Source organism: Pseudomonas sp. 1L-B-1-E-C1 (genome assembly GCF_057291835.1).
Genome location: NZ_JBXAWN010000019.1, coordinates 1 through 53,391, shown reverse-complemented (window position 1 = coordinate 53,391; position 53,391 = coordinate 1). Strand labels below are relative to the sequence as shown.

Sequence of the window (53,391 nt, the reverse complement as noted above, 5' to 3'; positions counted from 1 at the left end):
AAAAATCGAGTCGATTATGGATTCGAAGAGCTTGAATCGACAACGCACTGAACCAGTCAGGTACGGATTCGGTAAATCACGTTCAGGTCGACGGAGTTCTTCAATATCCCCCAATCGGCTCCCTCTCCCTCCGGGAGAGGGCTGGGGTGAGGGGCTTTTGATCTGTGACGACAAACCTAAAGCCCACTCCATTCACGCCGATAACCCGGCATCAAAGGTTTCTGGCGATTTGTACTCTCGCCCATCCACAGAAGGTTCTTATGTCCTCCACCAAAGCCCGCGCAGATTCACTTTCGCTTCTGCTGTTTACCTTGCGCAGCGGCAAGCTGATGGCGATCAACCTGCTGAAAGTCAGTGAAATCATCCCCTGCCCGCCGCTGACCAAGCTGCCGGAGTCGCACCCGCACGTCAAAGGCATCGCCTCCCTGCGCGGTGCCTCGCTGTCGGTCATTGACCTCAGCCGCGCGATCGGCGAGCGGCCGCTGGAGGATCCCAACGGTGGCTGCCTGATCGTCACCGATGTCAGCCGTTCCAAGCAGGGTTTGCACGTGCAGGCGGTGAGCAAAATCGTTCACTGCCTGACCACCGACATCAAGCCTCCACCGTTCGGCTCTGGCGGCTCGCGCGCCTACATCACCGGCGTGACTTCCGTGGACGGCACGCTGGTCCAGGTGCTGGACATCGAAAAAGTCATCCACAGCATCGCCCCGGCGCAGATCGAAATGGCGCCGACCGACCTGACCATGGAAGACGCCGAAGTGCTCGGCAACGCGCGCATCCTGGTGGTCGATGACAGCCAGGTGGCGTTGCAGCAGTCGGTGCACACCCTGCGCAACCTCGGCCTGCAATGCCACACCGCGCGCAGCGCCAAGGAAGCCATCGACTGCCTGCTCGACCTGCAAGGCACCGCGCAGCAGATCAACCTGATCGTCTCCGACATCGAAATGTCCGAGATGGACGGCTACGCCTTCACCCGCACCCTGCGCGAGACTCCTGACTTCGCTCATTTGTACGTGCTGCTGCACACTTCGCTCGACAGCGCGATGAACAGCGAAAAGGCGCGACTGGCCGGGGCGAATGCGGTGCTGACCAAGTTCTCCTCGCCAGAACTGACCCAACGTCTGATCGAAGCGGCCAAGCACGTCGCCGCCAACGGGCACTGAGTCTTGGCCGAAACGTTTTGCTTTCTGCTGCGGCGCGACTTGAGTGAAGCGGTGCCGGATGCGCAGTGGCCGTCAGGAGTCGAGCTGTCCACCTATCGCGAGGAACTGGCGCCAGCGGTGCATCAGCTGATGCGGCTCGGACATCTGCAGGGTGGCGGTCGCGTACCGGCGCTGGACGAATGGCAGCAGCGGTTTGTCAGCGATCCCGAATACGATCCGGCGTTATGTTTCGTTGCTTGCGATGCCACAGGTGTAGTTGGCGTGGCGCAGTGCTGGACCAGTGCGTATATCAAGAATCTGGTGGTGCATCCGCGCATGCAGGGCCGGGGACTTGGGCGAGCGTTGTTGCTGCGTGCCTTCAGCGTCTTTCAACAGCGGCGTGAAGGGTTTGTCGACTTGAGGGTGCTGGAGGACAACCTGCGGGCGCAGCGGTTGTATGAGGGTGTCGGGATGTGTGTGGTCCGGCGGGAATTGGTGCCGGACTGATTAAAGTCAAAAGATCGCAGCCTTCGGCAGCTCCTACAGGAAACCGCATATCCATGTAGGAGCTGCCGAAGGCTGCGATCTTTTAGCGGTGTCCCAGGCAACAAATCTCTTTAGACAGACTCCAACCTTGGCCACCCAGAACCAAGGACGCCCACCGTGAAAATCCTCACCGCAAGCCTGCTCACCCTCACCGCCCTCGCCTCCCAGGCCCACGCCTCCAGCCCCGACGCCTGGGCCGCCTACGACAAGACCGTGCTCGCCAGCTGCACCAAGGCCAGTGGCCTGAAAAACGTCAAACCGGTCGGCACGCCCGCGCAATTCGATGACCGCGTCGGTTACACCGCCGTTCTGCTGCAAGGCCAATATCCGCAAAAACACATGAAAGGCCAGCAAGGCAGCGAGCTGTGCCTGTACAACAAACAGTCGAAAACCGCGTTCGTCACCGAATGGGATTCGATTCGCTCGAGCACAAAATCCCACTGAGTGGCGCAGTCCTTGCTTCGATCGGGTTCTGTGCGATGGTTTTCCGCCATCGTTTCACACCCTGATTGAAGACAGATCGCTCAATGAATACGACGTTTTCCTGCGTAGGCTGCGGCAAATGCTGCACCGACCACCATGTGCCGCTGACGCTGGCCGAAGCCCGCATGTGGGCGGCGGATGGCGGTCAGGTGATCGTGCTGGTCGAGGCCTTTCTCGGCAATGGTCTGGGCCTGCCAGCGCAGCAGCGCGAACATGCCGAGCGCCGTTCAGCCATGGTCCGCAGCGGCGCTACCGATGCTCATGTGGCGATCACTTTCGCCGCCTACAACGTCGGCCCCTGCCGGAATCTTGACGACGACAAGCGCTGCCGAATCTACGAGCGGCGTCCGCTGGTGTGCCGGATTTATCCGGCGGAAATCAATCCGCACATCCCGCTCAATCCTGCTGCCAAGGATTGCCCGCCGGAATCCTGGGAACAGGGGCCGGAGCTGATTGTGGGGGGCGAGTTGGTAGATCGGGAACTGGTTGAATTGATCCAGCGTTCGCGTCAGGCGGATCGGGATGACATCAGACTCAAGGATGCGATCTGCGCAACGTTGGGGATTCGCGCCACTGCGCTCAAGGGCGACGGGTTCACCGCGTACTTGCCGAACATGGATGCGTTCGCAGCGGTGATCGACCAAGTGAGCGCGCAACCGTTGGCGGCGCAACCGAGTGAGTGGCTGTTTCATTTGTCAGGTGATGACGTGGCTGGGCAAGTGCTGGCTGCGGGTGGGCAGGTAGTGACCGAACCAGCGCAGACTTACGCGTTTATTTCATTGCGGGCGGCTTGATTTAGCATTGGCGGTGTAGCGGCTGGCCCCTTCGCGAGCAAGCTCGCTCCCACAGGTTTTGTGTTCGGCACAGATCAATGTGGGAGCGAGCCTGCTCGCGAAGAGGCCAGCACAAGCACCATCACTCTCCGATGTCAGCGCTTGCCCATCGACCGACGCGTGCCCGGCGGCGCCATGCCCGGGGTCTTGGTGTGGCCATTCTTCGCGCCATTCTTGTACCACGGCTGATTCGAGCCTTTCGCCGAGGCCAGCTCGCCCGGCTTGAACGGGAACTTGAACGCCGGAATCTCGGCCTTGGTTTCGCTGGTGTCAGCCACGTCAGCCGGGACGTCGCTCACAGCGTCGTCAACCGGCGGTTGGGTCGGGGAAGTCATAAAAGCTCCGGGAACAAAAAGTCGGCCCGATCAGTGAGCCGCAAAGGCGCGCAGTATACCCGTGCGCTCTGGCTCGGCATCTGGAGATTTGCACGGTGCGCTGAACGGTTTTCCCCTCACCCTAACCCTCTCCCGAGGGAGAGGGTTAGGGTGAGGTGTCTACTCGAGGTTCGCCGACATGGCATACCGAGTCGAACTCAGGTTTGAAAAGCCCACAAATCGGCTCCCTTTCCTTGGGGAGAGGGCTGGGCGGGCGGCGTTCCGATGAGGGGCGAACCCAACACAAGACCATTGCCGTACACCTGCTACTCCCCATCTATCCAACGAAACTGACAATCCTGACAGCCAGCCGTCACCCTGCCGACCGCCTGGCCGGTTTATAACTGGCCAATCTGCCCAAACTCCAGACTTCGGCGCCGCGCATGTCCATTCAGAAAAATAAAATCCTGCTCGCCACTCTCGTGATGCTGCTGGCCGCCGTCGGCCTGTGGTTTGCGCTCAGACCCGCCCCTGCAAAACTGGCCAGCCCGACCGCCATCCCGGTGCGGGTGGTGACGGTGAACGCCAAAGACGTCCCGCGCTACACCAGCGGGATTGGCTCGGTGCTTTCACTCCACAGTGTGGTGGTGCGTCCGCAGATCGATGGCATCCTGACGAAAATCCTCGTTAAGGAAGGCCAACTGGTCAAAGCAGGCGATTTGCTCGCTACCATTGATGACCGCTCGATCCGCGCCAGCCTCGACCAGGCCCGGGCGCAGTTGGGTGAGAGCCAGGCGCAGTTGCAGGTCGCGCTGGTCAATCTCAAGCGCTACAAATTGCTCAGCGTCGACGACGGCGTGTCGAAGCAGACCTTCGACCAGCAGCAAGCGCTGGTCAACCAGCTCAAAGCCACGGCGCAGGGCAATCAGGCCTCGATCGATGCGGCGCAGGTGCAACTGTCCTACACGCAAATTCGCTCCCCGGTCACCGGGCGGGTCGGTATTCGTACGGTCGATGAAGGCAACTTCCTGCGCATGACCGACACCCAGGGCCTGTTCACCGTTACCCAGATCGATCCGATCGCCGTCGAATTCTCCCTGCCGCAGCAGATGCTGCCGACCCTGCAAAGCCTGATCAGCGATCCGCAACGCGCCCCGGTCAAGGCTTACATCGGCGCCGATACCGATGGCGAAACCGGCAATCTGCTCGGCGAAGGTCATCTGACCCTGATCGACAATCAGATCAACGCCAACACCGGCACCATCCGCGCCAAAGCCGAGTTCGCCAATGCCAGCCAGAAGCTCTGGCCGGGTTTGCTGGTGACGGTAAAAATTCAGACGGCTGTGGATAAAAATGCGCTGGTCGTCCCGCCGACCGTCGTACAACGTGGCCTTGAACAACACTTCGTTTATCGCGTGAAAGACGACAAGGTCGAAGCGGTGCCGGTGCAGATGGTGTATCAGGGCAGCGGCCAGGACATCATCAGAGGCGTCAACGCCGGTGACGTGCTGGTGACCGACGGCCAGTCGCGGCTCAAGCCGGGGTCGAGCGTGCAAGTCATGAGTGAGCCGCCGCAAGTGGTGCAGGCGGAGCCGAAGCCATGAACTCGCACAAAGGCATCTCGACCTGGTGCATCGATCACCCGGTGGCGACGATCCTGTTGACGATCGCGCTGGTGCTGGTCGGGGCGATTGCCTTCCCGCGCTTGCCGATTGCGCCACTGCCGGAAGCGGAATTTCCTACGATTCAAGTGTCGGCGCAGTTACCCGGCGCCAGCCCGGACACCATGGCGTCTTCGGTGGCGACGCCGCTGGAGGTGCAATTCAGCGCCATCCCCGGCATGACCCAGATGACCTCGAGCAGTGCGCTGGGCTCAACCCTGCTGACCCTGCAATTCACCCTCGACAAAAGCATCGACACCGCCGCGCAGGAAGTCCAGGCGGCGATCAACACCGCCGCCGGCAAGCTGCCCAAGGATATGCCGACGCTGCCGACGTGGAAGAAGGTCAACCCGGCCGACAGCCCGGTGCTCATCCTCAGTGTCAGCTCCACACAGATGCCCGGCACCGAACTCAGCGACCTGGTGGAAACCCTGCTCGCCCGGCAGATCAGTCAGATCGACGGCGTCGGCCAGATCAACATCACCGGTCAGCAACGTCCGGCGATTCGCGTGCAGGCTTCGGCGGACAAACTCGCGGCCATTGGCCTGACCCTCGCCGACCTCAGACTGGCGATCCAGCAGACCAGCCTTAACCTCGCCAAAGGCGCGCTGTACGGCGAATCGAGTATCTCGACGCTGTCGACCAACGACCAGTTGTTCCACCCCGAGGACTACAGCCAGCTCATCGTTTCCTACAAGGATGGCGCCCCGGTTCACCTGCGCGATGTCGCCAAAGTCGTCAACGGTGCGGAAGATGCCTACGTGCAGGCCTGGGCGGGTGATCGTCCGGGGGTGAATCTGGTGATCTCGCGTCAGCCCGGCGCCAACATTGTCGAGACCGTTGACCGCATTCAAGCCGCCCTCCCCGGTCTCGAAGCCATGCTGCCGGCCTCGGTGCAGGTGAAAACCCTGATCGACCGCACCCAGACCATCCGCGCCTCGCTGCATGAAGTCGAGATCACCTTGCTGATCGCGATACTGCTGGTGGTCGCAGTCATGGCGCTGTTCCTGCGGCAGTTGTCGGCGACGCTGATTGTTTCGGCGGTGCTCGGTGTCTCGCTGATCGCCAGTTTCGCCCTGATGTACGTGCTCGGCTTCAGCCTGAACAACCTGACGCTGGTGGCGATCGTCGTCGCGGTCGGTTTCGTGGTCGACGATGCGATCGTCGTGGTGGAAAACATTCACCGCCATCTCGAGGCCGGCGACGACATGCGCGAAGCGGCGATCAAGGGGGCCGGCGAGATTGGCTTCACCGTCGTTTCGATCAGTTTCTCGCTGGTGGCGGCTTTCATTCCGCTGCTGTTCATGGGCGGTGTGGTCGGGCGACTGTTCAAGGAATTCGCCCTGACCGCGACCTCCACGATCATGATTTCCGTGGTGGTGTCGCTGACACTGGCGCCAACCCTTGCCGCGCTGTTCATGCGCAAACCGGTGCATCACGCGAACGCCAAACCCGGCTTTAGTGAACGGCTGCTCGGCTGGTACGAAAAAGGCCTGCGCCGCGCCCTCGACCATCAAAAACTGATGATTGGTGTGTTCGGTCTTTCGTTGGCGCTGGCTGTTGTCGGCTACATTTTCATTCCCAAGGGTTTCTTCCCGGTGCAGGACACCGGTTTCGTCCTCGGCACCACCGAAGCCGCTGCAGATATTTCCTACGGCGACATGGTGAAAAAACACTTAGCCATGGCCGAAATCGTTGCGGCCGATCCGGCGGTGCAGGCATTTTCCCACTCCGTCGGGGTTTCCGGCAGCAACCAGACCATCGCCAACGGGCGCTTCTGGATTGCCCTGAAAAAACGTGGCGATCGCGATGTCAGCGCCAGCCAGTTCATCGACCGCATCCGCCCGCAACTGATGAAAGTGCCCGGCATCGTTCTGTATTTGCGCGCAGGGCAAGACATCAACCTCAGCTCCGGGCCGAGCCGTGCGCAGTATCAATATGTCCTGAAGAGCAATGACGGCGCGACGCTGGCAACGTGGACCCAGCGCCTGACCGAGAAACTGCGCAGCAACCCGGCGTTCCGCGACATTTCCAATGATCTGCAACTGGGCGGCAGCATCACTCACATCAGCATCGACCGCAGCGCAGCGGCGCGTTTCGGCCTGACTGCCAGCGATGTCGACGAGGCGCTGTACGATGCGTTCGGCCAACGGCAAATCAATGAATTCCAGACCCAGGTCAACCAGTACAACGTGATTCTGGAACTGGACACCAGGCAACGCGGCAAGGCCGAAAGCCTCAACTATTTCTACCTGCGCTCGCCGCTCAGTGGGGAAATGGTGCCGCTGTCGGCGCTGGCCCGGTTCGACGCTCCAACCATCGGCCCGTTGTCGATTGCCCATGACGGCATGTTCCCCGCCGCCAACCTGTCGTTCAACCTCGCCCCGGGCGTGGCGCTGGGCGATGCGGTAATTCTGCTCAATCAGGCCAAGGCCGAGATCGGCATGCCCACCGCGATCAGCGGCAATTTCCAGGGCGCGGCGCAGGCGTTCCAGAGTTCGCTGGCCAGTCAGCCGTGGCTGATTCTGGCAGCGCTGGTGGCGGTGTACATCATTCTCGGCGTGCTTTATGAAAGCTTCGTCCATCCGCTGACGATCATCTCGACGTTGCCAGCGGCAGGCCTCGGCGCGGTGATCATGCTGTGGATCTGCGGTCAGGACTTTTCGATCATGGCGTTGATCGGCCTGGTGTTGCTAATCGGCATTGTGAAGAAGAACGGCATCCTGATGATCGACTTTGCGCTCGAGGCTCAGCGACAGCGAGGCCTGTCGCCGCAGGAGGCGATTTTCGAAGCGTGCATCACGCGGTTCCGGCCGATCATCATGACCACCCTCGCCGCCCTGCTCGGCGCATTGCCGCTGATGCTCGGCTACGGCACCGGCGCCGAGTTGCGCCAGCCGTTGGGGATCGCGGTCGTGGGTGGCTTGCTGGTCAGCCAGATGCTGACGCTGTTCACTACGCCGGTCATATACTTGTGGCTCGAACGGCTGTTTCACCGGCACTCACACCCACCAGCCCCAACGCCCGCAACGGCATTGGCGACCACAGACTGAGGCGGTCATGCGCGTTCTGATTATCGAAGACGAAGAAAAAACCGCGGACTATCTGCACCGTGGCCTGACCGAACAGGGCTACACCGTGGACCTTGCCCGCGATGGCGTTGAAGGTCTGCATCTGGCGCTGGAATGCGACTACGCAGTGATCGTCCTTGACGTGATGTTGCCGGGGCTCGATGGCTTCGGCGTGCTGCGCGCATTGCGTGCGCGCAAGCAGACCCCGGTGATCATGCTCACCGCCCGCGAGCGCGTCGAAGACCGCATCAAGGGCCTGCGCGACGGCGCCGACGATTACCTCGGCAAGCCGTTTTCCTTCCTCGAACTGGTCGCCCGCCTGCAAGCATTGACCCGCCGCAGCGGCGGCCACGAACCTGTGCAAGTGACCATCGCCGACCTGTGGATCGATTTGATCAGCCGCAAGGCCACCCGCGCCGGCACGCGCCTGGATCTGACCGCGAAAGAGTTTTCCCTGCTCAGCGTGCTCGCCCGTCGCCAGGGCGAAATCCTCTCGAAAACCGCGATCGCCGAGATGGTCTGGGACATCAATTTCGACAGTGACGCCAACGTCGTCGAAGTCGCGATCAAACGCCTGCGCGCCAAGCTCGACGGGCCGTTCGACGAAAAACTGCTGCACACCATTCGCGGCATGGGTTATGTGCTGGAGAGCCGTGGTGTCCAGTAACTCGATTGCCTTGCGCTTGAGCGGCATGTTCACGCTCGTGGCGCTAGTGGTGTTTCTGTTGATCGGCGGTGCGCTGTATCAGCAGGTGGATAAAGGCCTCGGCTTGCTGCCGGAAGCTGAACTCGATGCGCGTTACAGCGTGCTCGAGTCGGCGCTCAATCGCTTCGGCACACCGGAACACTGGGTGAAGATCAACGCCAAGCTGAAGCTGCTCGGCGAAGAAGACAAGCGCATCCGGTTCTGGGTGGTCAGTGGTAATCCGGGTTACGAATATGGCCAACCGGATGCCGCGATTCGGGCCTTCGCTCAAGGTCCGTTGGGCATGCATGACCTGCATTTGGCCGACCATCGTTATCCGCTGAAGGTGCTGTTGACCGAGTTGCCGGCCAAGGACCAGCGCCCACCGCTGCGCTTCATGATCGGCATTGATACCGAGACCTTCCATGAGACGCAGCACAATCTGCTGATCGCGTTGATCGGTCTGGCGATTGCCGGTGTGCTGATGGCTTCGGCGCTGGGCTATTGGGTGGCGCGGATTGGTTTGAAGCCACTGATCAAACTGTCCCACGAAGCTCAACGACTGGCGCCACCGCTAAGAGCTGGACGCTTGCGCCTATCGCCGCTGCCGCCGGAGCTGGAACAGTTTGTCGACTCGTTCAATTCGACGCTGGAACGGGTAGAACTGGCCTATTCGCGGCTGGAATCATTCAACGCCGACGTCGCTCATGAGTTGCGCTCGCCGCTGACCAACCTGATCGGCCAGACCCAGGTCGCACTGACCCGTGGCCGCTCCGCCGAACACTATTTCGAAGTGCTGCAATCCAATCTGGAAGAGCTGGAACGGCTGCGTTCGATCATCAACGACATGCTGTTTCTGGCCAGCGCCGATCAGGGCAACAAGGCGACCAAACTGACCTCGACGTCACTGGCTGATGAGGTGGCGACGACCCTGGACTATCTGGATTTCATTCTTGAGGACGCTCAGGTTGAAGTGCAGGTCAGCGGCGATGCGCAGGTACAGATCGAGGTCGCGCATTTGCGCCGGGCGCTGATCAACTTGCTGAGCAACGCGGTGCAGCACACCGAACCGGGACAGGTGATCGAAGTGCGCATCGAGGTTCAAGAACATCAGGTGAGCATCGGCGTGGCGAATCCCGGGACGCCGATTGCCAGTGAGCATTTGCCGAGGTTGTTCGAACGGTTTTATCGGGTCGATGCCTCGCGCAGCAACAGCGGCAATAACCACGGGTTGGGGCTGGCGATCGTTAAGGCGATTGCGCTGATGCATGGCGGAGATGTGTTTGTGCGCAGTGATCGGGGCATGAACACCTTCGGCATCAACCTCCCGGTCTGAAAAGATTAAAAGATCGCAGCCTTCGGCAGCTCCTACAGGTGTACGCCAAGCCCTTGTAGGAGCTGCCGAAGGCGGTGTTCTTTGCTTTTGCTGTAACAGTCATTTATGAAAATCACGCTGTTTCCCAACCCTTGGCGACCTTATCTTTGCCCGCACCAAACAGCACTCGCCAAGCGAGAAGGTTTTCCAGATGTCCAACAGTATGGGTATTGCCAGCGCGTTCGTTTTGTCCTCATTGATCCTGTCGCCAATGGCGATGGCTGAAGAATCGCAAACGTTCGTGGCGCAAAAAGTCGCTCGCGCGCAGGCATTCGATCAGCATCAGGCCGAAGTGATGGCCAAGGCTCAAGACGCGACGCAATCCCCGCAGGCCGCCAATTCCCAGACTCAAGCGCTCGAGAAAGACAGCTGAGTCGCACCGCGAAAGGTTTCCCTCGACGCGGTTGTTTGGCTCTTCCCGTTCAACCGTCGTCACTCCAGGCCGCTGCCGTTCAGCGGCCTTTTTTCGTTGTGGTCTGAAAGCCGTCTGGTGCGTCTGTAACAACAAGAAATATCAAGCCGCTCAAGAAACAGAGCGGCCCGCTGACCCAAGGAGCTCCACCGCACGTGTTTTTCCCTGCCCGCCTTACCCCGCTGTTCATTGCAATGGCCGCAACGATTGCCCCCGCCGTCCACGCCGACGAGCCTGCTGAACAAGGCTTCGTCGAAGGTTCGAGCCTCAACCTGAACGCCCGCAACTACTACATGAATCGCAACCGCTTGCAGAAAGCGGACGACAATATCGAGTGGGGTCAGGGTTTTCTAGGAGTGTTCCAGTCTGGCTATACAGAAGGCACGGTCGGCTTCGGCTTCGATGCTCACGCCATGCTCGGCGTGAAACTCGACGGAGGTGGCGGTACCGACGGTTCGAGCATCCTGCCTATCAGCGATGGCAACGGCAAAGCGCCAGGCTCGTTCTCCACCGCGGGCGGGACGCTGAAATTGCGTGCATTCGATACCGAGCTTAAGGCCGGCGACCTGTTCCTCACCAACCCGGTGATTGCCGGCGGCGACACGCGCATGCTGCCGCAGACGTTTCGCGGCATCAGCCTCGCCAATCACAGTTTCGACGGCTGGCTGATCGAAGGTGGCCAGGCCAGTTTCACCAAACCGTATAACCAGAGCGGTCACACGCGAATCGGTACGTCCTACGGCACCCTCGCCGATGGCGATGAGAGCCGGCACCTGAACTGGGCCGGCGTGGCCTGGAGCGGCGTTGAAAACCTGACCAGCAGCCTCTACGCGTCCGAACTCAAGGACATCTGGAACCAGTACTACTACGACCTCGACTACACCTGGCAACTGAATGACCTGCTCAGCCTCAACCCGGGCCTGCACTTCTACCACACGCAGGACACTGGCGATGCGCTACTCGGCGACATCGACAACAACACCTGGAGCGCGCATCTGACCGTCGGCATCGGCAGCCACAGCGTTACCGCCGCGTACCAGCGGGTCAACGGCAACACGCCATTCGACTACATCAGCCAGGGCGACAGCGTTTACCTCGACAACTCCCAGCAATACTCGGACTTCAACGGGCCGAACGAACGCTCGTGGAAGCTCAAGTACGCTTACGACTTCACTGGCCTCGGCATGCCCGGGTTGACCTCGGCGCTGTCCTATTCACGCGGCACGTTGGATCTGACCAAAGCCGACCCGAACAGCGCAGGCTATTCCAGCTGGTACAGCGCCGATGGCCGCAACGCCAAACACTGGGAGCGCGATATCGATTTGCAGTACGTGGTTCAGAGCGGCAAGGCCAAGGATCTGGCGGTGCGCCTGCAATGGGCGACCAACCGTGGCGGAAACGGCTACGGCGCGATCGATTCGGATACAGATGAATACCGCGTGATCATCGACTACCCGGTCAACGTCTTCTAAGATCGCTACCAGACTGAAGCTCAGTCGACATTGAACCTGTTGCGGGGTAATTCCTCTGTAGGAGCTGCCGAAGGCTGCGATCTTTTGATCTTGTTCTTGAAAATCAAAAGATCGCAGCCTTCGGCAGCTCCTACAGGGGTGAGCAGGCTCATTGTGCAACTACGCTTATTGGAATCCCTCAACCCGAACCCCCATCATGATCGCCAGCCGCACTCCTTCCATCACAGGCCAGACCGGTCGCCCCGAGCGCCTGTTGATCCTCGGCAGTCTGCTGACCGTGATTGCGATGGTGTGCATCGTCACCTTCCTGTTGATCCGCGAATACGCCAGTGCGCAGGACGCCGCCACCCGCCGCGCGACCACCATCGCGCAACTGATCGACGCCGACGTGCTGCGCACCGTCGAGCTGTACGACCTGACGCTGCAAGGGCTGATCGCCGCCGCCCAGCGTGACGACTTGCAGCACGTCTCGCCGCAGATCCGTCATCTGGCGCTGTTTGATCGCTCGGCCACCGCGCGCTTCAAAGGCGATATTCTGCTGCTCGACAAGCATGGCGAAGTGATCGCCGACTCCTCGCGCATCGAACCGAAACAGGGCAATTTCGCCGACCGCGATTATTTCCTCGCCCATGCGTTCAACCGTGACATGGGCATGTTCATCAGCCGTCCGTTCAAGACCCGTTGCGATTGCGACGAGGCCGATCAGTGGCGGATCAGCTTCAGCCGGCGCATCTCCTCGCAGACCGGTGAATTCCTCGGTGTGGCGGTGGCGTCGTTGAAACTCGACTACTTCGACGATCTGTTCAAGAGCCTCGACATCGGCACCGACAGCACGCTGAACATCATCAACAGCGACGGCGTACTGCTCGCGCAGAAGCCGTATCTGCAAAGCGACTCGGTGGGCAAGAGTTTCGGTAATCGGCCCAACGTCGTGCGCATTCTCAACGACCGCGATGGCAGCGGCAGTTTCACCAGTACCTCGAGCATGGATAAACAACGCCGGCTCTACACCTACTCGCGGGTCGGCAATCTACCGCTGACCGTGATGGTCGCGCTGTCCAGTGATGAAGTGTTCGGCACCTGGCGGCGCACGGCGATCCTGATCAGCGGCGCCACTGGCGTGTTGTGCCTGGGCCTGTTGTGGCTGACCTGGCTGCTCGCCCGGGAACTGCGTTTGCGCCATCGCGCCGAACGCGAACTGGCGCAACTTGCCGCCACCGATGACCTGACCGGCGTGGCCAACCGACGCATGCTCGACCAGACCCTGCGCCACGAATGGTTCCGCGCCCAGCGCTCGGGCCAGCCACTGTCGGTGATGATGATCGATGCCGATCACTTCAAGGCCTTCAACGACCGGCATGGCCATCAGGCTGGCGATCAGGTCTTGCGTGAGCTGGCCAAGGTGATCACCGCGAACGTGCGACGCCCGGCGGATCTGGTCGCGCGTTATGGCGGTGAAGAGTTTTCGGTAATTCTCGCCGAGACCGACAGCGCAGGTGCGCAGCAGATTGCCGAGCAGATTCGTCAGGCTGTGCAAAACCTGCCATGGGCCGAGGGCGCTGAGCGGGCGATGACAGTGAGTATCGGTATAGCGACGTGGACGACGGCGAGCGAGATGACCCTGGAGCAGTTGCTGTTTGCAGCGGACAAGGCGCTGTATCAGGCCAAGGAAGGCGGACGCAATCGGGTCGTCGTGTCAGTTTAAAGCCAAAAGATCGCAGCCTTCGGCAGCTCCTACATTTGGAATGCGGTACTCCTGTAGGAGCTGCCGAAGGCTGCGATCTTTTGATCTTATAAAAGGCATAAAAAAAGGCCATCCGAGGATGGCCTTCAAAAAACTAGAGAGGTTTTTTACTTACACCGCCGCGACAGGGCGCATGTAAGAGATCGGTGCGGTGCTGGCGTCTTCGAACGTCACCACTTCCCACGCATCTGTCTGCTCAATCAATTTGCGCAGCAGCTGGTTGTTCAGTGCATGACCGGACTTGAAGCCTTTGAACTCACCAATCAGGCTGTTGCCCAGCAGGTACAGGTCGCCAATCGCATCGAGGATCTTGTGTTTGACGAATTCGTCTTCATAACGAAGACCGTCTTCGTTCAACACGCCATCAGCGTCGACCACGATCGCGTTTTCAACGCTGCCGCCGAGTGCGAGGTTGTGCTTGCGCAGGTACTCGATATCACTCATGAAGCCAAAGGTACGGGCGCGGCTGACTTCTTTAACGAACGAAGTGCTGGAAAAATCCACGCTTGCACTCTGGGTGCGGTCCCGGAATACCGGGTGATCGAAATCGATCTCGAAGCTCACCTTGAAACCTTCGAAAGGGACGAAAGTGGCGCGCTTGTCGCCGTCTTCCACTGTCACTTCACGCAGGATGCGGATGAATTTCTTGGCGGCGTCCTGTTCTTCCAGGCCTGCCGATTGAATCAGGAATACGAAGGGTCCAGCGCTGCCATCCATGATCGGGACTTCGGACGCGGAGAGCTCGACGTAGGCGTTATCGATGCCCAGGCCAGCCATGGCCGAGAGCAAGTGCTCTACCGTGTCCACTTTGACGTCGCCATTGATCAGCGTCGTCGACATAGTGGTTTCACCGACGTTTTCCGCGCGGGCAGGAATCTGCACCACAGGGTCGAGGTCAGCGCGACAAAACACAATGCCAGTGTCGACAGGCGCAGGCTTGAGGGTCAGATAGACCTTCTCACCGGAGTGCAGGCCTACACCTGTGGCACGGATAATATTTTTCAGTGTGCGTTGTTTAATCATGGCTTGGGCCGCTTCAGCGCAAATTGCGAACTGGTATCAACAAAGGCTGGCGATGATAGCAGACCATGCCTTTGCTGAACACCAATCACCTTCATAGCCCTGATACATTCCATCAATCGGCCTGACGACGCAGGAATGCCGGAATGTCCAGGTAGTCCAGGTCATCCTGCGGATTCATCTTCGCGGCAGCCGCAGCACCGGCCTGAGCCTGGTTGCGCATGACGGTCGGACGGTCCAGATCACGGTAGTTCACCGCAGGCTGCTCCTGACGGGCCGGAGCCGGTTGTTGCACCTGCGCCGAAGCCATCGAGGTGTGAACGGTGTTGTCGATGACCTTCACAGGCTTCTCGATTTTCGCGCCCAGACCGGTGGCAACCACAGTCACGTGCAGCTCGTCGCGCATGTCCGGATCGATAACGGTACCGACCTTGACCATCGCGTGCTCGGAAGCGAAGGCTTCGATGATCGAACCGACGTCGGAGTACTCACCCAGGGACAGGTCAGGACCGGCGGTGATGTTCACCAGGATGCCGCGCGCGCCTTGCAGGTTGACGTCTTCCAGCAGCGGGTTGCGGATCGCAGCTTCAGTGGCTTCACGTGCACGGTTCGGACCGCTGGCGCAGCCAGTGCCCATCATCGCCATGCCCATTTCGCTCATCACGGTGCGCACGTCGGCGAAGTCGACGTTGATCATGCCCGGACGCTTGATGATGTCGGAGATACCGCGAACGGCACCGGCCAGAACATCGTCAGCCTTGGCGAAAGCCGACAAGAGGCTTGCGTCTTTGCCGAGGATGGTCAGCAGTTTTTCGTTCGGGATGGTGATCAGCGAATCGACGCTTTCCGAAAGCATGCGGATGCCTTCGTCGGCGATCTGCATACGCTTGCGGCCTTCGAACGGGAACGGACGGGTCACGACCGCAACGGTCAGGATGCCCATTTCCTTGGCCACTTCGGCGATGATCGGCGCTGCACCGGTACCGGTACCGCCGCCCATGCCGGTGGTGATGAACACCATGTTGGTGCCGGCCAGCACTTCAGCGATGCGCTCGCGGTCTTCCAGAGCGGCTTGACGGCCGACTTCAGGATTGGCGCCGGCACCCAGGCCTTTGGTCACGCCAGTGCCCAGTTGCAGGATGGTCCGCGCGCCGATGTTTTTCAGCGCTTGAGCATCGGTGTTGGCGCAGATGAACTCAACGCCTTCGATGTTGCTCTTGACCATGTGATTGACAGCGTTGCCGCCGCCACCGCCGACACCGATAACTTTGATTACCGGGCTTGCGGGGATGTTGTCTACGAGTTCGAACATTTTCCCTCTCCTTACATTCTCTAGTTTTTTCGCCTACTGCTGTTTGTAGCGGTGTTGCGGTAAAGCTTTAAAAATTGCCCTGGACCCACTTTTTCAGTCGGTCCAGCAGCGGCGCCTGAGGCTCTTCGCTGCTGTAGCTGTCGCGGCTGCCAATGCCGGAGAACGAAACTCCGTCGGACTGCTTCTGCAGGCCGTACATCAACAAACCGACGCCAGTGGAATAAATCGGGTTGCGTACCACGTCATCCAGACCTTTCACGCCATGCGGCACACCGAGGCGTACCGGCATGTGGAAGATTTCTTCGGCCAGTTCGGTTGCGCCTTCCATCTTCGAAGTACCGCCGGTGAGCACGATGCCCGCCGGGATCAGGTCTTCGTAGCCGCTGCGACGCAGCTCGGCCTGGATCAGGGTGAACAGTTCGTCGTAGCGCGGCTCGACCACTTCGGCCAGGGCCTGACGCGACAGTTCGCGCGGTGGACGGTCGCCGACGCTTGGCACCTTGATGGTTTCGCCGGCCCCGGCCAGTTTCGCCAGGGCGCAGGCGTAGCGGATCTTGATCTCTTCGGCGTATTGGGTCGGGGTGCGCAACGCCATGGCGATGTCGTTGGTCACCTGATCACCGGCAATCGGGATCACGGCGGTGTGACGGATCGCGCCTTCGGTGAAGATCGCGATGTCGGTAGTGCCGCCGCCGATGTCGACCAGGCACACGCCCAGTTCTTTCTCGTCGTCGGTGAGCACCGAGTAGGCCGAGGCCAGTTGCTCGAGGATGATGTCGTCGATTTCCAGACCGCAGCGACGCACGCATTTTTCAATGTTCTGTGCGGCGTTGACGGCACAGGTGACCACGTGAACCTTGGCTTCCAGACGCACGCCGGACATGCCCAGTGGCTCGCGCACGCCTTCCTGGTTATCGATCACGTAATCCTGCGGCAGGGTGTGCAGCACGCGCTGGTCAGCCGGGATCGCCACAGCCTGAGCGGCGTCGAGCACACGCTCAAGGTCGGCCGAGCTGACTTCGCGATCACGGATCGCGACGATGCCGTGGGAGTTCAGGCTGCGGATGTGATTGCCCGCAACGCCGACGAACGCCGAGTGAATGCGGCAGCCGGCCATCAGCTGGGCTTCTTCGATCGCGCGCTGGATCGATTGCACGGTGGATTCGATGTTGACCACCACGCCCTTCTTCAGGCCGCGGGACGGATGCGTGCCGATCCCGACGATTTCCAGCTGGCCGTCGTCCGCGACCTCGCCTACCAGCGCCACCACTTTGGAGGTGCCGATATCCAGACCGACGATCATTTTGCCGCTTTGCACGTTTGCCATGGGTCCTGCCTCTTCTTAATTCTTTGCGACAGCGGGTTGGGCTGTCGTCGGCGCTACGGGTTCCCGCCAGCCAACAGCGAGGCCGTTGGCGTAGCGCAGATCGATGCGCGCAATGTTCGTAATCTGCTCTTTCAGCGTCTTGTCATAGATGGCGATGAAGCGGCGCATCTTTTCCACCAGGTTGCCGCGTCCCAGCAGCAACTCGATGCCGGGGCCGGAACTGCCGGCACCGGTGGTCAGGAACCAGCTGCCGCGTTCACGCAATTCCAGGCGTGCAATCGAAAAACCCAGCGGGCGCAACATCTGGCTCAGCACCTGATACTGCTGCATCACCTGCTGCTGAGCCCGTTGTGGGCCGAACAGCTGCGGCAGGTGTTCGTAGTTCGCCAGTTCCTTGGGCGTGAACGCCTGGCCCTGGTTGTTGAGCAGCGATTCGTCGCCCCAGCGCGCCACCGGCAATTGCTCTTCGAGGCGGATCACTACCTGATCCGGCCATACCCGGCGCACTTCGGCGTGGGCGATCCACGGCATCTGCTCAAGCTCGGTACGCATACCGGCGAGGTCGATGGTGAAGAAGCTCGACGCCACGAACGGTGCGATCCGCTGCTGCACTGCCTGCTGGCTGATGTAACTCAAGTCGCCCTGCACTGCGATCTTGCTGATCGGCCGGTCGGCATACGGCAGCAAACGCTGCGCGCCTTCGTAGGTGCCAAAGCCCAGCGCCACCAGCAGCACTGGCCAGAACAGGCTTTTCAGAAAGCTGAAATTGGCTTTCGGCAGGCGCGCGGACATCGGCTCTTTCGCCACCATTCGGCTGGCACCCCGCGGCACCGGCTTGCGGCCGGGTGCGGGTGGCTGATGTCTGAGATGAGCGCCTTGCATGGTCTTAACCTCGCGCCTCTGTTGCGCCTGCGTCTTCAACGCTGGCGGCCAGAATGGCCAGAACCAGTTGCTGGAAATCCAGACCGGCAGCCCGCGCCGCCATCGGCACCAGGCTGTGATCGGTCATGCCCGGTGCGGTATTGACTTCGAGGAACCAGAACTGCCCGTCGGCGTCCTGCATCACGTCCGCCCGGCCCCAACCGGCGATACCCAGCGCCTCACAGGCCTTGGCCGTGAGTTCCATGAGTTCCTGTTCCTTGGCCGCGTCGAGCCCGCACGGAATGCGGTACTGGGTATCGTTGGCGATGTACTTGGCGTCGTAGTCGTAGAACGTGTGCGGTGTACCCAGGGCGATAGGAGGCAACACCTGGTCACGCAGGGTGGCGATGGTGAACTCCGGACCTTGAATCCATTGCTCGACCAACACTTGCGAATCGTAGGTACTGGCCGCTTTCCATGCGTCGATCAACTCGGACGCAGAATTCACTTTGGCCATCCCGATACTTGAACCTTCATGCGCCGGTTTGACGATCAAAGGCAGGCCCAGTTCCGTCGCTGCGGAAATACAATCGGCTTCGCTGCACAGTACGGCGTGACGCGGCGTCGGAATCCCGAGACTGTGCCAGACCTGCTTGGTGCGCAGCTTGTCCATCGCCAGTGCCGAGGCGAGGATGCCGCTGCCGGTGTAAGGGATGCCGGCGCACTCGAGCAGGCCCTGCATGCTGCCGTCTTCACCGCCGCGACCGTGGAGAATGATGAACGCGCGGTCGATCTTTTCGCTGAGCAGACGCTGCAGGAAGTCTTCGCCCACATCGATGCCGAACGCGTCGACGCCAGCGCTTTGCAGCGCCTCGAGCACGGCGTTGCCGGATTTCAGCGAAACCTCACGCTCGGCACTCAGGCCGCCGAAGAGCACGGCGACGCGGCCGAAGTCTTTCGGCGCGATGGTGGAGAACAGCTTGGCGTAGGCAGCAGTCATTTCAACTTCCCCTCGACCGGCGCCGCCACGGCGCCGGCGAACAATTCACTTTTCAACAGCTTCGGCGCGAGACCGCCGATATCACCAGCGCCCTGGCACAGCAGAATGTCGCCGGCGCGCAGCAGCGGCTTGACCAGCGGCGCCAGGTCAACGCCCCGCTCGATGTAGATCGGGTCGAGCTGACCGCGCTGGCGGATGCTGTTGCACAGCTTGCGGCTGTCGGCGCCCGGGATCGGCTCTTCGCCGGCCGGATAGACTTCCATCAGCAGCAGCACGTTGGCGTCGGCCAGTACATTGACGAAGTCGTCGTACAGATCACGGGTGCGGCTGTAGCGATGCGGCTGGTAGACCATCACCAGACGACGCTCCGGCCAGCCACCGCGCACGGCTTTGATCACGGCAGCGACTTCGGTCGGGTGGTGCCCGTAGTCGTCGACCAGCATCACGTTGCCGCCGTCCACCGGCAGTTCGCCGTAGACCTGGAAGCGTCGGCCAACGCCCTGGAAGCCCGACAGGCCCTGAACGATGGCTTCATCGCTGACGCCTTCGTCGGTGGCGATGCAGATGGTCGCCAGCGAGTTGAGCACGTTGTGGTTGCCGGGCATGTTCACCGACACGTCCAGCGGCTCGCGATCCGGGCGCAGCACGGTGAAGAAGGTCTGCATGCCCTGCTGACGGACATTGATTGCGCGTACGTCGGCGTCTTCGCTGAAGCCGTAGGTCACGGTCGGACGTTTCACCAGCGGCAGGATTTCGCGCACCACCGGATCGTCCAGGCACATCACCGCCAAACCGTAGAACGGCAGGTTGTGCAGGAATTCGACGAAGGTTTTCTTCAGTTTGTTGAAGTCACCGTCGTAGGTCGCCATGTGGTCGGCGTCGATGTTGGTGACCACGGCCACCAGCGGCTGCAGATGCAGGAAGCTCGCATCGCTTTCGTCGGCTTCGGCGATCAGATAACGGCTGGTGCCGAGCTGGGCATTGGTGCCCGCTGCATTCAGGCGACCACCGATGACGAACGTCGGGTCCAGACCACCGGCCGCGAACACCGAAGCGATCAGGCTGGTGGTGGTGGTTTTGCCATGGGTACCGGCGACGGCGATGCCGTGGCGATAGCGCATCAGCTCGGCGAGCATTTCTGCACGCGGCACCACGGGAATGCGGCGCTCAAGCGCAGTCGCCACTTCCGGGTTGGACGTGTTCACTGCGCTCGACACCACCAGCACGTCAGCGGTAGCGGCGTTCTCGGCACGGTGACCGATGAAGATCTGCGCGCCGAAGGTTTCCAGGCGCTCGGTGACCGGCGACGCTTTCAGGTCGGAACCGGAGACTTGATACCCCAGGTTCAACAACACTTCAGCGATACCGCACATGCCCACGCCGCCGATGCCGACGAAGTGGATGCGCCGGATGCGGCGCATTTCCGGTTGTGGCATGGCTTTCTGATTCTCAACCATGGGCCACCTCCAGACAGGTATCGACCACGCTACGGGTGGCATCGGGTTTGGCCAGTCGGCGGGCCGCTTGGGCCATTGCTTCGAGTCGTTGCGGTTGCATCAAGACCTCTGTCAGGCGCGCGGCAAGATCCGCGGCACCAGTCGTTCTTTGCGGCATCAGGAAGGCAGCGCCTTCGCGGGCCAAATAATCGGCGTTGCGGGTCTGGTGATCGTCGATCGCGTGGGGCAAAGGCACCAGCATCGAGGGCAGACCGGCGGCCGCCAGCTCACTGATGGTCAACGCGCCAGCGCGGCACACCACCAGGTCAGCCCAGCCATAGGCCTGGGCCATGTCTTTGATGAACGGCTGCACCTGCGCCTCCACGCCCACGGCGCGGTAACGCTCGGCAGTCACTTCATCGTGATTTTTGCCGGCCTGATGAAACACTTCCGGGCGCAGGTCGGGAGCGACTTGGGCCAGGGCTTCAGGCAGCAATTTGTTCAACGGTTCTGCGCCCAGGCTGCCGCCAAGGATCAGCAAACGCGCTTTGCGCCCGGCCAGCGCCGGTCGCGATGTGTCGAGGAACAGCTCGCTGCGCACCGGATTACCGGTGGTACGGCGGCTGTCCGACAGAGTAAAGGTGTCGGGGAACGCTTCACACACTCGGGCGGCGAACGGCACCAGCAACCGATTGGCGGTGCCGGCGACAGCGTTCTGCTCGTGAACGATCACCGGCACGCCAGCCAGTTTCGCGGCGAGACCACCAGGGCCGGTCACATATCCGCCAAAGCCAACCACGCACACCGGCTTCAGGCGGCGCATGATCGCCCGCGCCTGCCACACCGATTTCAGCAACATCAGCGGCGCCTTGAGCAGCGACAGCTTGCCCTTGCCGCGCAGACCGCTGGCGTCGATCCGGTGCAGTTCAAGCCCTGCCGCCGGAACCAGTTCGTTTTCGATCCCGCGTGGCGTGCCGAGCCAGTGCACGGTGTAGCCGCGCGCCTGAAACTCGCGGGCACAGGCCAGCGCCGGAAACACGTGGCCGCCGGTACCGCCGGCCATGATCAATACGTTAGCGCCCATGAGTCGGCTCCTCGGCGAAGTCGCTCTCCTGGAATTCCATCTCTTCGCTGCCCAGGTGGGTTCGACTCTCCCACTCGATGCGCAGCAACAGGCCCAGACAGGCGCAGCAGATCACCAGCGAGCTGCCGCCGTAACTGAGGAACGGCAAGGTCAGACCCTTGGTTGGCAGCAGGCCGACGTTCACACCGATGTTGATCAGGAACTGACCAATCCACAGGAACGACAAGCCGTAAGCCACGTAAGCGGCGAAGAACTGCTTGGCCTTCTCCGCCCACAGGCCGATGTACATGCCGCGAATACACACGAACACGAACAGCGCGACGGTGCACAGCGAACCGACCGCACCGAGCTCTTCGGCGAGTACCGAGAACACGAAGTCGGTATGCGCTTCCGGCAGATAAAACTGCTTCTGCACGCTGTTGCCCAGGCCGACGCCCAGCCACTCGCCGCGACCGAAAGCGATCAAGGCCTGCGACAACTGATAACCGGCGCCGAACTGGTCGGCCCACGGGTCGGCGAAGTTGGTCAGACGCGCCATTCGATAGGGCTGCATCTGGATCAGCAAAACCACCGCGCCAACCGCCAGCACCACCATCAGCGAGAAGCGGAACAGCCCGACCCCGCCAAGAAACAGCATCGCCGCCGCCGCGCCCATCATGACTACGGTGGCACCGAAGTCAGGCTCCATCAGCAACAGACCGGCCATTGGCAGCAGAACGATGAACGGCTTGAAGAAGCCCATCCAGCTCTCGCGTACTTCTTTCTGCCGGCGCACCAGATAACCGGCGAGGTAGATCACCACGAACACCTTGGCGATTTCCGACGGCTGCACGTTGAAGAAGCTGAAACCGATCCAGCGCATCGAACCGTTCACTTCGCGACCGATGCCGGGAATGATCACCATCACCAGCAGGCCGAACGCACCGATCAGCATCATCCAGCCGAGGCGCTGCCAAGTGGCGATCGGGATCATCATGGTGACAATGCACGCGCCCAGACCCAGCACCACATAGATAAGGTGGCGAATCATGTAATACAGCGGACTGCCCGACTGCGCCGCCGCCACTTCGGTGGACGCCGAAGCGATCATGATCAGCCCCAGACCCAGCAGCGCCAGGCAACCGGCGAGCATCGGGAAATCGAGGTCGATGCCACGCCCGGTGATCAGCGGCGACGGGTACGGCTTGATGATGTTTCTCAGGTTCATGCCAGTTCCTCCACAGCGCGGACGAACTGGTGACCACGGTCTTCGTAATTCTTGAACATGTCGAAACTGGCGCAGGCCGGCGACAGCAGCACCACGTCACCCGGTTGGGCAGCGGCGCGGCATTGCGCGACGGCGTCGACCAGCGAGGACGCACGGATCAGCGGCACGGCATCACCGATGGCTGCGCCGATCTTGTCGGAGTCGCGGCCCATCAGCACCACAGCGCGGCAGTTGGCCGCCACCGGATCGCGCAGATCGTTGAATTCGGCGCCTTTGCCGTCACCGCCGGCGATCAGAATGACCTTGCCGTCGATGTCTGCGCCCAAACCTTCGATGGCGGCCAGAGCGGCGCCAACGTTGGTGGCTTTGGAATCGTTGTAATAGGCCACGCTATCGAGATCGCGCACCCACTGGCAGCGATGCGCGAGGCCGGCAAACGTGCGCAATGCCGAGAGCATGGCGTCGAACGGCAGGCCCACGGCGTGACCCAGTGCCAATGCGGCGAGAGCGTTGGACTGGTTGTGCGCGCCGCGAATCTTCAGTTCACGCACCGGCATCAGGTTCTGGAATTCGAAGGCGAGGTACTTCTCGCCGTCTTCTTCGCGAATGCCGAACGCCTTGAAATCCGGTTTGCTCAGGCCAAAGGTCCAGCATGGCTGGCCTTCGCCGATCAATGGACGGCTCAGGGCATCCTGACGGTTGACCACAAACTGCTTCGCGCCCCGGAAGATCCGGTGCTTGGCCAGGTGATAGGCCGGCAGACCGCTGTAGCGATCCATGTGGTCTTCGCTGATGTTCAGCACGGTGGCGACTTCGGCGTTGAGCTGGTCGGTGGTTTCCAGTTGGAAACTCGACAACTCCATGACGTACAACTCGACATCATCGCTGAGCAGATCCAGCGCCGGGGTGCCGAGGTTGCCGCCGACAGCGACGCGCTTGCCGGCCGCAGCTGCCATCTCGCCGACCAGCGTGGTCACGGTACTTTTCGCGTTGGAACCGGTGATCGCGACGATCGGCGCCCGCGCATTACGCGCGAACAGTTCGATGTCGCCGGACATTTTCACGCCACGGGCAGCGGCGGCTTGCAGGGCCGGGGTCGCCAGCGCCAGGCCGGGGCTCACGTAGAGCTCGTCGGCACGGCAGAGGAATTCGACGTCCAGCTCGCCACAACGCACTTCCACGTGCGGATAGTCACGCTTGAGCGTGGCCAGTTCCGGTGGATTTTCCCGCGTGTCGGCCACAGCAAACGACGTGCCCCGGTTCGCCAGGAAGCGAACCAGGGACATGCCGCTCTTGCCGAGGCCGACAACGATGCGGAAGTGGTCAGAAGCGATCAGAGACACTCGTTCTACCTCAGCTTCAGGGTGGCAAGGCCGACCAGGACGAGAATCACGGTGATGATCCAGAAACGGACGATCACGCGCGGCTCGGGCCAGCCCTTGAGTTCAAAGTGGTGGTGAATCGGCGCCATGCGGAACACACGGCGACCGGTCAGCTTAAAGGAGGCAACCTGAATGACCACTGACAGGGTTTCCATCACGAACACGCCGCCCATGATGAACAGGACGATTTCCTGACGGACGATCACCGCGATGGTGCCCAGTGCCGCGCCGAGTGCCAGGGCACCCACGTCGCCCATGAACACTTGCGCCGGATAGGTGTTGAACCAGAGGAAACCGAGGCCGGCACCGATCAGCGCGCCGCAGAACACGATCAGCTCGCCCGCACCCGGAACGTAAGGGATCAGCAGATATTCGGCGAATTTCACGTTACCCGACAGGTAGCAGAAAATCCCCAGACCGCCGCCGACCATCACCGTCGGCATGATCGCCAGGCCGTCGAGGCCGTCAGTCAGGTTGACCGCGTTGCTCGAACCGACGATCACAAAATAGGTCAGCACGATGAACCCGGCGCCCAGCGGAATGCTGTAGTCCTTGAGCATCGGCAGGATCAGCGTGGTTTCCACCGGAGTGGACGCGGTCATATAAAGGAAGATCGCCGCACCGAGGCCGAACACAGACTGCCAGAAATACTTCCAGCGGCTCGGCAGGCCACGGGAGTTTTTCTCGATGACTTTGCGGTAATCGTCGACCCAGCCGATGGCGCCGAACAGCAGGGTCACCAGCAGCACTACCCAGACGTAGCGGTTGCTCAGGTCAGCCCAGAGCAGAGTGCTGACGCCGATCGAAGACAGAATCAGCGCGCCACCCATGGTCGGCGTGCCGGATTTGGACAGGTGCGATTGCGGGCCGTCGTTACGTACCGATTGGCCGATCTGACGGTTCTGCAGAGTACGGATCATCCACGGGCCATAGCACAGCGACAAGACCAGCGCGGTCAGCACACCGAGAATCCCGCGCAGGGTCAGGTACTGGAAGACCGCGAAGCCTTTGTAGAACTGTTGCAGATACTCCGCTAGCAGCAGCAGCATTAATGTTTCTCCAGACTGGACCCGCACAGAGCCGCAACGATGTTTTCCATCGCTGCGCTGCGCGAACCCTTGATCAAAATGGTGGTGTTTGTGTCCTGCTCGGCGGCGAGGGCCTGGATCAGCTCGGCCTGGGTGCCGAAGTGCTGCGCCTGCTCACCGAAAGCGTTTACGGCGTGGACCATGTTCGGCCCGACCGCGTAAAGCGCGGAAACCTTGCCTCGGGCGTACTCGCCCACGTCGCGGTGCCCCTGCTCCGCCCAGTCGCCCAACTCGCCGATATCGCCGAGCACCAGGACGGTGCGGCCGGAAAAGCCGGCGAGTATATCAACGGCCGCACACATCGAGGTGGGGTTTGCGTTGTAGGTGTCATCGATCACGCGCATGCCGTTTTTCGCCAGTTGCGCGACGGTGCGCCCCTTGACCGGTTGCACCGCGCCGAGGCCGGTGGCGATGCCGAACAGCGAAACGCCCAAGGCGTGGGCAGCAGCGGCGGCAGCCAGGGCATTGGCGACGTTATGGGTACCGAGCAGGTTCAGTTGCACGCGCTCGCTACCTTCTGGGGTGTGCAGATTGAACGCCGGGCAACCGCGGGCATCGGTGGCCAGATCGCTGGCGTGGAAATTCGCCTCGCTGTTGCTCAGGGCGAAGGTCAACACCTGACGACCGGCAGCGCGGGTCTTCCAGATACCGAAGGCCTTGTCATCGAGGTTGAGCACGGCGATGCCATCGGCGGCCAGACCCTCGATGATTTCGCCTTTGGCTTCGACGATTTTTTCCGGACCGCCGAACTCACCGACGTGAGCGGTGCCGGCGTTGTTCAGGATCGCTACGTGCGGCCTGGTCAGGCCGACGGTGTAGGCGATTTCACCGAGACGCGAAGCGCCCAGTTCGATCACGGCGGAGGTGTGTTCCGGCGCCAGCTCGATCAGGGTCAGCGGGACGCCGAGGTCGTTGTTCAGGTTGCCACGGGTCGCCAGCACCGGACCGCGGGTACGCAGGATGCTCGCGAGCATTTCCTTGACCGTGGTCTTGCCGCTGGAACCGGTCACCGCTGCCACGGGCTGAGTGAACGCAGCACGGTTCAAGGCGCCGAGTTGGCCGAGGGCCTGACGGGTGTCCTTGACCAGCAGTTGCGGCAACGCGCTGTCGGCGACTTCGCGCTCGACCAGTGCCGCCACGGCGCCTTTGCCGGCGACGTCGTTCAGGTAGTCATGACCGTCGAAACGCGGGCCGGTCAGGGCGATGAACAACTGACCAGGCTGGATCGCACGGCTGTCGATACTGACGCCGTCGAAACTCGCGTCAGCGCCGATCAAACGGGCCTCGAGTGCGTTGGTCAGTGCGCTGAGTGTCAGGGCCTTAAGCATGGGCCACCTCCCACGCGGTCAGGGCATGATCGGCCTCGACCAGATCGGAAAACGCATGGCGCACGCCGTTGATTTCCTGATAGTCCTCGTGACCTTTGCCGGCCAGCACAATCACGTCGTCAGCGGTTGCGCCGGCAATCAATTGCGCAATGGCCTGACCGCGACCGGCGACGAAGGTGACTTTATCCACAGCGGTAAAACCGGCACGGATGTCGTCGAAAATCACCGCAGGATCTTCGGTGCGCGGGTTGTCGTCGGTGACCAGCACTTGGTCAGCCAGACGCTCGACCACTTCGGCCATCAACGGGCGTTTGCCACGATCGCGATCCCCGCCGCAGCCGAACAGGCACAGGAGTTGGCCTTTGACGTGAGGGCGCAGCGCAGTGAGAACCTTTTCCAGCGCATCGGGCGTGTGGGCGTAATCGACCACCACCAGCGGCTGCGTGCCGCCACCCAGACGCTGCATGCGCCCGGCCGGGCCTTCGAGCTTTGGCAGCACTTTGAGAATTTCGTCGAGGGCGTAATCCAGGCCAAGCAAGGCGCCGACTGCGGCCAGCACATTGCTCAGGTTGAAACGCCCGAGCAATGTGCTGCGCAGGTGGTGCTCGCCCTGTGGCGTGACCAGCGTGGCGCGCACGCCATGATCGTCGAACTGCGCTTCGCGGCAGAACAGGTAGGCACTGCTGTCGAGCAGGCTGTAGGTGATCAAACGCGACTCGCGCTTTTCCGCCGCCAGTTGCCGCCCGAAATCGTCGTCGAGGTTGACCACGCGGCAATTCAGGTCATTCCAGGCGAACAGCCGGGCCTTGGCCTCGGCGTACGCCTGCATGGTGCCGTGATAATCCAGATGATCGCGGGACAGGTTGGTCATCACCGCCACGTCAAACGCCAGCGCAGTGACCCGGCCCTGATCCAGACCGTGGGACGAGACTTCCATGGCCACGGCTTTCGCGCCGGCCTTTTTCAGGTCACCCAGGGTCGCTTGCACGGCAATCGGGTTCGGCGTGGTGTGCAGGCCGCTTTCCAGCGCGCCATAGAAGCCGGAACCCAGCGTACCGACAATGCCGCAATGCTGGCCGAGCAGATCCAGCGCCTGCGCGACCAGTTGGGTCACGCTGGTCTTGCCATTGGTGCCGGTGACGCCGATCAGGTTCAGGTGATGACTCGGCTCACCGTAAAAACGCCCGGCGATGTCCGACAGCTGCGCCGCCAGACCTTTGACCGGAATCAGCGGCACGTCAGTGATCGGCAGCACGGTGGCGCCTTCGACTTCATAAGCCACGGCAGCCGCGCCGCGTTGCAAGGCATCGGCGATGTGCGCACGGCCATCGAAGCGGCCACCCGGTACAGCAAGAAACAGATCGCCGGCGCGCACGTTGCGGCTGTCCAGCGCCAGTTCACGGATCAACAGATCGTGGCCGGCGTGGGGGAATATCTTGTTCAGACTTAATGACATCAGCCGCGCCCTCCATTGGCTTTCAGCGGAACGACCGGGGTGGCATTGGCCTGTTGGGTGGTCGGCAGGTTGTCCGGGGTCACGTTCATCAGGCGCAGGGTGCCGGACATCACACGGCTGAACACCGGCGCCGACACCAGGCCACCGAAGTAACCGGCCTTGGTTGGCTCATCAATCACCACAACGATGGCGTAACGCGGATCGCTCATCGGGCCGAAGCCGGCGAACAGCGAACGGTAGGAATTTTCCGCGTAGCCCTTGGTGCCGACCGAGGTCTTGCGCGCGGTACCCGACTTGCCGCCGACGTGATAAGCCGGCACCTGCGCACGGAACACTCCGCGCGGCGCTTCGATCACTTGCTGCAACATGCCCTGCATGGTTTTCGCCACGGCTTCCGGCAGCACTTGGGTGGTCTGCGGCATCTTGTCGGTTTTGATCAGGGTCAGCGGCGCGAGGCGGCCGTTGTTGGCCAGTGCCGAGAACGCATGCACCAACTGGATCGCGGTCACGGAAATGCCGTAGCCGTAAGACAAGGTTGCAGTTTCAGCCTTGCGCCATTCGCGGTAGTTGGGCAGATTGCCGACACGTTCGCCGGGGAAGCCTAGGCCGGTGTCCTGACCGAGGCCGACTTTCTGCGCGAGACGAAAAATGGTTTCGCCGCCGATATCGAAGGCGACTTTACTCATGCCGACGTTACTGGAATTGATCAGGATGCCGGTCAGATCGAGCACCGGCCCTTCGGTCTTCGACACGTCTTTGATGGTGTATTTGCCGATCTGCAACGAGCCCGGATACACCTCGACGGTGTCGCTCGGTTTCCAGCGGCCGGTTTCGATCGCCGCGCTCATGGAAATGGCTTTCATGGTCGAACCCGGCTCGAACACGTCGATCATGGCGCGGTTGCGCATCATCGCCGGTTGCAGGTTGCGACGGTTGTTCGGGTTGTAGGTCGGCTGGTTGACCATGGCCAGGATCTCGCCGGTCTTCACATCCATGATCACCAGACTGCCGGCCTTGGCGCCGTTCTCGATGATCGCGTTGCGCAGCTCGCGGTTGGCCAGGTATTGCAGACGCAGGTCAATCGACAACGCCAAGGGCTTGCCGGCCTTGGCGTTCTTGGTGACTTGAACATCCTTGATCAACCGGCCACGGCGATCCTTGATGACTTGTCGTTTGCCCGGCACCCCGGCCAGCCATTCGTCATAGGCCAGCTCGACGCCTTCACGGCCGTGATCGTCGATGTCGGTAAAGCCGACCATGTGCGCGGTGACTTCACCGGCCGGATAGAAACGACGGAATTCTTCGATGCCATAGACGCCCGGCACTTTCAGATCGAGCACAGCCTGGCCCTGCTCGGGGGTCAGCCCGCGCACCAGGTAAATGAATTCTTTGTTGGCCTGGGCTTCGAGGCGCTCGCTTAGCGCTTTCGGGTTCTGGCCCAACGCGGCGGCAAGTGCCGGCCACTTCTCTTTGGCCGACTGCATTTCCTTGGCGTTGGCCCACAGCGTGGTCACTGGCGTACTGACGGCCAGAGGCTCGCCGTTACGGTCGGTGATCAGGCCACGGTGCGCCGGAATCGGAATGTGGCGCAGGCTGCGCGCGTCGCCCTGCCCTTTGAGGAAGTCACGGTCGACCACTTGCAGGTCGATGATTCGCCAGCAGATCGCCGCGACCATCAGGCCGAGCAGCGCCACCATCAGGCGGAAGCGCCAGGGGAACAGTGCGCCTTCGAGTTTCATCATGGCGCCACCATCTTCACGTCAGCCGCGCCAGGAATGTGCATTTTCAATTGTTCGGTGGCCAGCACTTCGATGCGGCTGTGCGCGGTCCAGGTGCTCTGCTCGAGAATCAAGCGCCCCCACTCGGCCTGCGCCTTGTCGCGCACGCTGAGTTCGTTGTAAAGGGTGTTGAGCAACTGCCGGTTCCAATGCGCGCTGTAGGACACGGCGATAGCCGAAAACAGCACGCCGATAAACAGCAGCAGCATCAGAAAGCTGCCGCCGGGCAGTGGTTTGGCGAAAAGCTTGCTCACCGCAACTTCTCCGCGACACGCATGACAGCGCTACGGGAACGTGGGTTGGCTTTGAGTTCGGCGTCGGAGGCCGTCTGCGCTTTGCCGTGGATTTTGATTTTCGGTTCGAAGGCGACGTGGCGAACCGGCAGGTTGCGCGGCAGGTTATCGGCTTCGCCTTTCACCAGCTTGCGCATGAACAGTTTGACGATGCGGTCTTCCAGCGAGTGGAAGCTGATCACCACCAGACGGCCGCCGATTTCCAGCGCTTCCAGCGCGGCGTCGAGACCGGCCTCCAGATCGCCCAATTCATTGTTGACGTGAATGCGCAGCCCCTGGAACGCACGGGTGGCCGGGTTCTTGCCCTTTTCCCACGCCGGGTTGGCGACTTTCAGCACTTCGGCCAGATCGGCAGTGCGCTCGAACGGCTTGATATCACGACGTTCGGCGACGGCACGGGCCATGCGCCCGGAAAAACGTTCTTCACCGTACTCCTTGAACACCCGGGCGATTTCTTCCACCGGCGCGGTGTTGACGAATTCGGCAGCGCTGATGCCACGGGACGGGTCCATGCGCATGTCCAGCGGCCCGTCATTGAGGAAGCTGAAGCCGCGCTCGGCGTCGTCGAGCTGCGGCGACGACACGCCGAGATCAAGCAGAATGCCGCTGACCTTGCCGGTCAGGCCTTGCTCGGCAACCACCGAGCCGAGCTCGGCAAAGCTGCGCTGCACAACGACAAAGCGGCCGTCTTCGGCCGCTAGCGTTTGCCCGGTGGCAATCGCTTGAGGATCCTTGTCGAACCCAATGAGTCGACCGTCCGGCCCGAGCTGGCTGAGGATCAACCGGCTGTGTCCGCCGCGCCCGAACGTGCCGTCCAGATAGCAGCCATCAGGACGTACGGCGAGAGCCTCGACGGCTTCGTCAAGCAGTACGGTGATGTGGTTAAAGCCGCTATCAATAGTCACAGGATCAAATCACGCAGTTCATCAGGCATCGCGCCCGGTTGTTGAATAGCAGCAAGGTCAGCGGCAGACACCGCGTTCCATGCATCCTCGTCCCACAATTGGAACTTGTTCAGTTGGCCGACCAGCATCGCGCGCTTGTCGAGCTTGGCGTACTCGCGCAGACGCGGCGGAACCAGGAAACGACCACTGCCATCGAGTTCAAGGTCGACGGCATTACCAATCAATAAACGTTGCAGGCGACGGTTCTCTTCGCGAAGCGAAGGGAGTGCGCGCAACTTGGTTTCAATAATTTCCCACTCATCGAGCGGGTAGACACACAGACATGGATCAACGGCATCGATGGTCACGATCAATTGGCCGGAACTGCGCGAATCGAGCTCGTCACGGTACCGGCTCGGCATGGCGAGACGGCCCTTTGCATCGAGACTGATAGCGTTAGCTCCGCGAAACACGTCAGCGTTTCTCCAATTTTTATCGTTTTGAGCTCAAAAAACCCACTTCATGCCACTTTCCGCCACTTGCGCACACTATAGGAATGCGCCCACCACACCGTCAAGGCGCGGATTAAAGGAAAAGCCTTACAGAACGGAGATTTAGCGACGTAAAAGGAGGCTTAACGAGAATCTGACGTGAAGTTTTGACCGATAACTTGATGCAGCACTGAAAGCTGCGCTCGAAAGTTAAAGTAGTTTGTTAAGAGTAAGATTTTTTCGGTATTACAAAGACGCTTCGGCTGTTGATTGAAGCAAGGTGGGAAAAGGCTATTACCGCGTTTGCCGCTGCCGGAATTTGAGACCTGGCTGGCTGATATTACACAGCCGCGTCTTTTTTGTTTCAAGCAGGGAAAGAAAAAGGTGGAGAGTCGATCTGTAAGCCGGGTTCTGTCTTGAACAGTCATTCGTCTACGATGGCCATCACTGGACATCTTTAGCAACCTACCCGGTCCCAGCGCGGGCCACGCCTTGGGACCCTATTTGGTCTTGCTCCAAGTGGGGTTTACCTAGCCACGAACTGTTGCCAGACGTGCGGTGCGCTCTTACCGCACCTTTTCACCCTTACCGGCGCTTGCGCGCTTAGGCGGTTATTTTCTGTGGCACTTTCCGTAGGCTCACGCCTCCCAGGCATTACCTGGCACTTCGCCCTATGGAGCCCGGACTTTCCTCCCCCCCCTAATTTTCATAGAGGGCAGCGACTGTCCGATCGACTCTCCGCCGCGAAGGTTAACGGCAGAGCGCCGGAAGAACAAGCGCTAAAACCCTCCAGAGCGCCATGGGCGACGGCTTACACGCCTTTCTGCTTATCCAGCGCCACTTGATAAAGCACGTTTTTGCGCTCGCCGGTGATTTGCGCTGCCAGTGCGGCGGCGCGCTTGAGCGGCATTTCTTCCAGGAGCAGATCGAGGATGCGCATGGCTTCGCTGCTGACCGCGTCCTCCGACTCCGGCGCGGTCCACCCAGCCACCAGCACCACGCACTCGCCGCGCTGCTGATTGCTGTCGGACTCGACGAAAGCGCGCAGCTCGCTGAGCGGCAGGCCTTTGAGGGTTTCGAAGGTTTTGGTGATTTCCCGCGCCAGCAAAGCCTGACGCTCGCCGCCAAACACCGCTTCCATATCCTGCAAGCATTCGAGAATGCGATGCGGCGCCTCATAGAAGATCAACGTGCGCGGTTCTTCTTTGACCGCTTGCAGACGTGCCTTGCGCCCGACCGACTTGGCCGGCAGGAAACCTTCGAAGATAAAACGGTCGGACGGCAATCCCGCTGCCGACAGCGCCGCGATCAACGCGCAGGCGCCGGGTACCGGCACCACATTGATGCCGGCCGCACGGGCCTGACGCACCAGGTGATAACCCGGATCGGAGATCAGCGGCGTACCGGCATCGGAAATCAGCGCCACGTTGTCCCCCGCCAGCAGTCGGGTGATAAAGCGGCTACCCTCATCCCGTTCGTTGTGTTCGTGACACGCGGCCAGCGGCGTACCGATGCCGAAGTGCTGCATCAGGCGCGCCGAATGCCGGGTATCTTCCGCTGCAATCAATGCCACTTCACGCAGGATCTTCAGGGCCCGGGCGCTGATGTCGTCCAGGTTGCCGATGGGCGTCGCCACCACATAAAGCGAGCCAGCAGCGGAATTCAAAGGACCTGGAGCAGTCAAAGCGCACACCTCGTGATCGGTAAAAGCGGCCATTGTAGCGCGTCACGAGGCTGGCGATGCGCTCCAGCCGAACGCGGTTTTTCCCACGGTTGTGCGCTTGCGCAACATTTACCCCAGCTAAATTGACCGATTCACGCCAGTAACATCGCGCCCCGGCCAGTGCTTGGGTACAATTCCACGCTAATTTGATCGAGTATCAGGAACACTTACATGATCGCTTGCCTGCGGCTGTTCACTGCCCTCTGCCTCGCTGCCTTATTGGCCGCTTGTGCCAGCTCCCCTTCCTCCAGCCTTGGCGAACTTCCACGGACTCCGGACGCCAGCATCGAGCAACTGCTCGAACAGGCCGCCCAGGCTAAAACCCCGGAACAAGCCGCCCTGCTACGCCTGAGCGCGGCAGACCAGGCTTACCGCCAGGGCAATGCCGGCCAGTCCGCGCAAATCCTGCAACAAGTGCCGGTGGAGCAACTCAAGCCGGGCCAGCAGATTTTCGCCAACACGCTGTCCGCCGAACTGGCCATGACGCGCAATCAGCCGAAAGCCGCGCTGACTGCCCTGAGCCATCCAGGCTTCCAGAAGCTCGGTGAGATGCCAGAAGAGCAGCAAGTACGCACCGGCACCGTTCACGCCCGCGCCCTTGAAGCCGATGGCCAGACACTGGCCGCCGCTCGCGAACGCGTGTTCATTGCGCCGATGCTGGAAGGCGAAGCGGCGAGCAAGAACCACGAAACGATCTGGACTCTGATCGCCTCGCTGCCAACCGATCAACTGCAACCCAACACCACCGACGACCTCGGCGGCTGGATGGCACTGGCGCAGGCGGTGAAAACCGCCGGCACGCTGGAGCAGCAGCAAGCCGCGATCGACAACTGGCGCGCGCAGAATCCAAAGCACCCGGCCGCAATCAACCTGCCGCAGCCGCTGACCAAACTCAAGGAACTGGCCAGCCAGCCACTGAGCAAAATCGCCCTGCTGCTGCCACAGGACGGCCAGTTGGCGTCGGTCGGCAAAGCGCTGCGTGAAGGCTTCATGGCCGCGCACTATCAGGCGCAACAGGCCGGACAGAACCCACCTGCCATTGAGTTCTACGACAGCTCGAAGCTGACCTCGATGGACGAGTTCTATCGCAAGGCCCAGGCTGACGGCGTGCAACTGGTGGTCGGCCCGCTGGAAAAACCTCTGGTCAAGCAACTGAGCACCCGCCCGCAACTGCCGATCACCACCCTGGCGCTGAATTACAGCGAAGGCGAGCAAGGTCCGGCACAGTTGTTCCAGTTCGGTCTGGCGGCTGAAGACGAAGCTCGCGAAGTCTCCCGTCGCGCCCGCGCCGATGGCCTGCACCGCGCCGCGATCATGGTGCCGAAGGGCGAATGGGGCGACCGCGTCCTGCGCGCGTTCAGCCAGGACTGGCAAGCCAATGGCGGCAGCATCGTTGCCACTGAACGTGTCGATCAGCCGGTGCAACTGGCCCAGCAGATCGCCGACATGTTCCAGCTGCGTCAGAGCGAAGCCCGCGCCAAGAGCCTGCAGAATGTTGCTGGCACCAATGTCGCCGCGCAGCCGTCGCGTCGTCAGGACATCGAATTCATCTTCCTCGCCGCTACGCCGCAACAGGCCCAGCAGATCAAGCCGACCCTGAACTTCCAGTACGCTGGTGACGTTCCGGTTTACGCGACCTCTCATGTGTACAGCGCCAGCGGCGACGTCAACCAGTACAACGACATGAATGGTATTCGCTTCTGCGAAACCCCTTGGCTGCTGGAAACCAGTGATCCGCTGCGCCAGCAAGTCACCGCGCAATGGCCGCAAGCCAATGGCAGCCTCGGTCGCCTGTACGCCATGGGCGCTGACGCCTATCGTCTGGCACCGCGCCTGGGCCAGCTCAAGGCGCTGCCGGACAGCCGCATCGAAGGTCAGTCGGGCAGCCTCGGCATGACCCAGACCCAGCGCGTTGTACGTCAGTTGCCCTGGGCGCAGTTCGTCAGCGGTCAGGTGCAGCGTCTGCCGGACACGCCGCGCTGATGCCCGACCGGTCACGCTCGCAAAGCGGCAAGGATGCCGAGCGCCAGGCGCTCGAACATCTGCAACAACAAGGGCTGCGCCTGTTGGCGCAGAACTGGTTATGCAAACGCGGCGAGCTTGATCTGGTCATGCTTGATGGCGATACAGTAGTATTCGTTGAAGTTCGCTACAGAAAAAACACTCAATGGGGTGGCGCGCTCGCCAGTATCGACGAGCGCAAGCAGCAGAAACTGATCTTTGCAGCACAGTATTTTCTTCAGCGCGAGTCGCGTTGGGCCAATTCCCCCTGCCGCTTCGATGTGGTGGCGATCGACAGCCACCCGAATCAGCTGAACTGGTTGCAGAATGCTTTCGACAGTTGATCGCCTGCAGCCTGCCCTGTTTTCGTCCGACACATTTTGCTCTTTGCTTTGCCGGCTGCACATTCACGTGCCGAACAGCCGCGCCACTTAAGGTCACACAGATGGACATGCAATCCCGAATTCGCCAGCTTTTCCAGGCCAGTATCGACACCAAGCAACAGGCGATGGACGTACTTGCACCGCACATCGAGCAAGCCAGCCAGATCATGGTCAACGCCCTGCTCAACGAAGGCAAAATGCTCTCGTGCGGCAACGGTGGCTCGGCCGGCGACGCGCAGCATTTTTCCTCGGAGCTGCTCAACCGCTTCGAGCGCGAACGTCCGAGCCTGCCGGCGATTGCGCTGACCACCGATACTTCGACGATCACTTCGATCGCCAACGACTACAGCTACAACGAAGTGTTCTCCAAACAGATCCGCGCCCTCGGTCAGCCCGGCGATGTGTTGCTGGCGATTTCGACCAGCGGCAACTCGGCGAACATTATTCAAGCGATCCAGGCCGCACATGATCGCGAAATGATTGTCGTAGCTTTGACCGGACGCGATGGCGGCGGCATGGCGTCGCTGCTGTTGCCCGAGGACGTAGAGATTCGCGTACCGGCCAACGTCACTGCACGTATTCAGGAAGTCCACTTGCTGGCGATCCATTGCCTCTGCGATCTGATCGACAGCCAACTGTTCGGGAGTGAAGAATGACCCCTAATCGCCTTGGCCTTCTGGCCTTGACCCTGTGCCTCGGCATCAGCGGCTGCACCTCGGTGGTAAATGCCAGCCGTGAAGCGCCGATCGAAGACGACCGTGGCACGCGCACCTTCGGCAGCAAGATCGACGACTCGCTGATCGAAACCAAAGCGGGCGTGAACATCGCCAAGGCCGATCCGGCGCTGGACAACGATTCGCACATCGTCATCACCAGCTTCAACGGCGTCGTCCTGCTGGCTGGCCAGACACCACGCGAAGACCTCAAGGCCAAGGCTGAACAGGCTGCCGCCAATGTGCAGCGCGTGAAGAAAGTGCACAACGAGCTGCAAGTACTGCAACCGTCCTCCCTGCTCGCTCGTCAGAACGACGCGTGGCTGACCACCAAGATCAAGACCCAGATGCTCACCGACGCCAGCATCCCCGGCTCGCGCATCAAGGTCGTGACCGAGAACGGCATCGTCTACCTGCTCGGCCTGCTGACCAAACAGGAAGCCACTCAGGCAACCAATCTGGTTCAGGGTGTGTCCGGCGTGCAGAAAATCGTGAAGCTGTTCGAATACATCGACTGACGCAAGCGCAGGAGCGTGTAGGAGCTGACGAGTGCAACGAGGCTACGATCTTTTGATCTTGCTTCTAAAGATCAAAAGATCGCAGCCTCCGGCAGCTCCTACACCGCCAACGCAGGCATAAAAAAGGCGACCCTCTCGGATCGCCTTTTTTTATTTCACAACCTTCAAACTCGGCCGGCCACTTGGGCGCGGTGGCTCGCTGCCCGGTGGCGGCGTGTCGTCATCCGGGTCGATGTCTTCCTCGTCATCCATCGGCAACTCGAGGTCAAACACCATGCCCTGGCCGTTCTCCCGCGCATAGATACCCAGAATCGCGCTGATCGGCACGTAGAGACTGTGCGGAACACCGCCAAAGCGGCCTTCGAACGTCACCACGTCGTTGTCCATGTGCAGATGACGCACAGCACTCGGCGAGATGTTCAGGACGATCTGGCCATCGCTGGCAAAGCCTTGTGGCACCTGCACCGCCGGGTACTCGGAGTTGACCAGCATGTGCGGGGTGCAATCGTTATCCACAATCCACTCGTAGAGCGCGCGGACCAGATAAGGTCGACTGGAGTTCATAGCGGCTCCTTAAGCCTTAGCGCATATCGCGTTCGACACCAGACAGACTCGCCTGGAAAGCCTCACGCGCAAACTGACGCTCCATATAATCAAGCAGCGGCTTGGCCGGCCGCGGCAGTTCAATACCCAGAATCGGCAAACGCCAGAGTATGGGTAATAGGCAGCAATCCACCAGACTTTGTTCCTCACTGAGGAAGAACGGTTTGTCGGCGAACAACGGCGAAACGCCAGTCAGGCTTTCACGCAATTCCTTGCGCGCTACGACCCGTGCAGCCTCTTTGCTCTTGGGATCCAGAATCAGATCCACCAGCCCGCACCAGTCACGCTGAATCCTGTGAATCAGCAGACGGCTGTTGGCCCGCGCCACCGGATAAACCGGCATCAGCGGCGGGTGCGGGTAACGCTCATCCAGATACTCCATCACCACGGTCGACTCCCACAACGCCAGGTCACGATCGACCAGCGTCGGCAGACTGCCGTAAGGGTTCACCTCAATCAGTTTAGGCGGCTGGCGGCCGGCCTCCACGTAAATGATTTCGGCGCTGACACCCTTCTCTGCAAGCACGATGCGCACTCGGTGGGAATAGTGGTCGGCGGGGTCGGAGTAACAGGCCAACCGATTGGTCACGCCCATGGCGATCCTCCTCGCTTGTTGAATTTGTCGGAACCGGAAAAACGCGCGCGCCCAGAGGGCACCTCCCGCAGGGTCTGACTGAGCAGATCCTGCTTTAGCGGAGGCGCCCTTGGGCGCGCGCGATTAACAGCAATGCTTGAAGCGTATCAGTGCACGTCTTTCCAGTATTCACGCTTGAGCAGGTAGGCGAACACAAAGAAGAACGCCAGGTACAGCAAGACATAAGTACCGATGCGCTGATGTTGCAGCTTAACCGGGTTAGCCGAGTAAGCCAGGAAGGTTACCAGATTCTTGACCTTCTCATCGAACTGCTCTTCGTTCAGAGCACCGGACTTCGGCACGATGGTCAACTGATCGCACGCTTCATGGGTCAGCGGCGTGCCTGTCAATGGATCGTATTGCTTCTTGCCGTCCTCGACGATCTGCACCTGTTTGCAGCCGACCACCTGACGGCCCTGCAGGCCGACCAGCACGTTAGGCATGCCGACGTTCGGGAAGACCTTGTTGTTCACGCCCCATGGACGCGCCGGATCTTCGTAGAACGACTTCAGGTAACCGTAGAGCCAATCGGTTCCGCGCACCCGCGCTACCAGTGTGAGATCGGGTGGCGCTGCGCCGAACCAGGTCTTGGCGTCGGCCGGCTGCATGCCGATGTTCATGTGGTCGCCGATCTTGGCGCCAGTGAACACCAGTTTCTCCAGCATCAATTCGTGCGGGATGCCGAGGTCATCGGCGACGCGCTCGTAACGCTGGAACTTGGCGCTGTGACAGCCCATGCAATAGTTGGCGAAAGTGCGCGCACCGTCCTGCAGGGCGGCTTTATCGGAGACATCGATATCGACACTTTCCAGTTCCGGACCATGGCCCTCGGCAGCAAAAACCAGGGAAGGCAGCGCAGCAAAAATCAGAGCAAGAAATAACTTTTTCATCAGCCAGTCACCCTTTCCGGTACCGGTTTGGTCTTCTCGAGCCGGGTGTAGAACGGCATCAGAATGAAGTAGGCGAAATACAGGAAGGTGCAGACCTGCGACAGCAACGTGCGGCCCGGCGTTGGCGCAAGAACACCGAGAACGCCGAGAATCACGAACGAAATGCAGAACACCACCAGCCAGATTTTGCTCAGCCAGCCTTTATAGCGCATTGATTTCACCGGACTCCGATCCAGCCAGGGCAGCACGAACAGCACCGCAATCGCCGCGCCCATGGCGACAACGCCCAAGAGCTTGTCCGGGATCGCCCGCAAGATCGCGTAGAACGGCGTGAAGTACCAGACCGGCGCAATGTGTTCAGGTGTCTTGAATGCGTTCGCCTGCTCGAAGTTCGGTTTTTCGAGGAAGTAGCCGCCCATTTCCGGGAAGAAAAACACAATCGAGCAGAAGATGAACAGGAACACCACAACGCCGACAATGTCCTTCACCGTGTAATACGGGTGGAACGCAATGCCGTCCAGCGGAATGCCGTTTTCGTCCTTGTGCTTCTTGATATCGACGCCGTCAGGGTTGTTCGAACCGACTTCGTGCAGCGCCAGAATGTGCAATACGACCAGGCCGAGAATCACGATCGGCAATGCGACAACGTGCAAGGCGAAGAAGCGGTTCAGGGTGATTCCGGAGATCAGATAGTCACCGCGAATCCACTGGGTCAGGTCATCACCGATCAGCGGAATCGCACCGAACAGCGAGATGATCACCTGAGCGCCCCAGTAGGACATCTGGCCCCACGGCAGCAGGTAACCCATGAACGCTTCTGCCATCAGTGCCAGGTAGATCAGCATGCCGAACACCCAGACCAACTCGCGCGGTTTCTGGTAGGAACCGTAGAGCAGGCCGCGGAACATGTGCAGATAGACGACAATGAAGAACGCCGAGGCGCCGGTCGAGTGCAGCAGACGCAGGATCGAACCGTACTCGACGTCGCGCATGATGTATTCGACGGAAGCGAAGGCTTCTTCTGCCGACGGCGTGTAGCTCATCGTCAGCCAGACACCGGTAACGATCTGGTTGACCAGCACCAGCAGCGCCAGCGAGCCGAAGAAATAGAAGAAGTTGAAATTTTTTGGTGCGTAATATTTGCTGAGATGGTCTTCCCACATTTTGGTTGCAGGAAAGCGCGCATCAACCCAATCCATGAACTTGCTCATCACGCTTTCTCCGTATCGACGCCAATGACAATCAGGTCATCGGTCTCATAGGAATGCGGGGGAACTGGCAGGTTCAAAGGCGCAGGTTGCGACTTGTAGACGCGGCCAGCCAGATCGTAGTGGGAACCGTGGCACGGGCAGAAATAACCGCCGACCCAGTCTTTGCCCAGATCCGCAGGTGCCACTTCGGGACGGAAGGTCGGTGAGCAACCCAGGTGCGTACAGATCCCGATCAGCAGCAGAATTTCCGGCTTGATCGAGCGTACTTCCGGGTCGACATAGGTGGGTTGCGTGGAGTTTTTGGAGGTCGGATCGGAGAGCTGACCCTCGATCTTCTTGAGATTCCCCAGGATTTCCTCGGTACGGCGGACAATGAACACCGGCTGGCCGCGCCACTCAGCAATCATTTGCTGGCCTGGCTCGATTTTGCTGACATTCACTTTCACCGGTGCACCGGCAGCTTTCGCCTTGGCACTGGGAAACCATGACCCCACGAACGGGACCGCAGCCCCCACCGCTCCTGCAGCACCCACCACGGATGTGGCTGCCACCAGGAAGCGACGCCGGCCTGCATTCACGCCGTCATTGCTCATTCAGTCCTCTCCCATCAGCTTTTTTGGCCTGTTAAATCAGGCGTCTACTAAATAAATCAAATGTTACTTATAAAAATTTTGCCCGAATGGTAATGAAAACCCCCAATTCTGACAAGGTTAATTCCCCGGGGCTCAGCCCCTCAAGCCTTGGAGTATAGGGGGTCTACGGCTGTGGCAAGTTGTCACAACGCAATTCTTTGATAAATCGCAGGCATAAAAAAACGCCCGCTTCCGTGAGGAGGCGGGCGTTCTTTTTGAACGTGGAAGCGGAATTAACGCTTCGAGTACTGCGGACGCTTACGCGCTTTACGCAGACCAACTTTCTTACGTTCAACTTCACGGGCGTCGCGGGTAACGAAGCCAGCTTTGCGCAGAGCGCTACGCAGGGTTTCGTCGTAGTCCATCAGAGCACGAGTGATGCCGTGGCGGATTGCGCCAGCCTGACCACTTACACCACCGCCGATCACGGTGACGTAGATGTCGAACTTCTCGACAGTCTCGGTCAGCTCCAGCGGCTGACGAACTACCATGCGGGCAGTTTCGCGGCCGAAGAAGTTATCCAGCGAACGGTTGTTGATGGAGATGTTACCAGTACCCGGACGCAGGAAAACGCGTGCGGTTGCGGTCTTGCGACGGCCAGTGCCGTAATTTTGAGTCGCCGACATAATGAACTATTCCGTTAAATCTTCAGTTCTTGGGGCTGCTGAGCAGTATGAGGGTGTGCAGCGCCCGCATAGACTTTCAGCTTACGGTACATGTCGCGACCCAGTGGGTTTTTAGGCAGCATGCCTTTAACCGCGGTCTCGATCACGCGCTCAGGGGCTTTGGCGATCAGCTTTTCAAAGTTGATCGACTTGATGCCGCCCGGGAAACCGGAGTGGGAGTAGTACATTTTGTCAGTGGTTTTAGCGCCGGTAACACGGATCTGCTCGGCGTTGATGACGACGATGTAGTCGCCGGTGTCAACGTGAGGAGTGTACTCAGGCTTGTGCTTGCCACGCAGACGGCTCGCGATTTCGGTGGCCAGACGACCCAGGGTCTGACCAGCAGCGTCGACGACAAACCAGTCGCGCTTTACTGTTTCCGGTTTAGCAGTAAAAGTTTTCATTCTTTATAGCCTCAGGGGCCGCCTGTAAATAAGACGGCGGATCTTACTGAATAGTGCGTACTTTGACAAGTCAAAGGCAGCCGGATACAGACGCTTTCGGGGGCTCGGGTCGGCGCGTCCGTTCAACGGCAAGATTCTTCGGCGGCGGCGCATCACTTCCACTGCAGAAAGAGGTCGGCAATTATGCAGATTGCGAAAAATTTTTCAACCTGCTTTTATGATTGTTTTGCCCAAGGAGCACCCGATGGACTATCGCCAGCTAGGCCGTACCGACCTGAACGTGAGTGCAATCTGCCTCGGCACCATGACCTGGGGCGAGCAAAACACTGAAGCTGAAGCCTTCGCCCAGATCGAACGGGCCAAGGAAGCCGGGATCAATTTCCTCGATACCGCTGAAATGTATCCGGTGCCGCCGAAAGCCGAAACCTACGCCACCACCGAGCGCTACATCGGCAATTACTTCAAGAGTCGCGGTGACCGTGCCGACTGGATCCTCGCCAGCAAGATCGCCGGCCCCGGCAACACCATCGACTACATCCGCGACAAGAACCTGCGCCACAACCGTCAGCACATTACCGAAGCGCTGGACGGCAGCCTCAAGCGCCTGCAGACCGATTACATCGATCTGTATCAACTGCACTGGCCGGAACGCAGCACCAACTTTTTCGGACAGCTGGGCTACAAGCACAAGATCGAAGCGAATCTGACGCCACTGGAAGACACCCTCGAAGCTCTCGACGAGCAGGTGAAGGCCGGCAAAATCCGCCACATTGGCCTGTCCAACGAGACGCCGTGGGGCACCATGCGCTTTCTCGCTCTGGCCGAAGCCCGTGGCTGGCCGCGTGCAGTGTCGATCCAGAACCCGTACAACCTGCTCAACCGCAGCTTCGAAGTCGGCTTGGCCGAGATCGCCATTCGCGAACAGTGCGGCCTGCTCGCCTATTCGCCACTGGCGTTCGGCTTCCTCTCCGGCAAATACGAGGGCGGCGCCCGTCCACCGAAAGGCCGCCTGAGCCTCTACAGCCGCTTCAGCCGCTATTTCAACCCGCAATCGGAAGCGGCATGCAGCCGTTACGTTGCATTGGCCCGTGAACACGGGCTGGATCCGGCGCAAATGGCCCTGGCGTTCGTGACGCAACAACCGTTCGTGACCAGCAACATCATCGGCGCGACCACGCTGGAACAGCTGGACAGCAACATTGCCAGTTTTGATCTGAAACTGTCGGATGAAGTGCTGGCCGGGATCGAGGCGATTCACAAGGATCATCCGAACCCCGCGCCGTAAGCCAAAAGATCGCAGCCTTCGGCAGCTCCTACAGGATTCACACCGGTCCTGTGTAGGAGCTGACGCAGGCTGCGATCTTTTCAGCCCCTCAAAGCGACCGCGCAATAATTTCCTTCATGATTTCATTGGTGCCGGCGTAAATCCGCTGTACCCGCGCATCCGCCCACGCCCGGGCCACCGGGTATTCCCACATGAAGCCGTAGCCGCCATGCAGTTGTACGCATTCGTCGAGCACCTTGCATTGCAGGTCGGTGCCCCAATACTTGGCCATTGCCGCCGTCGGCACATCGAGTTTGCCTTGCAGGTGCAGCTCCAGGCAGCGGTCGACGAAGACCCGGCCGATCTGAATCTCGGTAGCCATCTCGGCCAGTTTGAAGCGGGTGTTCTGGAAGTCGGCAATCGCCTTGCCGAACGCCTTGCGATCGCGGGTGTAATCGAGCGTCCATTGCAGCGCCGCCTCGGCCGAGGCCAGCCCGCCGATGGCCACGGTCAGACGTTCCTGCGGTAACTCCTGCATCAGATAGGCGAAGCCGGCCCCCGCCTGTCCGAGAAGGTTTTCCTTCGGCACGCGCACGTCCTGGAAGAACAATTCCGAAGTGTCCTGTGCCTTCATGCCGACCTTCTCCAGGCGTTTGCCCTTCTCGAAGCCGGGCGTATTCGCCTCCACCAGAAACAGACTGGTGCCCTTGGCGCCCGCTTTCGGATCGGTCTTGGCCACCACGATCACCAGGTCAGCGAGAAAGCCGTTGGTGATAAAGGTTTTCGAGCCGTTGATCACATATTCATCACCGTCCAGCACCGCCGTGGTTTTCACCCCTTGCAGGTCGGAGCCGGCGCCAGGCTCGGTCATGGCGATCGCCGTGACCATTTCGCCCGAGACCAGTTTCGGCAGGTATTTGTGCTTCAGCGCTTCGCTGCCGTAATGCAGGATGTACGGCGCGACGATATCCGAGTGCAGCGAAAACCCGATGCCGGTCAGGCCCAGGCGCCCGACTTCTTCAATCACTACGGCGCTGTACAAAAAATCCGCGCCCAGCCCGCCATACTCCTCCGGCAGATGCGAACAGAGCATCCCTGCCTCCCCGGCCTTGTTCCAGAGTGCGCGATCGATGTGCCCCTGCTTCTCCCATTGCGCGTGATACGGCACGGCCTCTTTTTCGAGGAAAGTTCGTACGCTGTCGCGGAACAATTCGTGCTCTGAGCTGAACAGGGTTCTGGGGATCATGCGGCACCTTTCTTTTTGTTGGAGGGATACGGCATTCAGAGACTAAGCCCGACTCCCGTTACGCGACACTGGACACATCCGACAAAAAATAAGACGATCCAGCCGTCTGGTGACCACTTTCCCTTATAAAAACAAAACAAAAGTTGAATTATGTCCAAGCACGTCTCCCCGCCCTTGCGGCGCGTCAGCATCCTGGCCATCGACCGGGTTTTCGCTTACACCCTCATGCAGGCCAAGGATTTTTTCCATGTGGCCAGCCTGCGTTATGGCAAACAACTGGGCCATGGCCTGACGCCGGCGTTCGAAACGCGCCTGGTCAGCCCCGATGGCAAACCGGTAAAAAGCTTCAGCGATGTAGTCATGCCGGTCGACGGCGGCCTGGAAAACGCCGATGTGATCATTCTCCCGGCGTTCTGGGACGATTTCGACACGCTGTGCAGCCGTTATCCGCAAATCCTGCCGTGGCTGCGTGAACAGCATGCTCGCGGCGCGGTGTTATGCGGTGAAGCCACGGGAGTGTTCTGGCTCGCCGAAGCCGGCCTGCTCAATGGCAAGGAAGCGACCACCTACTGGCGCTTCTTCAATGCCTTCGCCGAGCGCTTCCCCAAGGTCTATCTGAATCAGGACAAGCACCTGACCGATGCCGATAACCTCTATTGCGCGGGCGGCACCACCTCGGCCTGTGACCTCTACATCTATCTGATCGAACGCTTCTGCGGCTCGAACGTGGCACAAGCCGTGGCCCGCGACATTCTTTACGAAGTGCAGCGCAGCTATTCGCCGGGACGTATCGGGTTCGGTGGGCAGAAGCTGCACCAGGACGTGATCATCCTGCAGATCCAGCATTGGCTCGAAGAACATTTCGCCGACAAGTTCCGCTTCGAGGACGTCGCCCGTGAACACGGCATGAGCATCCGCAACTTCATGCGCCGCTTCCAGACCGCCACCGGCGACAAGCCGCTGCACTACTTGCAGCGCCTGCGCATCGAGACCGCCAAGGGTTTGCTTTCGGGCACGCGCAAGAGCATCAAGACCATCAGTTATGAGGTCGGTTACGACGATGCTAGCTTCTTCGCGCGACTGTTCCGCCAGCACACCGAACTGTCGCCGAACCAGTATCGGCAGCAGTTTCAGCAGGCGGCATAATTTTCCTGCAACAGCGCAATTCCAATGTGGGAGCGAGCCTGCTCGCGAATTCGGTTTCACATTCAACAAAATTGTTGGCTGCCACACCGCCTTCGCGAGCAGGCTCGCTCCCACAGGGAAAAACCTCAGCGCACAAAAAAAGGGCCTGCAATCGCAGGCCCTTTTTTTACCGAGACGCCGCTTAAGGCTTGTGCGCCCGCGACAGAAACTCGTGGGATTGCATCTCCAGCAGGCGGCTCAGCGTGCGCTGGAACTCGAAGGTCAGGCGTCCGCCGGTGTACAGATCCTTCAGCTCGACTTCGGCAGAAATGATCAGTTTGACGTTGCGATCGTAGAACTCGTCGACCATGTTGATGAAGCGCCGGGCGATGTCGTCGGTGGTCACGCTCATCTGCTCGACGCCGCTGAGCAGCACGGCGTGGAAGATTTTGCCCAGTTCGATGTAGTCGTTCTGGCTGCGCGGGCCGTCGCACAGTTCGCGAAAGTCGAACCAGGCCACGTCGTCACAGGTACGCAGGGCGCGGATTTCGCGGTTCTCGATGATCAGCACATCGTTTTCGACGGCGGCGGTGCACTCCGGCGTCAGTGCCTTGAAGCTCTTGCGCAGGCTTTCGTGCGCCGCTTCGTCGAGCGGATAGTGGAACAGCTCGGCTTGCTCAAGGTGACGCAGACGGTAGTCGACACCGCTGTCGACGTTGACGATCTCGGTGTTCTGCTTGATCAGCGCAATGGCCGGCAGGAAGCGCGCGCGTTGCAGGCCATCCTTGTACAGGCCGTCCGGCACGATGTTCGAGGTCGCGACCAGGGTCACGCCGTTCTTGAACAGCTCTTCCATCAGCGTGCCGAGGATCATCGCGTCGGTGATGTCAGAGACAAAGAACTCATCGAAGCAGATCACCCGCGACTCGGCCGCGAAGCGCTTGGCGATGATAGTCAGCGGGTTCTTTTCGCCGCCGAGGGTTTTCATTTCTTCGTGCACCCGCTTCATGAAGCGGTGGAAGTGCGTGCGGGTCTTTTCCTTGAAGGGCAGCGCTTCGAAGAAGGTGTCGACCAGGTAAGTCTTGCCACGACCGACGCCGCCCCAGAAATACAGGCCCTTGACCGGTGCCTGATCTTTTTTGCCAAACAGCTTGCCGAGCAAGCCCGGCTTGTTCTGGTCAGCGGCGATCAAGTCGTCGTACAGACGCTGCAAGTGACGCACAGCAGTTTCCTGCGCGGCGTCATGGAAGAAGTCCGGGCGTTTCAGATCAGCTTGATATCGTTCTAGGGGCGTCATAATTCGTTAGCAAGGCAACAAAAACGGGCCGTCACTGTAGCGACGGCCCGTGGGAATGGCAATCGGCCCTTGGTCGGGTCGTGCCGCCGGTCAGTCTTGCGCTGGGGTCAGCGCTACGCGCAACGCCTCGATGGCGGCATCCCGCGCTGCAGCATCGGCGAAGGCCGGGCTGTCGCCCACGCACTCACCGGCCAGCCAGACGCTGAAGCTCAGGTCATCAGTGCGCACATCCAGCGACTCGCCGGACTGCAACTGTTTGGTCACCTGGCCGGCAGTTTTGCCGTCGGCGAAGTTGCGCGACAGCAGCAGTTGCTCGCCATCGGCCGCCAGCAGGCGGAAACGGAAGCTGCCGTCGTCTTCACGGAAGCTGACGAAACGTGCAGCCTTCGCGGCTTTCTTCTTGGTGGCCGCGGCGACCTGAACCTGCTTGACGAAAGAACGCAGGCCAACGGCTTCGCGCAACTCATTGAGGAACGGCGTGGCAACAGCGCGGGCCTTTTTCGCACCGATCTGCAGAATGTCTTCCAGGTCCGCTGGACGCTCGATCAACTGGTGATATTTCTCGCGCGCCTCGCCCAGCTCGTTGTCGAGCAACTGGAACAGACGATTCTTCGCCTCGCCCCAGCCCAGGCCACCGAGCAGTTCGCTGCGGAATTCGTCAGCCTGCGCCGGGGTAGCGAAGGCCTGGAACAGAGTGAACAGGTGCGAGTTCTCCGGATCTTTCGCTTCGCCCGGGGCCTTGGAATCGGTGACGATCCGCGAGATCGCGTCCTTCATCTCTTTGGCGCTGGAGAACAACGGGATGGTGTTGTCGTAACTCTTCGACATCTTGCGACCGTCGAGGCCCGGCAACGTCGCCACGCTTTCCTCGATCAGCGCTTCGGGCATGGTGAAGAATTCTTTGCCCTGACCGAACAGATGGTTGAAACGCTGACCGATATCGCGGGCCATTTCTACGTGCTGAATCTGATCGCGACCGACCGGCACCTTGTGCGCGTTGAACATCAGAATGTCCGCCGCCATCAGTACCGGGTAGCTGTAAAGCCCCATGGTGATACCGGCATCTGGGTCTTCACCGGTTTCGACATTCTTGTCCACCGAGGCCTTGTAAGCGTGCGCGCGATTGAGCAGGCCCTTGGCGGCGACGCAGGTCAGCAGCCAGGTCAGCTCAGGGATTTCCGGGATGTCGGACTGGCGGTAGAAGGTCACGCGATCGACGTCGAGGCCACCGGCCAGCCACGTCGCGGCGATTTCCAGACGCGAGCGCTGGATGCGCAGCGGGTCATCGCATTTGATCAGGGCGTGGTAGTCGGCCAGGAAGTAGAACGAATCGGCCTGGCTGTCGCGGCTGGCGAGGATTGCCGGGCGAATCGCGCCAGCGTAGTTGCCCAGATGCGGCGTGCCGGTGGTGGTGATGCCGGTGAGAATGCGGGTACGGTTGGTCATGGGTAATCGCTTGTCAGACTGCAATCAATTCGAGAGACGCGGCAGCAGCAGATCCTTGAGATCGGTCAGCTTGCCGTGAAAAAAGTGTCCGCATTCTGCCACTTTCAGCAGCTCATGGGGGCGCTGGAGTTTGTCGGACCAGTCGTAGACCAGTTGCGGATCGATGACTTCGTCGGTTTCCGGCTGGATCACGGTCAACGCGCCATGCTGCGGCAGTTGATCCTGCTCGCCCAGGCGCATCACCGCCGGGGCGACCATGAACAGGTGTGCAAGCTGCACGCCTTGGGCTTCGAGGCGGCCGCCGAGACTTGCTGCAACAAATCCGCCGAAGGAGAACCCGAACAGCGTCAGGGGCAAGTCCGGGTGCTTTTCGCGCAGCCATGCGGCGGCGGCCTGGGCATCATCGACTTCACCGGTGCCCATGTCGTGCGTGCCCTGGCTGGCGCCGACGCCGCGATAGTTGAAGCGCAAGGTGATCAGGCCTGCATCGCGCGCGGTGCGCTGCAGGGTCGAGACGACCTTGTTGAGCATGGTGCCGCCCTGCACCGGGTTCGGATGGCAGATCAGCGCAATGCCGCGCGGCTGCTCGTTATCCAGGTACAGGGATTCCAGTTGACCCACCGGGCCGTCAATCACTACAGGGGTTTCACGCATCAGCAAGGGAGGAACTCCGTGACCTCGAATCGGGTCGACTCGTCTAGCAAATTGTCTGTGCCAATCTATTGCGAGTGAATCGCGGTATACAGCGCAGGTTCGAGCCGTTAACGTAAAGCAAAGCCGTTTATAGAGGAAGGACTCGTGGAACACTCGCTCTTAGTTTGGTTGTTACCGACTCTTGCCCTGGTTGTGGGTGTCGCCATTGGATTCCTGATCGCGCGCGTTGCGCCGAACGCCGCACCGAGCCGCACGCAGCGTCAACTGGATGATATCCAGGAGCGTTTCGACAGTTACCAGAACGAAGTAGTCACGCACTTCAACAGCACCGCGATGCTGGTCAAGAAGCTGACCCAGAGCTATCAGGAAGTGCAGGATCATCTCGCCGAGGGCGCCAATCGTCTGGCCCTGGACGAGCAGACCCGCCAGCGCCTGATCGCCGCCCTGCACGCCGACGCGGCGCAGGCTCCACGCGAACGCCTGACGCCACCGCGCGATCAGGAACCCCCGCGTGACTATGCACCGAAGAATCCAAACTCACCGGGCATGCTCGATGAGCATTACGGGTTGAAGAAGTAAGCAGTCTTCGCTGCAATCAAAAAGCCCCCGGACAGTGATGTGTCCGGGGGCTTTTTTGTGTCTGCAATCTTTTCGCTTCCCTTGCCGACCTCTTCGCGAGCAGGCTCGCTCCCACAGGGGAATGCATTTCAATTGTGGGAGCGAGCCTGCTCGCGAAAGGGCCGCTACAGGCGAGACAAAAAAATGCCCGATCACAGGACCGGGCATTTCTTCATTCAGACAATCACTTATGGATACTGCTGCACCGTACCCGGCTGTTGCTGCTGACCACCGTACTCCTGTCCTGGAATCGCCTTCAGGTTGACTTCAACCCGGCGGTTCTGCGCGCGGCCGTTGACGTCGCCGTTGCTGGCAATCGGGTTATCCGGGCCGGCGCCACGTGCCGACAGGTTGGCACCACTGACGCCTTGCGAGGTCAGGTAAGTCGCCACGCTCTGCGCACGACGCTGTGACAGGTCCATGTTGTGCTGGCGGCTGCCGGTGCTGTCGGTGTAGCCGACGATTTCGATCTGGTTCTGGTTGAATTCCTTCAGCGAGCTGGCGAGGTTGTTCAGCGGCTGATAGAAGCTGGACGCGATGTTCGCCGAGTCGGTGGCGAAGGTGATGTTGCCCGGCATGATCAGCTTGATCTGATCGCCCTGACGCTGCACTTCAACGCCGGTGTTGGCCATGCTCGCGCGCAGTTTCTTTTCCTGCTGGTCGGCGTAATAGCCGTAGCCGGCCGCGGAGGCACCAACGACAGCAGCACCGATCAAGGCGCCCTTGCCACGGTTGTCGTGACCGATGGCGGCACCGGCGAGTGCGCCGGCCAGCGCACCGAGGCCACCGTATTTGGCGGTTTTGCTCATGCCTTGCGAGCCACCGTCGGCCTGACCCTGATTGTCATACGGATTGGGCGAGGCGCAGCCGGACAGCACGGCCACGGCAGTAGCGACAATAATCAAACGACGCGTGGTGAACATGGAGAGCTCCTGATTTTCTGCATTCTGTGGTGCAGCGGCCATTGATCAACTTATGGACCTGCGCGGGCGTTGGATCATGACAATGCGCAAAAATTCCGCCGCACACCCGTGACAAAAAATTCACGCACGCACAAACGGGTTCTCGCGCATCTCATCACCCAGACGCGTATCCGGGCCGTGCCCGGTGACAACCGTCGCGTCCTCGTCCAGCGTATACAGCCGCTGCTTGATCGAACGCACGATGGTCGCCTGATCGCCACCCCACAAATCCGTACGCCCTACCCCGCGACGAAACAGCGTGTCGCCGGCTATCAACAGCTTAGCCTCAGAAAACCAAAAGCTCATTGAACCCGGTGTATGTCCGGGCGTATGCAACGCCACGCCGCAGCCGCAGGCCAGTTCTTCATCATCGCTCAACCAGCGATCCGGCGACGGCACCGGGGTGTACGGCACGCCGAACATCTGGCATTGCATTTCGAGGTTATCCCAGAGGAACTGATCCTCCTTGTGCAAATGCAGGGTCGCGCCGGTTTTCTCCTTCATCTGCCCGGAAGCGAGGAAGTGATCGAGATGCGCGTGGGTGTGGATGATGCTGACGACTTTCAGGCCATGAGCATCGAGGCGCGCCATGATCAGGTCAGGGTTGCCGCCGGGGTCGACGACGATGGCTTTTTTTGTGATCGGGTCGCCGATGATCGTGCAGTTGCACTGGAGCGGGCCGACGGGGAAGGTTTCGCGGATGAGTTCGGGTCTTGGAATGGACATTGAAGTCTCGACGTGCGGCTGAACAAGTTGTTCAGCATTCTACTTTACGAGCCGATACAAACGGTTCCAGCCAGAAATCTGGCGTCATACATCAGAAAAGTAGTGGCGCAATGATGTCAAACAGCCAATTCTGGTGCAAAATCGATTTCTTTTTGTAGCGGTCGCATTCAGGAAGGGCCGCATAGTCATCAGGAACCTACATGCCTACGCCCAAGACTTATTCCTTCAGTTTGCCATCCACGTTGACCGGCAATGCCATCGTCGACAGCCTCATTTCCGGCACTTATTGGGTGGGCGCCAACTGGACCCCGACCGGACCGACCAATCTCAGCTACAGCTTTATGGCTCCGGGCACGTCTTATTTTGTTATCGACTATAGCCCCGATAACGAATACAACGCTTTGTATGAGCTCACAGCTGGGCAAAAAAATGCTGTCACCAGCGCCCTCGGAGCGTGGAGCGCCGTTGCCAATCTGAATTTCACCCTGACCACCGACACGATCAGCAACGTGGGTGACATGCGGTTTGGCGGCTATCGACTGATGGACGACAAGACCGCTGCGTGGGCTTATTTTCCGTCAAACACACCGGTAGCCGGCGACGTCTGGATCGGTCCGCAAACCAATGATGCAAATCCGGGCCAAGGAAGTTACGACTACCTGACGTTCGTTCATGAGATCGGCCACGCGCTGGGCCTCAAACATCCTTTCGATACCAGTTCAACCAACAAAACCTTGCTGGACCCGACACTGGACGATGTTCACTTCACCGTGATGAGTTACAACAGCAACTATTCGTACCAGCCAACCACACCGATGGTGCTGGACATCATTGCGATCCAGAGTCTGTATGGCGCCAACATGGCCTGGCAGGCCGGCGACACCGTTTACAAGTGGGCCGCCAACCAGTCGATTTTCGAAACCATCTGGGACGGTGGTGGCAACGACACCATCGATGGCAGCAATCAGCTCGCCGCCGTCAGCATCAACCTGAATGAAGGCGCCTACAGCCAGATCGGCAAGGCATTCGTCGATTACAACAACCTGACGGCCATCAATGACGGGCTGGCGATTGCCTACGGTGCCCGGATCGAGAACGCCATTGGTTCCGTGTTCAACGACATCCTGACCGGCAACGCACTGAACAACACGCTTGATGGCGGCGCGGGGGCTGACACCATGTCCGGCGGCGACGGTGTGGACACTTACTACGTCGACAACGTCGGTGATGTGGTCATCGAAACCGACGCCTCGCTCACCGCGCTTGACCGGGTGTTCTCATCCATCGACTACACCCTCGGCGCCAACGTCGAGAACCTGATCCTGACCGGCACAGCCAACCTCAACGGCACCGGCAGCTCGGTCAACAACCGCATGACCGGCAACGATGGCGACAATATCCTCGATGGCGGTCTGGGCGCCGACACCCTGATCGGTGGCGCGGGCAATGACACCTACATCGTCGACAACCTCGGCGACACCGTGACCGAAACCAGCACCCTGATCAGCGAAATCGACACTGTGCGCTCCTCGGTGGACTTTACGCTGGGCGCCAACCTGGAAAACCTCGTGTTGACCGGCAACGCCGTCAACGGCACCGGCAACGCGCTGAACAACACCCTGACCGCTAACGCGGCCGCCAACACCCTCGATGGCGGCGCAGGCGCTGACACCATGATCGGTGGCGACGGTGTCGATACCTACTACGTCGATAACGTCGGCGATGTGGTCATTGAATCCGACGCCTCGCTCACCGCACTTGACCGTGTGTTCTCGTCCATCGACTACACCCTTGGTGCCAACGTCGAAAACCTGATCCTGACCGGCAATGCCATCAACGGCACGGGCAATGAGCGCGATAACCGCATCACTGGCAACGCGCTGGCCAACACACTCAATGGCGGCCTCGGTGCCGATACCATGATCGGTGGCGACGGCGTCGATACTTACTATGTCGACAATGTCGGCGACCAGGTCATCGAAACCGACGCC

Annotated in this window: 50 protein-coding genes and 1 other RNA gene; 19 read left to right on the top strand and 32 right to left on the bottom strand. The window is 60.4% G+C overall.

Going from position 1 to position 53,391, the window contains the following annotated elements:
• Positions 1 to 260: 260 nt before the first annotated feature.
• The 4 genes from AC0Z4S_RS25720 to AC0Z4S_RS25705 all read left to right on the top strand — a co-directional run bounded on the left by AC0Z4S_RS25720 (position 261) and on the right by AC0Z4S_RS25705 (position 2,965).
• The gene (locus tag AC0Z4S_RS25720) at positions 261 to 1,163 is read left to right on the top strand and encodes a chemotaxis protein CheV (protein WP_016773296.1); all 903 of its coding nucleotides are present in this window, start codon (positions 261 to 263) and stop codon (positions 1,161 to 1,163) included.
• A gap of 3 nt (positions 1,164 to 1,166) precedes the next feature.
• On the top strand, positions 1,167 to 1,649 hold the full coding sequence (locus AC0Z4S_RS25715; protein ID WP_485625023.1) for a GNAT family N-acetyltransferase: 483 nt from the start codon (positions 1,167 to 1,169) through the stop codon (positions 1,647 to 1,649).
• A gap of 156 nt (positions 1,650 to 1,805) precedes the next feature.
• Complete coding sequence (locus AC0Z4S_RS25710; protein WP_485625022.1) at positions 1,806 to 2,132, top strand: hypothetical protein; 327 nt, start codon at positions 1,806 to 1,808, stop codon at positions 2,130 to 2,132.
• An 83-nt stretch (positions 2,133 to 2,215) separates the two neighbouring features.
• Positions 2,216 to 2,965, top strand: a complete 750-nt coding sequence (locus tag AC0Z4S_RS25705) for a YkgJ family cysteine cluster protein (protein ID WP_485625021.1) — start codon at positions 2,216 to 2,218, stop codon at positions 2,963 to 2,965.
• Between the two features lie 134 nt (positions 2,966 to 3,099).
• Here the strand turns inward: AC0Z4S_RS25705 and AC0Z4S_RS25700 are convergent, their stop codons facing one another.
• Entirely contained in the window at positions 3,100 to 3,339 is a 240-nt protein-coding gene (locus AC0Z4S_RS25700; RefSeq protein ID WP_042608363.1) for a hypothetical protein, read from the bottom strand.
• A gap of 422 nt (positions 3,340 to 3,761) precedes the next feature.
• Between AC0Z4S_RS25700 and AC0Z4S_RS25695 the strand changes: the two genes are divergently transcribed.
• From AC0Z4S_RS25695 to AC0Z4S_RS25665, 7 genes are all read left to right on the top strand, one after another.
• The gene (locus AC0Z4S_RS25695) at positions 3,762 to 4,922 is read left to right on the top strand and encodes an efflux RND transporter periplasmic adaptor subunit (RefSeq protein ID WP_485625020.1); all 1,161 of its coding nucleotides are present in this window, start codon (positions 3,762 to 3,764) and stop codon (positions 4,920 to 4,922) included.
• Positions 4,919 to 8,032: a multidrug efflux RND transporter permease subunit gene (locus AC0Z4S_RS25690; protein ID WP_485625019.1), complete on the top strand. Its 3,114-nt coding sequence runs from the start codon at positions 4,919 to 4,921 to the stop codon at positions 8,030 to 8,032. The genes AC0Z4S_RS25695 and AC0Z4S_RS25690 overlap by 4 nt, the downstream gene beginning before the upstream one ends.
• 7 nt (positions 8,033 to 8,039) lie before the next feature.
• Complete coding sequence (locus tag AC0Z4S_RS25685; protein WP_150638550.1) at positions 8,040 to 8,717, top strand: heavy metal response regulator transcription factor; 678 nt, start codon at positions 8,040 to 8,042, stop codon at positions 8,715 to 8,717.
• On the top strand, positions 8,707 to 10,071 hold the full coding sequence (locus AC0Z4S_RS25680) for a heavy metal sensor histidine kinase (RefSeq protein ID WP_485625018.1): 1,365 nt from the start codon (positions 8,707 to 8,709) through the stop codon (positions 10,069 to 10,071). The genes AC0Z4S_RS25685 and AC0Z4S_RS25680 overlap by 11 nt, the downstream gene beginning before the upstream one ends.
• 190 nt (positions 10,072 to 10,261) lie before the next feature.
• Positions 10,262 to 10,483, top strand: coding sequence for a hypothetical protein (locus AC0Z4S_RS25675; protein WP_039761392.1), 222 nt, complete (start codon positions 10,262 to 10,264; stop codon positions 10,481 to 10,483).
• Between the two features lie 233 nt (positions 10,484 to 10,716).
• Positions 10,717 to 11,994 carry an OprD family porin gene (locus tag AC0Z4S_RS25670; RefSeq protein ID WP_485625024.1) on the top strand — a complete coding sequence of 426 codons (1,278 nt, stop codon included), beginning with the start codon at positions 10,717 to 10,719 and terminating at the stop codon, positions 11,992 to 11,994.
• Between the two features lie 196 nt (positions 11,995 to 12,190).
• Positions 12,191 to 13,699: a sensor domain-containing diguanylate cyclase gene (locus tag AC0Z4S_RS25665; protein ID WP_485625017.1), complete on the top strand. Its 1,509-nt coding sequence runs from the start codon at positions 12,191 to 12,193 to the stop codon at positions 13,697 to 13,699.
• A gap of 150 nt (positions 13,700 to 13,849) precedes the next feature.
• On the opposite strand, the gene lpxC is transcribed toward AC0Z4S_RS25665, so the two are convergent.
• The 18 genes from lpxC to rsmI form a co-directional block, all read right to left on the bottom strand.
• Positions 13,850 to 14,761 (bottom strand): UDP-3-O-acyl-N-acetylglucosamine deacetylase, encoded by a 912-nt coding sequence (lpxC, locus tag AC0Z4S_RS25660; protein ID WP_007916984.1) that lies wholly within the window; start codon positions 14,759 to 14,761, stop codon positions 13,850 to 13,852.
• Positions 14,762 to 14,873: 112 nt separating this feature from the next.
• Positions 14,874 to 16,070: a cell division protein FtsZ gene (gene ftsZ, locus AC0Z4S_RS25655; protein ID WP_016773283.1), complete on the bottom strand. Its 1,197-nt coding sequence runs from the start codon at positions 16,068 to 16,070 to the stop codon at positions 14,874 to 14,876.
• A 67-nt stretch (positions 16,071 to 16,137) separates the two neighbouring features.
• A complete protein-coding gene (gene ftsA, locus AC0Z4S_RS25650; protein ID WP_016773282.1) occupies positions 16,138 to 17,397 on the bottom strand; it encodes a cell division protein FtsA in 1,260 nt (419 codons plus the stop codon).
• A 15-nt stretch (positions 17,398 to 17,412) separates the two neighbouring features.
• A complete protein-coding gene (locus AC0Z4S_RS25645; RefSeq protein ID WP_039761388.1) occupies positions 17,413 to 18,279 on the bottom strand; it encodes a cell division protein FtsQ/DivIB in 867 nt (288 codons plus the stop codon).
• A 4-nt stretch (positions 18,280 to 18,283) separates the two neighbouring features.
• Positions 18,284 to 19,258, bottom strand: coding sequence for a D-alanine--D-alanine ligase (locus AC0Z4S_RS25640; RefSeq protein WP_016773280.1), 975 nt, complete (start codon positions 19,256 to 19,258; stop codon positions 18,284 to 18,286).
• Entirely contained in the window at positions 19,255 to 20,715 is a 1,461-nt protein-coding gene (murC, locus tag AC0Z4S_RS25635) for a UDP-N-acetylmuramate--L-alanine ligase (RefSeq protein ID WP_024014243.1), read from the bottom strand. The genes AC0Z4S_RS25640 and murC overlap by 4 nt, the downstream gene beginning before the upstream one ends.
• Positions 20,708 to 21,778 (bottom strand): undecaprenyldiphospho-muramoylpentapeptide beta-N-acetylglucosaminyltransferase, encoded by a 1,071-nt coding sequence (murG, locus tag AC0Z4S_RS25630; RefSeq protein ID WP_485625016.1) that lies wholly within the window; start codon positions 21,776 to 21,778, stop codon positions 20,708 to 20,710. The genes murC and murG overlap by 8 nt, the downstream gene beginning before the upstream one ends.
• The gene (gene ftsW / locus AC0Z4S_RS25625; protein WP_016773276.1) at positions 21,768 to 22,985 is read right to left on the bottom strand and encodes a putative lipid II flippase FtsW; all 1,218 of its coding nucleotides are present in this window, start codon (positions 22,983 to 22,985) and stop codon (positions 21,768 to 21,770) included. The genes murG and ftsW overlap by 11 nt, the downstream gene beginning before the upstream one ends.
• Positions 22,982 to 24,328, bottom strand: a complete 1,347-nt coding sequence (murD, locus tag AC0Z4S_RS25620; RefSeq protein WP_485625015.1) for a UDP-N-acetylmuramoyl-L-alanine--D-glutamate ligase — start codon at positions 24,326 to 24,328, stop codon at positions 22,982 to 22,984. Before murD ends, ftsW begins: the two co-directional genes overlap by 4 nt.
• 5 nt (positions 24,329 to 24,333) lie before the next feature.
• Complete coding sequence (gene mraY, locus AC0Z4S_RS25615) at positions 24,334 to 25,416, bottom strand: phospho-N-acetylmuramoyl-pentapeptide-transferase (RefSeq protein ID WP_090286123.1); 1,083 nt, start codon at positions 25,414 to 25,416, stop codon at positions 24,334 to 24,336.
• A complete protein-coding gene (locus tag AC0Z4S_RS25610) occupies positions 25,416 to 26,783 on the bottom strand; it encodes a UDP-N-acetylmuramoyl-tripeptide--D-alanyl-D-alanine ligase (protein WP_485625014.1) in 1,368 nt (455 codons plus the stop codon). Before AC0Z4S_RS25610 ends, mraY begins: the two co-directional genes overlap by 1 nt.
• Entirely contained in the window at positions 26,776 to 28,239 is a 1,464-nt protein-coding gene (locus AC0Z4S_RS25605; protein ID WP_485625013.1) for a UDP-N-acetylmuramoyl-L-alanyl-D-glutamate--2,6-diaminopimelate ligase, read from the bottom strand. Before AC0Z4S_RS25605 ends, AC0Z4S_RS25610 begins: the two co-directional genes overlap by 8 nt.
• Complete coding sequence (locus AC0Z4S_RS25600) at positions 28,239 to 29,978, bottom strand: peptidoglycan D,D-transpeptidase FtsI family protein (RefSeq protein ID WP_174823877.1); 1,740 nt, start codon at positions 29,976 to 29,978, stop codon at positions 28,239 to 28,241. Before AC0Z4S_RS25600 ends, AC0Z4S_RS25605 begins: the two co-directional genes overlap by 1 nt.
• The gene (gene ftsL, locus AC0Z4S_RS25595) at positions 29,978 to 30,271 is read right to left on the bottom strand and encodes a cell division protein FtsL (protein WP_016773269.1); all 294 of its coding nucleotides are present in this window, start codon (positions 30,269 to 30,271) and stop codon (positions 29,978 to 29,980) included. Before ftsL ends, AC0Z4S_RS25600 begins: the two co-directional genes overlap by 1 nt.
• Positions 30,268 to 31,215 (bottom strand): 16S rRNA (cytosine(1402)-N(4))-methyltransferase RsmH, encoded by a 948-nt coding sequence (gene rsmH / locus AC0Z4S_RS25590; protein ID WP_408005117.1) that lies wholly within the window; start codon positions 31,213 to 31,215, stop codon positions 30,268 to 30,270. The genes ftsL and rsmH overlap by 4 nt, the downstream gene beginning before the upstream one ends.
• Positions 31,212 to 31,667, bottom strand: a complete 456-nt coding sequence (gene mraZ, locus AC0Z4S_RS25585) for a division/cell wall cluster transcriptional repressor MraZ (protein WP_007917012.1) — start codon at positions 31,665 to 31,667, stop codon at positions 31,212 to 31,214. Before mraZ ends, rsmH begins: the two co-directional genes overlap by 4 nt.
• 402 nt (positions 31,668 to 32,069) lie before the next feature.
• Positions 32,070 to 32,423, bottom strand: an RNA gene (gene rnpB, locus AC0Z4S_RS25580) — RNase P RNA component class A.
• 73 nt (positions 32,424 to 32,496) lie between these two features.
• Positions 32,497 to 33,402 carry a 16S rRNA (cytidine(1402)-2'-O)-methyltransferase gene (gene rsmI / locus AC0Z4S_RS25575; protein WP_485625012.1) on the bottom strand — a complete coding sequence of 302 codons (906 nt, stop codon included), beginning with the start codon at positions 33,400 to 33,402 and terminating at the stop codon, positions 32,497 to 32,499.
• A gap of 177 nt (positions 33,403 to 33,579) precedes the next feature.
• On the opposite strand from rsmI, the gene AC0Z4S_RS25570 reads away from it, so the two are divergent.
• From AC0Z4S_RS25570 to AC0Z4S_RS25555, 4 genes are all read left to right on the top strand, one after another.
• A complete protein-coding gene (locus AC0Z4S_RS25570; RefSeq protein ID WP_485625011.1) occupies positions 33,580 to 35,391 on the top strand; it encodes a penicillin-binding protein activator in 1,812 nt (603 codons plus the stop codon).
• On the top strand, positions 35,391 to 35,753 hold the full coding sequence (locus tag AC0Z4S_RS25565; RefSeq protein WP_016773265.1) for a YraN family protein: 363 nt from the start codon (positions 35,391 to 35,393) through the stop codon (positions 35,751 to 35,753). Before AC0Z4S_RS25570 ends, AC0Z4S_RS25565 begins: the two co-directional genes overlap by 1 nt.
• A 101-nt stretch (positions 35,754 to 35,854) precedes the next feature.
• Positions 35,855 to 36,448 (top strand): phosphoheptose isomerase, encoded by a 594-nt coding sequence (locus AC0Z4S_RS25560; protein ID WP_008082788.1) that lies wholly within the window; start codon positions 35,855 to 35,857, stop codon positions 36,446 to 36,448.
• Positions 36,445 to 37,023 carry a BON domain-containing protein gene (locus AC0Z4S_RS25555; protein WP_024014250.1) on the top strand — a complete coding sequence of 193 codons (579 nt, stop codon included), beginning with the start codon at positions 36,445 to 36,447 and terminating at the stop codon, positions 37,021 to 37,023. Before AC0Z4S_RS25560 ends, AC0Z4S_RS25555 begins: the two co-directional genes overlap by 4 nt.
• A gap of 150 nt (positions 37,024 to 37,173) precedes the next feature.
• On the opposite strand, the gene AC0Z4S_RS25550 is transcribed toward AC0Z4S_RS25555, so the two are convergent.
• The 7 genes from AC0Z4S_RS25550 to rplM all read right to left on the bottom strand — a co-directional run bounded on the left by AC0Z4S_RS25550 (position 37,174) and on the right by rplM (position 42,062).
• Positions 37,174 to 37,587: a ClpXP protease specificity-enhancing factor gene (locus tag AC0Z4S_RS25550; RefSeq protein ID WP_253495792.1), complete on the bottom strand. Its 414-nt coding sequence runs from the start codon at positions 37,585 to 37,587 to the stop codon at positions 37,174 to 37,176.
• A 16-nt stretch (positions 37,588 to 37,603) separates the two neighbouring features.
• Positions 37,604 to 38,221: a glutathione S-transferase N-terminal domain-containing protein gene (locus tag AC0Z4S_RS25545; protein ID WP_007961620.1), complete on the bottom strand. Its 618-nt coding sequence runs from the start codon at positions 38,219 to 38,221 to the stop codon at positions 37,604 to 37,606.
• 146 nt (positions 38,222 to 38,367) lie between these two features.
• Entirely contained in the window at positions 38,368 to 39,150 is a 783-nt protein-coding gene (locus AC0Z4S_RS25540) for a cytochrome c1 (protein ID WP_024014251.1), read from the bottom strand.
• On the bottom strand, positions 39,150 to 40,361 hold the full coding sequence (locus AC0Z4S_RS25535) for a cytochrome b (RefSeq protein ID WP_130909684.1): 1,212 nt from the start codon (positions 40,359 to 40,361) through the stop codon (positions 39,150 to 39,152). The genes AC0Z4S_RS25540 and AC0Z4S_RS25535 overlap by 1 nt, the downstream gene beginning before the upstream one ends.
• Positions 40,361 to 40,954 (bottom strand): ubiquinol-cytochrome c reductase iron-sulfur subunit, encoded by a 594-nt coding sequence (gene petA, locus AC0Z4S_RS25530; protein ID WP_007917031.1) that lies wholly within the window; start codon positions 40,952 to 40,954, stop codon positions 40,361 to 40,363. The genes AC0Z4S_RS25535 and petA overlap by 1 nt, the downstream gene beginning before the upstream one ends.
• 272 nt (positions 40,955 to 41,226) lie before the next feature.
• Positions 41,227 to 41,619: a 30S ribosomal protein S9 gene (rpsI, locus tag AC0Z4S_RS25525; protein ID WP_003228056.1), complete on the bottom strand. Its 393-nt coding sequence runs from the start codon at positions 41,617 to 41,619 to the stop codon at positions 41,227 to 41,229.
• Between the two features lie 14 nt (positions 41,620 to 41,633).
• Entirely contained in the window at positions 41,634 to 42,062 is a 429-nt protein-coding gene (gene rplM, locus AC0Z4S_RS25520) for a 50S ribosomal protein L13 (protein WP_003228062.1), read from the bottom strand.
• A gap of 244 nt (positions 42,063 to 42,306) precedes the next feature.
• Here rplM and AC0Z4S_RS25515 point away from each other — a divergent pair, with 244 nt between their 5' ends.
• Entirely contained in the window at positions 42,307 to 43,347 is a 1,041-nt protein-coding gene (locus AC0Z4S_RS25515) for an NADP(H)-dependent aldo-keto reductase (RefSeq protein WP_039761359.1), read from the top strand.
• 88 nt (positions 43,348 to 43,435) lie between these two features.
• Here the strand turns inward: AC0Z4S_RS25515 and AC0Z4S_RS25510 are convergent, their stop codons facing one another.
• Positions 43,436 to 44,572 (bottom strand): acyl-CoA dehydrogenase family protein, encoded by a 1,137-nt coding sequence (locus AC0Z4S_RS25510; protein WP_101161947.1) that lies wholly within the window; start codon positions 44,570 to 44,572, stop codon positions 43,436 to 43,438.
• Between the two features lie 249 nt (positions 44,573 to 44,821).
• Between AC0Z4S_RS25510 and AC0Z4S_RS25505 the strand changes: the two genes are divergently transcribed.
• Positions 44,822 to 45,718: a GlxA family transcriptional regulator gene (locus AC0Z4S_RS25505; protein ID WP_165839204.1), complete on the top strand. Its 897-nt coding sequence runs from the start codon at positions 44,822 to 44,824 to the stop codon at positions 45,716 to 45,718.
• 181 nt (positions 45,719 to 45,899) lie between these two features.
• On the opposite strand, the gene zapE is transcribed toward AC0Z4S_RS25505, so the two are convergent.
• The 3 genes from zapE to AC0Z4S_RS25490 all read right to left on the bottom strand — a co-directional run bounded on the left by zapE (position 45,900) and on the right by AC0Z4S_RS25490 (position 49,094).
• Positions 45,900 to 46,994, bottom strand: a complete 1,095-nt coding sequence (gene zapE / locus AC0Z4S_RS25500) for a cell division protein ZapE (protein WP_016773254.1) — start codon at positions 46,992 to 46,994, stop codon at positions 45,900 to 45,902.
• Between the two features lie 90 nt (positions 46,995 to 47,084).
• A complete protein-coding gene (locus AC0Z4S_RS25495) occupies positions 47,085 to 48,440 on the bottom strand; it encodes a tryptophan--tRNA ligase (RefSeq protein ID WP_485625010.1) in 1,356 nt (451 codons plus the stop codon).
• A 24-nt stretch (positions 48,441 to 48,464) separates the two neighbouring features.
• Positions 48,465 to 49,094 (bottom strand): alpha/beta hydrolase, encoded by a 630-nt coding sequence (locus tag AC0Z4S_RS25490; protein WP_064364366.1) that lies wholly within the window; start codon positions 49,092 to 49,094, stop codon positions 48,465 to 48,467.
• 144 nt (positions 49,095 to 49,238) lie between these two features.
• Here AC0Z4S_RS25490 and AC0Z4S_RS25485 point away from each other — a divergent pair, with 144 nt between their 5' ends.
• Positions 49,239 to 49,673: a Z-ring associated ZapG family protein gene (locus AC0Z4S_RS25485; protein ID WP_042609742.1), complete on the top strand. Its 435-nt coding sequence runs from the start codon at positions 49,239 to 49,241 to the stop codon at positions 49,671 to 49,673.
• 227 nt (positions 49,674 to 49,900) lie between these two features.
• On the opposite strand, the gene AC0Z4S_RS25480 is transcribed toward AC0Z4S_RS25485, so the two are convergent.
• Together AC0Z4S_RS25480 and AC0Z4S_RS25475 are read right to left on the bottom strand one after the other, a co-directional pair.
• Positions 49,901 to 50,635, bottom strand: coding sequence for a YiaD family glycine zipper/OmpA-like lipoprotein (locus AC0Z4S_RS25480; protein ID WP_485625009.1), 735 nt, complete (start codon positions 50,633 to 50,635; stop codon positions 49,901 to 49,903).
• A 120-nt stretch (positions 50,636 to 50,755) separates the two neighbouring features.
• Positions 50,756 to 51,400, bottom strand: coding sequence for an MBL fold metallo-hydrolase (locus tag AC0Z4S_RS25475; protein WP_485625008.1), 645 nt, complete (start codon positions 51,398 to 51,400; stop codon positions 50,756 to 50,758).
• Positions 51,401 to 51,600: 200 nt separating this feature from the next.
• Between AC0Z4S_RS25475 and AC0Z4S_RS25470 the strand changes: the two genes are divergently transcribed.
• A partial coding sequence (locus AC0Z4S_RS25470) for a M10 family metallopeptidase (RefSeq protein WP_485625007.1) occupies positions 51,601 to 53,391 on the top strand: 1,791 nt, incomplete at its 3' end.

Bases quoted from the DNA above. Each gene is read 5' to 3' on its own strand.
- AC0Z4S_RS25570 (WP_485625011.1), top strand. From the start codon at position 33,580: ATGATCGCTTGCCTGCGGCTGTTCACTGCCCTCTGCCTCGCTGCCTTA.
- AC0Z4S_RS25700 (WP_042608363.1), bottom strand. From the start codon at position 3,339: ATGACTTCCCCGACCCAACCGCCGGTTGACGACGCTGTGAGCGACGTC.
- AC0Z4S_RS25705 (WP_485625021.1), top strand. From the start codon at position 2,216: ATGAATACGACGTTTTCCTGCGTAGGCTGCGGCAAATGCTGCACCGAC.
- AC0Z4S_RS25685 (WP_150638550.1), top strand. From the start codon at position 8,040: ATGCGCGTTCTGATTATCGAAGACGAAGAAAAAACCGCGGACTATCTG.
- AC0Z4S_RS25600 (WP_174823877.1), bottom strand. From the start codon at position 29,978: ATGAAACTCGAAGGCGCACTGTTCCCCTGGCGCTTCCGCCTGATGGTG.
- rplM (WP_003228062.1), bottom strand. From the start codon at position 42,062: ATGAAAACTTTTACTGCTAAACCGGAAACAGTAAAGCGCGACTGGTTT.
- AC0Z4S_RS25605 (WP_485625013.1), bottom strand. From the start codon at position 28,239: ATGTCATTAAGTCTGAACAAGATATTCCCCCACGCCGGCCACGATCTG.
- ftsZ (WP_016773283.1), bottom strand. From the start codon at position 16,070: ATGTTCGAACTCGTAGACAACATCCCCGCAAGCCCGGTAATCAAAGTT.
- lpxC (WP_007916984.1), bottom strand. From the start codon at position 14,761: ATGATTAAACAACGCACACTGAAAAATATTATCCGTGCCACAGGTGTA.
- AC0Z4S_RS25540 (WP_024014251.1), bottom strand. From the start codon at position 39,150: ATGAAAAAGTTATTTCTTGCTCTGATTTTTGCTGCGCTGCCTTCCCTG.
- rsmI (WP_485625012.1), bottom strand. From the start codon at position 33,402: ATGGCCGCTTTTACCGATCACGAGGTGTGCGCTTTGACTGCTCCAGGT.
- mraY (WP_090286123.1), bottom strand. From the start codon at position 25,416: ATGCTGCTGCTGCTAGCGGAGTATCTGCAACAGTTCTACAAAGGCTTC.
- AC0Z4S_RS25490 (WP_064364366.1), bottom strand. From the start codon at position 49,094: ATGCGTGAAACCCCTGTAGTGATTGACGGCCCGGTGGGTCAACTGGAA.
- ftsW (WP_016773276.1), bottom strand. From the start codon at position 22,985: ATGAACCTGAGAAACATCATCAAGCCGTACCCGTCGCCGCTGATCACC.
- AC0Z4S_RS25645 (WP_039761388.1), bottom strand. From the start codon at position 18,279: ATGCAAGGCGCTCATCTCAGACATCAGCCACCCGCACCCGGCCGCAAG.
- AC0Z4S_RS25665 (WP_485625017.1), top strand. From the start codon at position 12,191: ATGATCGCCAGCCGCACTCCTTCCATCACAGGCCAGACCGGTCGCCCC.
- AC0Z4S_RS25670 (WP_485625024.1), top strand. From the start codon at position 10,717: ATGGCCGCAACGATTGCCCCCGCCGTCCACGCCGACGAGCCTGCTGAA.
- AC0Z4S_RS25545 (WP_007961620.1), bottom strand. From the start codon at position 38,221: ATGGGCGTGACCAATCGGTTGGCCTGTTACTCCGACCCCGCCGACCAC.
- AC0Z4S_RS25690 (WP_485625019.1), top strand. From the start codon at position 4,919: ATGAACTCGCACAAAGGCATCTCGACCTGGTGCATCGATCACCCGGTG.
- AC0Z4S_RS25550 (WP_253495792.1), bottom strand. From the start codon at position 37,587: ATGAACTCCAGTCGACCTTATCTGGTCCGCGCGCTCTACGAGTGGATT.
- ftsA (WP_016773282.1), bottom strand. From the start codon at position 17,397: ATGGCAAACGTGCAAAGCGGCAAAATGATCGTCGGTCTGGATATCGGC.
- AC0Z4S_RS25565 (WP_016773265.1), top strand. From the start codon at position 35,391: ATGCCCGACCGGTCACGCTCGCAAAGCGGCAAGGATGCCGAGCGCCAG.
- AC0Z4S_RS25720 (WP_016773296.1), top strand. From the start codon at position 261: ATGTCCTCCACCAAAGCCCGCGCAGATTCACTTTCGCTTCTGCTGTTT.
- AC0Z4S_RS25555 (WP_024014250.1), top strand. From the start codon at position 36,445: ATGACCCCTAATCGCCTTGGCCTTCTGGCCTTGACCCTGTGCCTCGGC.
- rpsI (WP_003228056.1), bottom strand. From the start codon at position 41,619: ATGTCGGCGACTCAAAATTACGGCACTGGCCGTCGCAAGACCGCAACC.
- AC0Z4S_RS25535 (WP_130909684.1), bottom strand. From the start codon at position 40,361: ATGAGCAAGTTCATGGATTGGGTTGATGCGCGCTTTCCTGCAACCAAA.
- AC0Z4S_RS25610 (WP_485625014.1), bottom strand. From the start codon at position 26,783: ATGCTTAAGGCCCTGACACTCAGCGCACTGACCAACGCACTCGAGGCC.
- murC (WP_024014243.1), bottom strand. From the start codon at position 20,715: ATGGTTGAGAATCAGAAAGCCATGCCACAACCGGAAATGCGCCGCATC.
- AC0Z4S_RS25475 (WP_485625008.1), bottom strand. From the start codon at position 51,400: ATGTCCATTCCAAGACCCGAACTCATCCGCGAAACCTTCCCCGTCGGC.
- zapE (WP_016773254.1), bottom strand. From the start codon at position 46,994: ATGACGCCCCTAGAACGATATCAAGCTGATCTGAAACGCCCGGACTTC.
- AC0Z4S_RS25640 (WP_016773280.1), bottom strand. From the start codon at position 19,258: ATGACTGCTGCCTACGCCAAGCTGTTCTCCACCATCGCGCCGAAAGAC.
- AC0Z4S_RS25515 (WP_039761359.1), top strand. From the start codon at position 42,307: ATGGACTATCGCCAGCTAGGCCGTACCGACCTGAACGTGAGTGCAATC.
- murG (WP_485625016.1), bottom strand. From the start codon at position 21,778: ATGGGCGCTAACGTATTGATCATGGCCGGCGGTACCGGCGGCCACGTG.
- AC0Z4S_RS25495 (WP_485625010.1), bottom strand. From the start codon at position 48,440: ATGACCAACCGTACCCGCATTCTCACCGGCATCACCACCACCGGCACG.
- AC0Z4S_RS25510 (WP_101161947.1), bottom strand. From the start codon at position 44,572: ATGATCCCCAGAACCCTGTTCAGCTCAGAGCACGAATTGTTCCGCGAC.
- petA (WP_007917031.1), bottom strand. From the start codon at position 40,954: ATGAGCAATGACGGCGTGAATGCAGGCCGGCGTCGCTTCCTGGTGGCA.
- AC0Z4S_RS25560 (WP_008082788.1), top strand. From the start codon at position 35,855: ATGGACATGCAATCCCGAATTCGCCAGCTTTTCCAGGCCAGTATCGAC.
- AC0Z4S_RS25695 (WP_485625020.1), top strand. From the start codon at position 3,762: ATGTCCATTCAGAAAAATAAAATCCTGCTCGCCACTCTCGTGATGCTG.
- AC0Z4S_RS25480 (WP_485625009.1), bottom strand. From the start codon at position 50,635: ATGTTCACCACGCGTCGTTTGATTATTGTCGCTACTGCCGTGGCCGTG.
- AC0Z4S_RS25675 (WP_039761392.1), top strand. From the start codon at position 10,262: ATGTCCAACAGTATGGGTATTGCCAGCGCGTTCGTTTTGTCCTCATTG.